The sequence below is a fragment of the Escherichia sp. MOD1-EC6021 genome (assembly GCF_002965245.1).
Lineage (GTDB): Bacteria > Pseudomonadota > Gammaproteobacteria > Enterobacterales > Enterobacteriaceae > Escherichia > Escherichia coli_F.
The window spans coordinates 288,101-345,336 of the sequence record NZ_PTRU01000003.1 but is presented as its reverse complement, the minus strand read 5'-3'; the positions used below and the strand labels follow the sequence as shown (position 1 = coordinate 345,336).

Genomic DNA, 57,236 nt, shown 5'->3' with positions numbered 1-57,236 from the left:
GATAAGTTTTAATCCTGACGCGCTATGCACTAAATTTCCGGCGTGGATATCCATATGCAATGGACACAAGCGTAAAGGCTGTGGTTCCCGCGCTTTGCGGAGACGTTTTAACATTCGCAGCCAACCCGCTGTCCGCCGCACCGGATCGCTTTGCTGCCAGTACAGTTCCAGTAACGGCAGCAGCGTTATTCGCCAGCCAAAACGCGGCTGTTGATGTAGATAATACAGCAAGCCTGCCAGTTCGTTGGTATCCGGCAAATGCGTTTTTACCTCGCCGGGCAGATAGTCGACCACCATCCAGTCACGGAGATATAAATGCGGCTTCGGTGCAATGCATGCGGGTAGTTGTGATAAAGCCCGATACTGGCGCAAGAACGCGAACCGCGGCGCATCAGGATCGTGCGGCTGACGCACAACAAAACGCTGGCCCTGATGTTCAATGAGAAAACTCCCGCCGCTAAGCCCACTATTAAACGTCGTGACGGGATGAAATTGCGGGAAAAAGCGCGACAGCAATTCGTCGCGCGTGATGGGATTATTGCTGCGAAACGGCACCTTTACCTGACCAGATAATTTCGCCCGTCTGCACCAGCATTAGCTGCATTTGTAGGGTCGGAGCGTTAACGTTGCCAGAGGCGCTGGAGTACAGCACGTAATGAGCACCGACGTTGCGGGCAATGCCTATGGCTTTACTACGGGTGCCTAAACTGTCCTGCGGCGACAAACCTAACTGTTGCTTAGCCATCGACAGTTGCTGGGCGGAAACCAGGGTAAATTTACCGTTATTAGCCAGCGCATTTCGCAGCGTTTCGGTCGCTTCTGCGGCATTCAGCGAACCGTTAGTACGGTTGTTGACGCTATCAACCAGCAGGACGCTACCCGCAGTCACGCCGTCAGCCCCAAGCATCTTACTGACCATCGGCTGCATTGCGCCATTCCAGTCATAATGGCGAATATGCGGCGCAGGCGGTGCGGTTTGATCTTCATGCTCAATTGGCCCTGGCTGCTGCGGGATCGTCGGCACCGAGGGCACTGTGGGCACAGGCTGTTGTGGCTCGGCAGGTTGTTCCGGCGCTGGTTTCACTTCTTCTACCGGTGCAGGTTCACGTTGCCCCACACACCCGGCGAGAAACATCGCCAGCGCGGCAATCAAAGCGTAGCGACTCATTTTTATCATCAAGATTCACCCCTTACAAATATAGATAAAGTCTGACTTTGTGCGCCCCCAGAAAATTGGCGCTGCCGTATAGCGTTACCGCCGAATGTGCGGGAATGGTAACGCTGCGTGGCGTTTCCAGAGGATGCATCTCAAGTCCTCTGGCGTCATACCAGTAAAAACGATAATGAACGGTAACGGGTTCTTGCCTTTCGTTATAAAGCGTTGAGGATGCTGAAGGTTGAATATCAGACGTTGAAAGGACGGGCTTTTCTGCACTGATGCCCGCAGCCAATAAAGATGACTCCATCACCAGCGATTGCTCATCATTCACCGGAATTTCCGGATGTGAACGACAGCCCACCAGCACTAACAACGCCAGAGACACCAGCCCAAAGCATCCTTTTCTCATCGTTACAGACCTTTATGCGCCAGCATTGGTCCCAGCGGACGGCCACCCAACAAGTGCATATGGATGTGATACACCTCTTGTCCGCCATGGCGATTGGTGTTCATGATCAGACGATAGCCATCTTCGGCAATACCTTCTTGCTCAGCAATTTTTGCCGCTACGGTGATCATGCGTCCCAGCGCCTGCTCATGCTCAGCAGACACGTCGTTCACAGTCGGAATGAGGATATTTGGAATGATCAGAATATGCGTTGGCGCTTGCGGCGAAATATCGCGAAACGCCGTTACCAGATCATCCTGGTAGACGATATCGGAGGGGATCTCACGACGAATAATTTTGCTAAATATAGTTTCTTCTGCCACGACATTTTCCTTTTTCAAATAGCCATGCGTTGCGCCATGCTACGCCGCGCCATACTGCGAGTATAGAGTATGGTCGAGTTAAACCTGCTCTTTCAACCTTAACTCACGATTTCTTAAGCAAAAAATCGTTTTACTGCCGTATATATCGTCATTATTCCCATTTCTGCCTGCGAATTCGCTGAAAAGACATTCTCTGTTTGGTTTACACGCCAAATATGAATGCGTATATTTCTCATTTGCATTTACATGCAAAATTATTCGCACACTATATATAACCGCTCATCATCCTCCTCCGGCATGAGCCTGACGACAACATAAACCAAGAGATTTCAAATGCTTTCAACACAATTTAACAGGGATAATCAACATCAAACCACCTCCAAACCGTCACTACTCGCCGGTTGCATAGCACTGGCACTCTTACCTTCCGCCGCTTTTGCTGCACCAGCCACTGAAGAAACGGTGATTGTTGAGGGTTCCGCCACTACTCCAGTTGATGACGAAAATGATTACAGCGTAACGTCTACCTCTGCGGGTACCAAAATGCAGATGACTCAACGTGATATTCCTCAGTCGGTCACTATTGTTAGTCAGCAGCGGATGGAAGATCAGCAGTTACAAACGCTGGGCGAAGTGATGGAAAACACGCTGGGGATCAGCAAAAGTCAGGCGGATTCCGATCGTGCTCTTTATTATTCCCGCGGATTCCAGATCGATAACTATATGGTTGATGGTATCCCCACCTATTTTGAATCGCGCTGGAATCTGGGCGACGCACTTTCTGATATGGCACTGTTTGAACGCGTAGAAGTAGTGCGTGGCGCGACAGGACTCATGACCGGTACGGGTAATCCATCTGCGGCAATTAATATGGTTCGAAAACACGCGACCAGTCGTGAATTTAAAGGCGATGTCTCGGCAGAATACGGTAGCTGGAACAAAGAACGGTATGTAGCGGATTTACAAAGTCCACTCACCGAAGATGGTAAAATCCGCGCGCGAATTGTCGGCGGCTACCAGAATAACGACTCATGGCTGGACCGCTACAACAGTGAAAAGACCTTCTTCTCCGGCATTGTTGATGCTGATTTAGGCGATCTTACGACGCTTTCAGCCGGTTACGAATATCAGCGCATTGATGTTAATAGCCCAACGTGGGGCGGTTTACCGCGCTGGAATACTGATGGCAGCAGCAACAGTTACGATCGCGCACGCAGTACCGCACCTGACTGGGCGTACAACGATAAAGAGATCAACAAGGTCTTTATGACCCTGAAGCAGCGGTTTGCTGATACCTGGCAAGCGACACTGAATGCCACCCACTCCGAAGTCGAATTTGACAGCAAAATGATGTATGTCGATGCCTATTTAAACAAAGCGGATGGTATGCTGGTTGGGCCATACAGTAATTATGGACCTGGCTTTGATTATGTCGGCGGCACCGGTTGGAACAGCGGCAAACGTAAAGTTGATGCGCTGGATTTGTTCGCTGACGGTAGTTATGAATTGTTTGGTCGTCAGCACAATCTAATGTTTGGTGGCAGTTACAGCAAACATAACAATCGTTACTTCAGTTCATGGGCCAACATCTTCCCGGATGAAATTGGCAGTTTCTACAACTTTAATGGCAATTTCCCACAAACCGACTGGTCACCACAGAGTCTGGCGCAGGACGATACCACACATATGAAATCGTTATATGCTGCCACTCGTGTCACCCTTGCCGATCCGCTGCATCTGATCCTCGGCGCACGTTATACCAACTGGCGGGTTGATACGCTGACTTACAGCATGGAGAAAAACCACACCACGCCTTATGCTGGTCTGGTGTTTGACATTAATGACAACTGGTCGACCTACGCCAGCTATACCTCTATTTTCCAGCCGCAAAATGATCGTGACAGTTCAGGCAAATATCTGGCTCCAATCACCGGTAACAACTACGAGCTGGGTCTGAAATCGGACTGGATGAATAGCCGTCTGACCACCACGTTAGCCATCTTCCGTATTGAGCAGGATAATGTAGCTCAGTCCACCGGTACACCTATCCCCGGCAGCAACGGCGAAACCGCCTATAAAGCGGTGGATGGGACAGTCAGTAAAGGTGTGGAATTTGAACTCAACGGCGCAATTACCGACAACTGGCAGCTGACGTTTGGCGCAACGCGCTATATTGCAGAAGATAACGAAGGAAACGCCGTTAATCCTAATCTACCACGCACCACGGTTAAAATGTTCACCAGCTATCGGTTGCCTGTCATGCCAGAGTTGACGGTCGGCGGTGGTGTTAACTGGCAAAATCGCGTGTATACCGACACCGTGACACCGTATGGCACCTTCCGCGCCGAGCAAGGTAGCTACGCGCTGGTGGATCTCTTCACCCGCTACCAGGTGACGAAAAACTTCTCGTTACAGGGGAACGTCAATAACCTGTTCGACAAAACCTACGATACCAACGTGGAAGGTTCTATCGTCTACGGCGCACCGCGTAATTTCAGCATTACCGGCACGTATCAATTCTGAATAACACCTGTAAAAAAGGCAGCCATCTGGCTGCCTTAGTCTCCCCAACGTCTTACGGATTAGTGGTTACGGATGTACTCATCCATCTCGGTTTTCAGGTTATCGGATTTAGTACCGAAAATCGCCTGAACACCAGAACCAGCAACCACTACGCCCGCTGCGCCCAGTTTCTTCAGGCCTGCCTGATCCACTTTAGACACATCAGCAACGCTGACGCGCAGACGGGTAATACATGCGTCGAGGTTAGTGATGTTTTCTTTACCACCAAACGCAGCAACCAGAGCCGGTGCCATTTCGCTGGTACCTGTCGCTTTTGCATCATCAGTCGCGTCTTCACGACCCGGCGTTTTCAGATCCAGTGCTTTAATCAGCACGCGGAAGATGGTGTAGTAAACAATTGCATAACCGATACCGACGATCGGGAACAGCCACAGTTTGCTGCTGTTACCAGACAGAACGATGAAGTCGATCAGACCGTGCGAGAACGACGTACCGTCACGCATCCCCAGAAGAATACAGATTGGGAATGCCAGGCCTGCCAGAATCGCGTGGATGATGTACAGGATCGGCGCAACGAACATGAAGGAGAACTCGATCGGCTCGGTGATACCGGTCAGGAACGAGGTCAGCGCCGCGGAGATCATGATACCGCCCACTTTCGCGCGGTTTTCCGGTTTAGCAGAGTGCCAGATAGCAATTGCGGCAGCTGGCAGACCGTACATTTTGAACAGGAAGCCGCCAGACAGTTTACCCGCAGTCGGGTCACCCGCCATATAACGCGGAATGTCGCCGTGGAAAACCTGACCTGCAGCGTTGGTGTATTCACCAATCTGCATCTGGAAAGGTACGTTCCAGATGTGGTGCAGACCAAACGGTACCAGGCAACGTTCGATGAAACCGTAAATGCCAAACGCAACTACCGGGTTCTGGTAAGCAGCCCACTGAGAGAAGGTCTGGATTGCAGAACCAATAGGCGGCCAAATGAAGGACAGCACAACGCCAGTAAAGATGGCAGCCAGGCCTGAAATGATCGGCACAAAGCGTTTACCGGCAAAGAAGCCAAGATACTCAGGCAGCTTAATACGGTAGAAACGGTTAAACATGTACGCTGCGATCGCACCGGAGATAATCCCCCCGAGTACGCCAGTATCCGCCAGGTGTTTAGAGGCGATTTCTTCAGCAGGTAAATGCAGTACCAGTGGCGCAACCACGGCCATGGTTTTAACCATGATGCCATAGGCAACAACTGCGGCCAGCGCGGATACGCCATCGTTATTGGTAAAGCCGAGGGCGACACCGATCGCAAAAATCAGTGGCATGTTTGCAAAGACGGAACCGCCTGCTTCTGCCATAACATGCGATACAACGGCGGGCAGCCAGCTGAAATTCGCGGAACCGACGCCCAGCAGAATACCTGCGATAGGCAGTACGGATACCGGCAGCATCAGCGATTTACCGACCTTTTGCAGGTTAGCAAATGCATTCTTAAACATAATTGAGAGTGCTCCTGAGTATGGGTGCTTTTTTACGTTCTCACGCGTGGCAAGGGGGGAGAGCCTCGCCGTGTACAGGGCATCTAAGCGCCCTTTATTTATTACACAGAGTAAAATAATTCAGTGCCGATTTGTTTGACGGCTATCACGTTTCAACTTCAGATCATTGGAGAAGTTGCACATTTTGACAAAACATATGTCACAATATTTCAAACGTGGTTATTCACCGCCCAATTTTCGGCGGTGAACTTTACTCGTTTTAGCCATTAATTACGAGCTTTAAAAAAACTCATTCAACGGATGGATTGAAGGCGGGAAGCGTCGATGTGAAACAGACGGGCGAAGTTATCGGTGGTTACCTGCGCCAGTTCTTCAACGGCAACACCTTTCAACACAGCCATGTATTCTGCAACGTCACGAACCATCGCAGGTTGATTCTCTTTTCCTCGATGCGGAACCGGTGCAAGGTAAGGTGAGTCAGTTTCTACCAGTAACCGATCGAGGGGGACATAACGCGCGGCATCGCGCAGTTGCTCCGCATTACGGAAGGTCACAATGCCGGAAAAGGAGATGTAAAATCCGAGATCCAGTAATTTACCCGCCGTTTCTCTGTCCTCTGTAAAACAGTGTAGTACGCCACCGCAATCCGTCACTTTTTCTTCGCGCAGAATTGCCAGCGTATCGGCGCGGGCGTCACGGGTGTGGACGATAACCGGCTTGTTCAGTTCACGACCAATCTGGATATGATGGATGAAGGACTCTTGCTGCCGTACTTTAGTTTCCGGCGTGTAATAATAATCCAACCCGGTTTCACCCAGCGCAACAACGCCCTCTTCTGCCGCCAGACGGCGTAAATCTTCTACATCGTAGGGATCATTCTGGTTGAGTGGATGCACGCCACAAGAAAATACGACGTTGTCACGTTCGCCTACCAGATCCCGCATGTGTAAATAACCCGGTAATGTTGTGGCGACTGCCAGACAAAATTTCACATCGCGTGCGGCGGCTTTCGCCAGAACGTCATCCACGTCCTTATGCAAAGATTCATAATCCAGACCATCGAGATGGCAGTGTGAGTCGACTAAAAACATGATGTCTCTCTTAAAGATGAGGAACCGGTAGCACAACGCCCGGTTGCAGGTAATGCTCAATACGCAGTAAAAGATCGGTGATGAGAAGCTCGCGGTTAATACCTGTGACAGACATTAACTGTTCACGAATGTGGCAAACATCCCCCAGTATAGCCTGCAGACGCGAGGGAGAAAGATGGTTTGCCAGTTCGACGACCAGGCCCGGCACATCAACATTGGTAACCTGCGCAGCGCCATGATGGCGTTTTAGCGCATCCATCAGCAACGTTGCCAGCCAGTGTAAACGCGCCGGAGCTTGTTCATGATTAAGGGCCGCTAGCAGCGAATACCAGTCGCCCGATTGCACGCTATATGCCAGCGCCTGACACAATGTTTCACGAGCCTGCCAGATATCTCCCTGAAACAACGCCAGTGCCGCACCAGGCGAACCGGCGCTTAAGCGCAATGCGGCAAGTAATGTATCCTGTGACATTGTCACTTCGCGTGAAAGCCAAGTCACGGCGTACTGTTCCGGCGGCGGCGCAAGGTAATGTAACCGACAACGACTACGTAATGTTGCCAGTAAACGTTCAGGCTCGCGGGTAGCAAGGAAAAACCAGGTTTCTGCTGGCGGCTCTTCAAGCGTTTTCAGCAATGCGTTAGCCGCAGCGTCGGTCAGTAAGGCAGCATCGGTTACCCAGACAACTTTTGCACCGCCTAAGCGTGCGTGCTCATTCAGCTTTTCGGTAACTTCACGTACCGCATCAATGCCCAGCGCATTTTTCCCTTTTTCGGGAGCCAGGGTGTAATAATCGGGATGCGTGCCAGCCTGCATCAACTGACATCCACGACAGTGACCGCAACTTTTGTGGCCCTGCGGTTGTTGGCAGAGTAAATAACGGCTCAGGGCGTAGATTAAAGCATCCTCGCCCATACCCGGTAACGCCTGAATGAGTAGCGCATGGTGACCTCTTCCGGCCTGATAGCTGGCTACCAGTTTTTCGAAATCAGGTCGTAACCATGGATACCATCTCATGCGTTCTGCTCCTTAACCCAATTGGTCACGGTAGTGCGGATTGCATCCATCACGGACTCCAGCGGCTGGGTGGCATCAATGGTATGAATGCTTTTATCTTGTGCTGCCAGTTCCAGATAGCGGGCGCGGGTGCGATTAAAGAAATCGAAAGACTCTTGCTCAATACGATCCAGCTCGCCGCGCGCACGCGCGCGTTTTAAGCCAACTTCCGGGGTAACATCGAGATAGAGCGTTAAGTCGGGGCGAAAATCCCCGAGAACAGCATCACGCAGCGTTGCCAACATATGTTGGTCAATACCACGTCCGCCCCCCTGATACGCTTGAGTAGAGAGATCGTGGCGGTCGCCAATAACCCAAGTGCCGTTAGCCAGCGCAGGTTTGATGACCGTTTCTACCAGTTGAACGCGCGCGGCATAAAACATCAGAACTTCGGCTTTATCGGTAATGACTTCATCGCCTACCGATTTGATATCCAGCACCAGGCTTCTTAACTTTTCGGCAAGTTGCGTACCGCCAGGTTCCCGAGTGAAAACCATGTCGCGGATACCCAGTTGCTCGAGCGTCTCAACCACCACGTTACGCGCGGTAGTTTTGCCTGCGCCTTCCAGCCCCTCAATGACGATATACTTACTGCGCATTTTTTTCCTTAAGCACTTTCAGATAATCCTGCACAGACTTGTTATGACTGGCAAGATTGGTATTAAACGTGTGACCACCTTTACCATCGGCCACAAAATAGAGATACGGCGTTTTTGCCGGATGCGCAGCAGCCTTCAGCGAATCCGCCCCCGGCGTCGCTATCGCACCTGGCGGCAAACCGGTAATGGTATAGGTGTTATACGCTGTCGGCGTTTCCAGGTCTGCACGAGAAAGTTTGCCATTATAACGCTCTCCCATCCCGTAAATCACGGTCGGGTCGGTCTGCAGGCGCATACCAATGCGTAAACGGTTGATAAATACCGAGGCAACCTGATCGCGTTCGCTGGAAACGGCGGTTTCTTTTTCGATAATTGATGCCATCGTCACCAACTGGTTTTTATCTTTATAAGGCAGACCGTCCGCACGCCCTTCCCAGGCGCTATCGACCGCTTTCACCATTTTCTTGTGCGCTCGCTTGAGTAACGCGACATCGGTGGTATTGGCGGTATACATCCAGGTGTCTGGCCAGAACCAACCTTCAATCCACTCCGGGTTTTCCAGTTCAAGTGCCTGCGCTACGGTGGCGTACTTATCGTCGCTCAGCGTGTGTTTGATATACGGGGCCTCACGCAATTGCTTGAGGTAATCGCTCAAACGCATCCCTTCTACCAGTCGCAGAGGGAACTGTGCTTCTTTACCGCTTTCCAGCAATTTCAGCATCTCACGTACGGTCATCTGCGGTGTAAAGCGGTAAGTCCCGGCTTTAAAGTGAGAAAGATCCGGTTCGATACGCAGCAGCCATTGAAAAACCCGTGGGCGATTGATGATCTTATCGGCGTAAAGCTGTTCACCGAGCGCCAGACGTCCGGTCCCTGGCTTCAGGGTAAATATCGTCTCTTCTTTGATAAGCAATTTGCTGTCGGCAAGATGGCGAACCTTCCAGACGCCCACACCAGCGGCGATACCCAGTACCACCAGCAATAACAAGATAATCAATAACACTTTTTTCATGACTAATTCGGGCGCTCACAAAGTGGGGCTAAATATTCATATAACGTTGCTGACGAAAAGGAGACATCGCCACAGGCACGTACGGGCATCACTGGCATTAACGCATTACAAATAACCATCTCATCTGCCTGCAACGCCTCTTCCAGAGTGGCTTGCACTTCGACAAGCTGATAAGAGGATTGTGCCAGTAAACGGATACAGAATTGTCGCATAATGCCGTTAACACCTGCCTGCTCCAGTCGCGGCGTATAAACTACATTGCCCTTCCGCCAGAACAAATTAGCCGCACAGCATTCCGTAACCCACCCTTCGCTGTCAAGGACCAACGCCTCATCGGCATTTGTCTGCTCAAGATGAGAGCGAATCAATACTTGTTCAAGCCGATTAAGATGTTTAATACCTGCAAGATGAGGATTGCGCCCCAGCCGCACCGGGCTTAGCGCCAACATCATCCCCTCGTTACGCAAACGATCGTAATGTGCAGGATAAGCCGTAACGGAGAGAATCCGCGTTGCCGGTCCGCTGTTCAATGTGCTGTACCCTCGCCCGCCACTACCGCGACTGATCACGACCTTCAGCACACCATTCTGCTGTTCTGCTGCCAGCGTTTTCATCTCTTGTTCAAGCTGAGGCCAGAAGTCACAGGAAATCATCAACCGCTGACAAGCATCCTGTAGTCGCTGGATATGTGCCGATAACAAACTGACTTCACCGTCGATAACTCTGGCGGTGGTAAAACAACCATCACCAAACTGCGTTGCTCGATCGCTTACTGCCAGCGATTCCTGCTTATGACCGTTAATTAAGAACATACCAACTCCTTACCAGAGAATTGTTAGTGTGGCAGCATGTTCACTACGGAACAAGTCGGAATAAAAGCTAAGAAAAAAGGCCCGCAAGCGGACCTTTTATAAGGGTGGGAAATGACAACTTAGATCTTTTTAAAGATCAAAGAACCATTAGTACCACCGAAGCCGAAGGAGTTACACAGCGTGTATTCCATTCCGCTAACCTGACGCGCTTCGTGCGGTACGAAATCCAGATCGCAACCTTCATCCGGATTATCCAGGTTGATGGTTGGCGGAACAGCCTGATCGCGCAGTGCCAGGATGGAGTAGATAGACTCTACTGCACCCGCCGCACCTAACAGGTGACCGGTCATAGATTTCGTGGAGCTCACCAACACACGGCTGGCAGCTTCACCGAAGATGCTTTTAACAGCCTGCGCTTCAGCTTTATCGCCAGCCGGTGTAGAAGTACCGTGCGCGTTAACGTAGCCAATCTGACTCGCTTCAATGCCTGCATCACGCAGAGCATTTGCCATTGCCAGAGCTGCGCCTGCGCCGTTTTCTGGTGGTGACGTCATATGGTAAGCATCGCTGCTCATACCAAAGCCAACGAGTTCAGCGTAAATTTTCGCCCCGCGTTTTTTCGCGTGTTCGTACTCTTCCAGTACCAGCATACCGGCACCATCGCCCAGTACGAAACCATCGCGCTCTTTATCCCACGGGCGGCTCGCCGCTTGCGGGTTATCATTGCGGGTAGATAATGCACGTGCCGCGCCAAAACCACCAACGCCCAGCGGCGTACTGGCTTTCTCTGCGCCACCTGCAACCATCACGTCAGCATCGCCATACGCGATAATACGCGCAGCATGACCGATGTTGTGCACGCCAGAAGTACAGGCGGTCGCGATAGAGATGCTTGGGCCACGCAGGCCATACATGATAGTCAGATGACCTGCCACCATGTTCACAATCGTTGACGGAACGAAGAATGGGCTGATCTTACGTGGGCCACCATTCATCAGAGATGTGTGGTTTTCTTCAATCAGTCCGAGGCCGCCAATCCCGGAGCCAATTGCGGCACCAATACGGGTTGCGTTCTCTTCCGTTATTTCAAGGCCAGAATCCTGCATGGCCTGAACGCCAGCGACAATTCCATATTGAATGAAGGCATCCATCTTGCGCTGTTCTTTGCGCGAGATAATGTCCTCACAGTTAAAATCCTTTACTAAGCCAGCAAATTTCGTTGCATAGGCGCTAGTATCGAAATGGTCGATTAGGCTGATGCCACTCTGACCGGCAAGCAGAGCTTTCCAGGTAGACTCTACGGTATTGCCGACAGGAGACAACATGCCCAGTCCGGTCACAACTACACGACGCTTAGACACGTTTGTCCTCCAGGGAGGGAAAAAATGATTCTAGTGGGACAAAAAGATAAAACTCAGGCGGTCGAACGACCGCCTGGAGATGTTCACTTACGCCTGGTGGCCGTTGATGTAATCAATGGCAGCCTGAACGGTGGTGATTTTCTCAGCTTCTTCGTCCGGAATCTCAGTATCAAACTCTTCTTCCAGAGCCATTACCAGCTCAACGGTGTCAAGAGAATCCGCGCCCAGGTCTTCAACGAAAGAAGCATTGTTGGTAACTTCTTCCTGCTTAACGCCCAGCTGTTCGCCGATAATTTTCTTAACGCGTTCTTCGATAGTGCTCATACTCTTAAATTTCCTATCAAAACTCGCTTTCGCGATGGTTTTCGTAGTGTATAAAATGTTGAAAAATTTGCAACTAAATCCCGGCAGGTCTTACCACGATTTTACGTTATTTTGAGGCCTTACCCCCCAATAACGCAAATCATTTTGCACTAATTATTACTCATAACCACGCAGACTGCGCGCAACATGAGCATTTTGTGCAAATCGCGGTCAGACCATGTACATCCCGCCGTTCACATGCAAAGTTTCACCCGTGATGTAAGCTGCTTCGTCGGATGCCAGGAATGCAACCGCGTTGGCGATTTCCTGTGCACCGCCGAGGCGACCCGCAGGAACCTGCGCCAGGATACCCGCACGCTGGTCATCGCTCAGCGCACGTGTCATGTCCGTTTCAATAAAGCCCGGAGCAACAACGTTTACAGTAATACCGCGTGACGCAACTTCGCGCGCCAGTGATTTACTGAAGCCGATCAAGCCCGCTTTCGCCGCAGCGTAGTTGGCCTGACCGCCATTTCCCATGGTACCAACCACAGAACCGATAGTGATAATACGACCATGACGCTTTTTCATCATAGCGCGCATTACCGCTTTTGACAGACGGAAAACAGATGAAAGGTTGGTTTCGATAATATCGTTCCACTCTTCATCTTTCATTCGCATTAACAGGTTATCACGAGTGATACCGGCATTATTGACCAGGATATCCACTTCACCAAATTCTGCGCGAATTTTTTCCAGAACAGATTCGATAGATGCTGGATCGGTCACATTCAACATCAGACCTTTACCGTTAGCACCTAAATAATCGCTGATCGCCTGAGCGCCGTTTTCACTGGTCGCAGTGCCAATAACTTTCGCGCCACGGGCTGCGAGCGTTTCAGCAATTGCGCGGCCAATTCCGCGGCTTGCACCGGTTACCAGTGCGATTTTTCCTTCAAAATTCATGATTTTCCTCTTTTATAGCTCGAGCGCCGCTGCCATCGCTGAAGGTTCGTTCAGCGCCGAGGCGGTCAGGGTGTCGACAATGCGTTTCGTCAGGCCAGTAAGCACTTTGCCCGGGCCGACTTCATAAAGATGTTCTATGCCTTGCGCTGCCATGTATTCAACAGACTTCGTCCACTGAACCGGGTTATACAACTGACGTACCAGTGCGTCACGGATGGCATCACCATTGGTTTCGCATTTCACATCAACGTTATTCACAACAGGAACTGTTGGTGCGTTAAAGGTGATTTTCGCTAATTCTACTGCCAGTTTGTCGGCTGCCGGTTTCATCAGCGCACAGTGAGACGGTACGCTCACTGGCAACGGCAGCGCGCGTTTTGCGCCTGCAGCTTTACAGGCAGCGCCAGCACGCTCAACGGCTTCTTTATGTCCCGCAATTACCACCTGGCCTGGAGAGTTGAAGTTTACCGGAGAAACCACCTGACCTTCTGCAGCTTCTTCACACGCTTTCGCAATAGACGCATCATCCAGACCGATGATTGCCGCCATAGCGCCCGTTCCTTCCGGTACGGCTTCTTGCATGAACTTACCGCGCATCTCAACCAGACGCACCGCATCAGCGAAATCAATCACACCAGCGCAAACCAGCGCAGAGTATTCCCCGAGGCTGTGACCGGCCATCATCGCTGGTGCTTTACCGCCCTGCTGCTGCCATACGCGGTACAGCGCAACTGATGCAGTCAACAGCGCTGGCTGAGTTTGCCAGGTTTTATTAAGTTCTTCGGCTGGCCCCTGCTGAGTCAGCGCCCACAGGTCATAACCCAGCGCCGCAGAAGCTTCAGCAAACGTTTCTTCGACAATGGGATAGCTCGCCGCCATATCAGCCAGCATTCCAACGGTTTGAGAACCCTGTCCAGGGAACACAAATGCAAATTGCGTCATGTTTTAATCCTTATCCTAGAAACGAACCAGCGCGGAGCCCCAGGTGAATCCACCGCCAAAGGCTTCAAGCAGAACCAACTGCCCCGGCTTAATGCGCCCGTCACGTACAGCTTCATCCAGCGCGCACGGGACAGAGGCCGCAGAGGTATTACCGTGGCGATCCAGCGTCACCACGACATTGTCCATCGACATGCCGAGTTTTTTCGCCGTTGCACTGATAATACGCAGGTTAGCCTGATGCGGCACCAGCCAGTCCAGTTGAGAACGGTCAAGATTATTCGCCGCCAGCGTCTCATCAACGATGTGCGCCAGTTCCGTTACCGCAACCTTGAAGACTTCGTTGCCCGCCATCGTCAGATGAATTGAATTCTCTGGATTCACACGGTCAGCATTAGGCAGCGTCAGCAATTCACCATAGCTACCGTCGGCATGCAGATGGGTGGAGATGATTCCCGGCTCTTCAGAGGCAGCCAGCACCGCAGCGCCCGCGCCATCGCCAAAAATAATAATAGTCCCACGATCTGTTGGATCGCAGGTGCGCGCCAGTACATCGGAACCGACGACCAGAGCATACTTCACCGCCCCAGATTTCACGTATTGATCGGCTACGCTTAATGCATAGGTGAAACCTGCGCAAGCTGCTGCAACGTCAAATGCCGGGCAACCTTTAATACCCAACATGCTTTGAATCTGACATGCTGCGCTCGGGAAAGCGTGCGTAGCAGAAGTCGTTGCCACAACGATCAGGCCAATCTGGTCTTTATCAATGCCCGCCATCTCAATTGCGCGTGTCGCCGCTTCAAAGCCCATGGTTGAAACGGTTTCGTTTGGTGCAGCAATGTGGCGTTCGCGGATGCCGGTACGAGTGACAATCCACTCGTCAGAGGTATCCACCATTTTTTCCAAATCGGCGTTTGTCCGCACTTGTTCGGGCAGATAGCTGCCAGTACCAATAATCTTCGTATACATGTACGCTCAGTCACTTTTCGGTTATATACCGTCACTTGCAAACTGCGAGTTCGCTGGCAGCGTCCTGCTACCGCAGAGTTCCGCTTTTGCCACCGTCCAGCAGCTCAAAACCAGCTGGGTATACAGATTCCAGGCGAGCGGCAATTCGCTGAGGAACTTGTCGCTGCACCGCCTGCACTGCCTGTTCAATCGCGACCGCAAAAGCTCGCTGATTGGCCGCACCATGACTTTTTATCACCGTGCCGCGCAATCCTAACAGACAGGCGCCGTTATACTGGTCGGGGTTGAGGTGACTGAATCGCCTCGTCAGGCTCTTTTGTAGCCAACGCTTTAATAACAGTAGCCACCACGACCGTTTTTTCCCTTCACCCTGAGATTTCAGCAGAGAAAGGAACATCCTGACAACACCTTCCATCGTCTTTAATGTGACATTTCCTGTAAAGCCGTCACAAACCAGCACATCTGTCTTGCCAGTTAACAACTCATTGGCTTCAAGATAGCCGATATAATTGATAGAAGGGATTGTTTTAAGCACCGCTGAGGCATCCCGAATACTGTCGAGACCCTTTACTTCTTCTTCACCAATATTGAGCAACGCCACGCGAGGATTGGGAATTTCCACCACCTCTTCAGCCAGAACTGAGCCCATAATGGCAAATTGCACCAACATTGTGCTGTCACAATCGACGTTGGCCCCTAAATCGAGAACCACCGTTTTGCCCTTTTGCTGATGCGGTAATACCGTCACCAGCGCCGGACGCTCAATCCCCTCCAGGGGCTTGAGTAATAATTTTGCCAGCCCCATCAGCGCCCCGGTATTACCAGCACTGACACAGGCTTGCGCTCGACCTTCTTTCACCAGCTCAAGGGCCACGCGCATTGAACTACCACGACTGGCGCGGATAGCTTGCGAAGGCCGGGCATCACTGGCGATAACTGACTGCGCAGGAATAATCTGCAGACGCGAACGTTGTTCAAAGTCAGCTTTAGCAAGTAATGGCGTGATGGCGTCGGGATTGCCGACTAAAAGAAGAGTGAGTTGCGAATTAGAATTCAGTGCCTGCAATGCTGCAGGCACTGTCACGGAAGGGCCAAAATCCCCTCCCATGACATCTAACGCCAGGGTTAGACGTGTCAAGGTATCGTCGCCGCCCGGTTTGGTCTTTCCCCAGTTGCCTGGGGAAAATCCTCACTAAGCTTCATCACGCAGACGCGTGATTACTTAGCGATGACCTTGCGGCCGCGGTAGTAACCGTCGGCAGTGATGTGGTGACGCAGGTGTTTTTCACCAGAAGTTTTGTCTACAGACAGGCTGGTGACTGCGGTCAGCGCGTCATGGGAACGACGCATGCCACGTTTGGAACGGGTTGGTTTATTCTGTTGTACGGCCATGGACCTTACTCCTCAATTACGGTTTATCCCCGATCCAACGGGGAGCACCAATTACTTACGCTTTAAGCTGGCTAATACGGCAAATGGGTTTGGCTTTTGCGCTTCTTCAGGCAGTTCACCAAAGACCATGTCCGCTTCGGACACTTCACAGTGTTCAGAATCATGCACCGGAACTACCGGCAAGGCGAGGATGATTTCATCTTCAACCATTGCAAGTAGATCGATTTCACCGAATTCGTTAACCTCAATCGGTTCATACGCTTCCGGCAGTGCTTCAGCCTGTTCGTCTGAACGCACAGGACTAAAACAATACGTTGTGTAGACCTGATGAGTAAACGGCTTCCCGCAACGCTGACACTCGAGCGTTACCGTCACCTTCGCATCGCCGTTTAACACTGCGAGACGTTGGTTATCGATAGCGAACGACATGGAGCATTCCACATCACTGTCCACACTGACTACGGATTCGGCGACGCGCTCAACCTGATCAGGGGTATAGATACCCTGGTAATCAAGGCGTTTTTGAGCCGTACGAACCGGATCGAGAGTCAGGGGTAATTTTACCTTTTGCATAGGGCGCGCATATTAACTTTGTAACGTCATAGAGTCAAAGAAAAAGGCAGCCTGTGGTTGCCTTTTGCCAATAATTCGCACACATTGCGGGTTACTGCTTTATTTTCGTTCAGTGCTGATAACGAACATCAACCTGCAAAACGAAGCGCATAGTTTAAAATGGCTATCATCAATACGCTATATCTGATGGAAAAAAAATATGCCTAAACTTATTTTAGCCTCCACCTCGCCCTGGCGTCGCGCTCTTCTGGAAAAACTGCAAATCTCTTTTGAATGTGCAGCACCCGAGGTCGACGAAACCCCACGCAGCGACGAATCACCGCGACAGTTGGTGCTTCGACTGGCACAAGAAAAAGCGCAATCTCTGGCGTCACGTTATCCGGATCATTTAATTATTGGTTCAGACCAGGTATGTGTTCTTGATGGCGAAATCACCGGTAAACCGTTAACGGAAGAAAATGCCCGTCTGCAATTACGCAAAGCCAGCGGCAATATCGTCACCTTCTATACTGGACTGGCGTTGTTTAATTCGGCGAATGGGCATCTGCAAACAGAAGTGGAGCCTTTTGACGTCCATTTCCGTCACCTGAGCGAGGCGGAGATTGATAATTACGTGCGTAAGGAGCATCCCCTGCACTGCGCGGGTAGCTTTAAGAGTGAAGGATTTGGCATTACGCTGTTTGAGCGTTTAGAAGGGCGTGACCCTAACACGCTGGTTGGTTTACCGCTAATCGCGCTGTGTCAGATGTTACGTCGGGAAGGGAAAAATCCGCTGATGGGATAGTTTTTTACGCCGGATGCAGGTATGTCGCATCCGGCAATCGGTGCTGGCGGCCTGATGCGGCGTAAACGCCTTATCAGGCCAACCGCCCATTATCAGGTTTATATGCTTGTATTAGCGCGCATTACGCAGCTTTTGCAAACAACGCTTCAAACCTTCATCCATCGGCGCTTCGATACGCATCACCTCACCGGTTCCCGGATGGGTAAACTTCAACGCTGCGGCGTGCAGGAACAGACGATTTAATCCCGTGCCTGCTTCAGTGAGCTGTCTATCAAATTCACGGTCACCGTAGCGATCGTCAAAGGCAATCGGATGACCCGCATACTGTGTATGCACACGGATCTGATGAGTACGCCCAGTTACCGGGCTACAACGCACCAGGGTGGCAAATGCATAGCGTTCTTCCACTTTAAAGCGTGTTTCCGACGGTTTACCTTCCTGACTCACACGCACGATACGTTCGCCGCTTTGCAGAATATTTTTCAGCAACGGCGCTTGTACGCTCTTCACATGCGACTGCCACTGACCGCGCACCAGCGCCAGGTAATCTTTTTGCATCCCTTTTTCACGTAATTGCTCATGCAGAGAACGCAACGCCGAGCGTTTTTTCGCTACCAGCAACACACCGGAAGTGTCCCGGTCGAGACGATGTACCAGTTCAAGGAACCGCGCTTCCGGGCGCAACGCCCGTAAACCTTCGATAACACCGAAGCTTAAACCACTGCCGCCATGTACTGCCGTACCGGAAGGTTTATTCAGCACCAGGATATGCTCATCTTCATATAAGATGACGTCCGCCAGCGCCGCCACCTTTTGCAGATGTGGCGAAACCGCCTCCTCTTCACGTTCAGCAACGCGAACCGGTGGAATACGCACCTCATCACCTGCTTCGAGTTTATATTCAGGCTTAATACGTTTTTTGTTCACCCGCACTTCGCCTTTACGCAAAATACGGTAAATCATACTTTTAGGTACGCCTTTCAATTGGGTACGCAAAAAGTTGTCGATACGTTGCCCCGCTTCGTCCGCGGTGATAGCAACAATTTTTACGGATGGAGTCTCTGTTTTCATGGTGGGCGATTCTAATTAGCCAACAGGATTCGCGCCACTCATTTTTCTATGCTTATATTTAGTTTTGCACCTTATTACTTCACTACGTCATCACTTTATTGATGGTTATTAAACCAATCACCATTAAGAAGTGAAAAAACTGTGAGTAAGCGGGTGATAAATGGTAAAAGTCATCTTGCTATAACAAGGCTTGCAGTGGAATAATGAGAACGTTTCCGTGTCCATCCTTGTTAAAACAAGAAATTTTACGGAATAACCCATTTTGCCCGACCGATCATCCACGCAGCAATGGCGTAAGACGTATTGATCTTTCAGGCAGTTAGCGGGCTGCGGGTTGCAGTCCTTACCGGTAGATGGAAATATTTCTGGAGAGTAATACCCAGTCTGTTTCTTTGATAATTGCGCTGTTTTTCCGCATGAAAAACGGGCAACCGACACTCTGCGCCTCTTTGAGCTGACGATAACCGTGAGGTTGGCGACGCGACTAGACACGAGGCCATCGGTTCACACCCGGAAAGGCGTTACTTTGCCCGCAGCTTAGTCGTCAATGTAAGAATAATGAGTAAGTTACGATGAAAAGAATGTTAATCAACGCAACTCAGCAGGAAGAGTTGCGCGTTGCCCTTGTAGATGGGCAGCGTCTGTATGACCTGGATATCGAAAGTCCAGGGCACGAACAGAAAAAGGCAAACATCTACAAAGGTAAAATCACCCGCATTGAACCGAGTCTGGAAGCTGCTTTTGTTGATTACGGCGCTGAACGTCACGGTTTCCTCCCACTTAAAGAAATTGCCCGCGAATATTTCCCTGCTAACTACAGTGCTCATGGCCGTCCCAACATTAAAGATGTGTTGCGTGAAGGTCAGGAAGTTATTGTTCAGATTGATAAAGAAGAGCGCGGTAACAAAGGCGCAGCACTGACCACCTTTATCAGCCTGGCAGGTAGCTATCTGGTTCTGATGCCGAACAACCCGCGCGCGGGTGGTATTTCTCGCCGTATTGAAGGCGACGACCGTACCGAATTAAAAGAAGCACTGGCAAGCCTTGAACTGCCGGAAGGCATGGGGCTTATCGTGCGCACCGCTGGCGTCGGCAAATCTGCAGAGGCGCTGCAATGGGATTTAAGCTTCCGCCTGAAACACTGGGAAGCTATTAAAAAAGCCGCTGAAAGCCGCCCTGCCCCGTTCCTGATCCATCAGGAGAGCAACGTAATCGTTCGCGCATTCCGCGATTACTTACGTCAGGACATCGGCGAAATCCTTATCGATAACCCGAAAGTGCTCGAACTGGCGCGTCAGCATATCGCTGCATTAGGTCGCCCGGATTTCAGCAGCAAAATCAAGCTGTACACTGGTGAAATTCCGCTGTTCAGCCACTACCAGATCGAGTCGCAGATCGAGTCCGCCTTCCAGCGTGAAGTCCGTCTGCCGTCTGGTGGTTCTATTGTTATCGACAGCACTGAAGCGTTAACTGCCATCGATATCAACTCCGCACGCGCAACCCGCGGCGGCGATATCGAAGAAACCGCGTTTAACACCAACCTCGAAGCTGCCGATGAGATTGCTCGTCAGCTGCGCCTGCGTGACCTCGGCGGCCTGATTGTTATCGACTTCATTGACATGACGCCAGTCCGCCACCAGCGTGCGGTAGAAAACCGTCTGCGTGAAGCGGTGCGTCAGGACCGTGCACGTATTCAAATCAGCCATATTTCTCGCTTTGGTCTGCTGGAAATGTCCCGTCAGCGGCTGAGTCCATCGCTGGGTGAATCCAGCCATCACGTCTGCCCGCGCTGCTCCGGTACCGGCACCGTGCGTGACAACGAATCCCTGTCGCTCTCTATTCTGCGTCTGATTGAAGAAGAAGCGCTGAAAGAGAACACTCAGGAAGTGCATGCCATTGTTCCTGTACCAATCGCTTCTTACCTGCTGAACGAAAAACGCTCTGCGGTAAATGCCATTGAAACTCGTCAGGACGGCGTGCGCTGTGTGATTGTGCCAAACGATCAGATGGAAACCCCGCACTACCATGTGCTGCGCGTACGCAAAGGGGAAGAAACCCCAACCTTAAGCTACATGCTGCCGAAGCTGCATGAAGAAGCGATGGCGCTGCCGTCTGAAGAAGAGTTCGCTGAACGTAAGCGTCCGGAACAACCTGCGCTGGCAACGTTTGCCATGCCGGATGTGCCGCCAGCGCCAACCCCAGCTGAACCTGCCGCGCCTGTCGCAGCCCCAGCACCTAAAGCTGCATCAACAACACCAGCAGCTCCTGCACAACCAGGGCTGTTAAGCCGCTTCTTCGGCGCACTGAAAGCGCTGTTCAGCGGTGGTGAAGAAACCAAACCGACCGAGCAACCGGCACCGAAAACTGAAACGAAACCGGAACGTCAACAGGACCGCCGTAAGCCACGTCAGAACAACCGTCGTGACCGAAATGAACGCCGCGACACACGTAGCGAACGTAATGAAGGCAGCGATAATCGCGAAGAAAACCGCCGTAATCGTCGCCAGGCACAGCAGCAGACTGCCGAGACGCGTGAGAGCCGTCAGCAGGCTGAGGTAACGGAAAAAGCGCGTACCACCGACGAGCAGCAAGCGCCGCGTCGTGAACGTAGCCGCCGCCGTAATGATGATAAACGTCAGGCGCAACAAGAAGCGAAAGCGCTGAATGTTGAAGAGCAATCTGTTCAGGAAACCGAACAGGAAGAACGTGTACGTCCGGTTCAGCCGCGTCGTAAACAGCGCCAGCTGAATCAGAAAGTGCGTTACGAGCAAAGCGTAGCCGAAGAAACGGTAGCCGCACCAGTGGTTGAAGAAACTGCCGCTGCCGAAACCATCGTTCAGGAAGTGCCTGCTCCGCGTACAGAACTGGCGAAAGTCCCGCTGCCAGTCGTAGCGCAAACTGCGCCGGAACAGCAGGAAGAGAACAATGCTGATAACCGTGATAACGGTGGCATGCCGCGTCGCTCTCGCCGCTCGCCTCGTCACCTGCGCGTAAGTGGTCAGCGTCGTCGTCGCTATCGTGACGAGCGTTACCCGACCCAGTCGCCAATGCCGTTAACCGTAGCGTGCGCGTCTCCGGAACTGGCCTCTGGCAAAGTCTGGATCCGCTATCCGATTGTACGTCCGCAAGATGTACAGGTTGAAGAGCAGCGCGAACAGGAAGAAGTACAAGTGCAACCGATGGTGACTGAGGTCCCTGTCGCCGCCGCTGTCGAACCGGTTGTTAGCGCACCGATTGTTGAAGAAGTGGCTGAAGTCGTAGAAGCCCCCGTTCAGGTTACCGAACCGCAACCGGAAGTGGTTGAAACGACGCATCCTGAAGTGATTGCCGCCGCGGTAACTGAACAGCCGCAGGTGATTACCGAGTCTGATGTTGCCGTAGCCCAGGAAGTTGTAGAACACGCAGAACCGGTTGTTGAACCGCAGGAAGAGACGGCTGATATTGAAGAAGTTGCCGAAACTGCTGAGGTTGTGGTTGCTGAGCCTGAAGTTGTTGCTCAACCTGCCGCGCCAGTCGTCGCTGAAGTCGCAGCAGAAGTTGAAACGGTAGCTGCGGTTGAATCTGAGGTCACCGTTGAGCATAACCACGCTACCGCGCCAATGACGCGCGCTCCGGCACCGGAATATGTTCCGGAGGCACCGCGTCACAGTGACTGGCAGCGCCCTGCTTTTACCTTCGAAGGTAAAGGTGCCGCAGGTGGTCATACGGCAACGCATCATGCATCTGCCGCTCCTGCGCGTCCGCAACCTGTTGAGTAATAATTAGCTCAAGTAATCAAGCCCTGGTAACTGCCAGGGCTTTTTTATTTCATCTTTAAATCAACATATTAAAATTCATCGAATGGCATCCTTGCTAACCAACAATACAAAATAGGCAAAAAAATGCCCGCCCCGGCGATCCCAGAGCGGGCAGACAAAACATACCCAGTTTCATGATATGTTTTAAAGCGAGCTTATTTGTTGAGCTGGAACAGCGACAATCCCTGCATATCGGTAAATGCTTTATACGATGCCTGCAATGCCGTTTGCTGCATGATGTAAGATGAAATAGTTGCATTCCAGTCCACATCAACCAGATCGCTCATCTGCTGCGTTTGCCCTAAAGCGCGATCGCTACCTAATGAATCCAGCGACTCCAGTTCGTTCAGCTGCGTGCCTAATTCCGCGCGAACGGTCAGCACATTGTTCAGCGAGTTTTTCAGTCCGCGGTTGGTTTTATCCAGTGCCGCAGCGGCGGTTTCTTTATCCGCTTCGCTTTCCGCGACCGGCGTTTTCAGGGCTGCGATGGCGCTATCCAGCATGGCAAAAAGATTGGTTTCAGAAGCGCTACCGTCTGGTTCCGCTACCGCGTTGCTGGTAATACTGTCGAAAATTTTGTCACCCGTGTGCCCTATCACCATCGAACGCGAAGCATCGACCTGTTGTTTAATACTTTCTGCTCCGCCAACATATTCGCCGTCTGCCTCACTAAACGGCGCAGTTTCTGTTTTATAACCGGCAAAAATGTAGCGCCCGTTACCATCCGTAGTGTTCGCCAGATTCAGCAACTGGTCACGAATACCCTGGATATCGGTTGCCAACGACGCCCGGTCATCGTCACTCAAGGTGCCATTGCTGGCGTAGACAATTTTTTCCTGAGCATTCTGGATAGCAGTGGTGACCTGGCTAAGCACACTCTCTTCCAGTGACACTTTTTGAGTGGCGAAAGTACGCGCCAGCGTGTACTGGCTGTTTTGCGCCTGTGCCTGGGAGAGAACAACAGCTTGTGATGCAGCAATGGGATCATCTGAAGGGTTAACGACTCGCTTACCCGTCGACATCTGTTCGCCGTACTTCATCCATTCTGCCTGAGAATTGGTGATGCCACGCATGTTTTGCTGGTACATCATCTGGGTACTGAAACGCATTTTATCTCCCCTTAACGAATGTTAATCAGCGCATCAAAAATCGCGTTTGCCGTCTGCAGAACCTGCGCATTCGCCAGGTAATACTGCTGAAAACGTTGCAGATTTCCATACTCCTCATCGAGATTGACACCGGAAATCGACTGCTGCTGATTGGAAAGCTGCGTCACCACATTACCTTGCGTGGTGCTACTGGTTTTCAACGTCGCGGTTTTATTACCGATATCACTCACTAACGAGGCATAAGCGTCGTTAAAGGATTTCGCACCGCCCACCGTTTTACTGTTACTTTGCAGATCCAGCAGGGCCTGACCGTTGCGGTTGTCGCTATCACCCGCATCTTCTGCGCTCGCCATGGCGATTTTCGCTTCGTCGGTGATTAATACATCCATGTTGACGATGGCGTCACTTACCGGTTTCAGTGTGAAGCTGTCGTTAACGGCAGGCGTTCCTGTAAACGTCAACTCCAGACCATCAAATGCCACTTTACCGTTGGCATCCGGCGTCACCGTAAAAGTGGTATTGCTGGCAAGGCGGGTGACCTGCCACTGATTATTATCGAACGAGATTTTGTAATCTGTCGCCAGTACCGCGGAGGCATCAGTTACCGTGGCACCGATCGCAACGTCACCGTTGTTTTTAGTGTTTTGCAGAACCGCGGGCTTACCGATAGCAAAGAAATCTTCACCGGCATCGCCGTTAGCATCAAATCCGGCTTTGTGTTGGGTGTTGAAAGCCTCGGCAAATGCCAGCGCCAGTTGTCCGAGCGTATTACGCGTCTGGTCCAGATCCTGAGAACGGAATGTCAGAATGCCGCCCAGCGACCCGGTATTCAGTAATTTCTCCGGGATCTCAATATTGCCTGCCGTCCCATCAACATAAGCGACAGTCGTACGAGAAGGGTCGGCGCTGGAAGGAACTGCCGCAAGTTGCCGCGCCGTACTACCCTGAACCAGTGAGTAACCATTGGCCATCGTGATGTTATAAGTGCCACCATCCTGAACGCTGACTTCTACACCAACAATCTGGTTTAATTCGCTCACCAGTTGATCGCGTTGATCCAACAGATTGTTAGGTGACGCCCCTGCTCCCACGCCTGTCAGGCGGGAGATCTGATCGTTCAGGCTGGCGATTTGTTTAGCGTAATTGTTGATCTGATCAACGCTGGCACCTATCGCGATATTGACCTGTTTGTCCTGGTCGCGCAGATATTGATCGGTGGTTTTAAACTGATTCACCAACCCTTCTGATTTCCCAATCAGCGCCTGGCGCGCTGCCGGATCTTCCGCGTTACTCACCAGCGTTTGCAGGCTGGTGAAGAAATCCTGCATCTGTGTTGCCAGCGAAGAGGTACTGGTGGAGAGCATATTGTCGATTTTCGACATCTGCTCATAGCGGGCAGTCAGGCCGCTACTTTGCGTCTGCGCAGCACGTAACTGGTTGGTAATAAACGCATCATACTCACGCTGCACACCAGAAACGTAGACGCCATTGCCAACCCAGCCGCCAGCGCCCAACGTGCTATTGGCCTGCGCCATAATAGTGGTTTGGCGGGTATATCCGGCAACGTTATAGCTGGAAATATTATTACTTGCCGTATTTAACGCCGCCTGAGCCGCGTTCAGTCCGCTCATGGCGTTATTGATCAAGCTGGACATGGAGGTTCCTTATAAGCCTTCAATTACAGAGTATTATCGGCAGCGACACGCCGGACTTGAGTTATTCAGAACAGATTATCAATGTTCATGCTGTAGGTTTTGCTCACCTTGTCGCTTATCGATTTCATCTGCTGAATCATGCTGGTGAGTTTGCGGGCATAGTGAGGATCGGTGGCATAGCCCGCGTCCTGTAGGGCCTGCGCCCCCTGCTCCGCACTCGCGGCGGTCGTCACGGCAGCGTAGCGCGGGTTACGTGTTAATAGCCCAACGTAATCCGACAATGCTTCCAGATACGAGCTGTAGACCCGAAACTTCGCTTTTACTTTCTTCGCTTCGCCATTTTCATATTCAGTCGTGGTGATTTCAGTGACTGGCCCTTTCCAGTTGCCAGAGGCTTTGACGCCAAACAGGTTATAGCTCGGCTCGCCGTTTTCACGGCGGATTTGCCGTTGTCCCCAGCCAGATTCCAGCGCCGCCTGAGCGAGGATCAAATGATGTGGCACACCGCTTTGCTGGCTTGCCAGTTGGGCGGGCAACGAGAGTTGCGCGAGGAATGCTTTACTGTCACCCGGCAGCGAATCATCGTAGTTACGTGGTACGGCCTTTTGCACCAGCTGCGAAAGCGTCTGATTTTGATAACGCACCACGGTTTCGAGCGGGAATTTCATCGGTGCTGCTGGCGTGGACTCCTCTGGCGATGGTTGTTCTGGCGTCATCTGTTTAACCATCATCTCTGCCAGCCCCAGACCTTTGCCCGCCGTCATCTGTTGGGCAATCTGCTGGTCATACATACTGGTATACAGGCGAGTGTGCTCGCTGCTGAACAGGCCATCTTTTGGTAAAGCGTCGCGCATGCTTTTCAACATCATCTGCACGAACATCCCTTCCACCTGGCGGGCCACCGGACGGATATTTGCCGCCGGATCTTCGCCCGCTTTCGCCTTAAGTTCGTTGAGCGATTGTGCATCCCAGGCCGCACTTGCCAGTAGTTTGCTGTCGCTGATCATCAGATGATTTCCAGTTTTGCCCGCAGACATCCCGCACTTTGCATTGATTGCAGTATGGACATCAGATCCATCGGCGTAGCGCCCAGCGCATTGAGCGCACGCACCACGTTATTGAGGCTGGCGCTGGAACGTACGCTTTGCAGCGAACCGCCGCTCTGGCGTAAATCGATCTGCGTCTGTGGAGTAACCACAGTCTGCCCGCCACCAAACGGTGTATCTGGCTGGCTGACATTGGCCTGCCGATTTACCGTAACCGAGAGATTCCCCTGCGCTACCGCGCAGCTGTCGAGGGTCACTTCGCGATTCATCACCACCGAACCAGTGCGCGAGTTAATCACTACTTTAGCGTCCTGCGGGGAGACATTAACCTGCATATTCTGGATATCGGCAAGGAAACGGACCTGGGAACTGTTGCCACTCGGTACGCGCACCTGAATAGTCCGCGCATCTAACGCGGTGGCGCTGCCATATCCACGCACGCGGTTGATGGTGTCAGCGATTTGCTGCGCCATACTGAAATCTTCGTCGTTAAGTTGCAAATTAAGGGTATTCCCGACGCCAAACTGGCTGGGCAATTCACGTTCAATAACCGCACCATTGGTGATCCGTCCACCGTTCAGTTGGTTCACCTGAACACTGCTACCGCCAGCGGAGGCCCCTGCGCCGCCAACCAGAATATTGCCCTGTGCCAGCGCATACACCTGACTGTCAACGCCCTTAAGCGGTGTCATCAATAACGTACCGCCACGCAGACTTTTGGCATTTCCCATGGAAGAAACCACCACGTCAATGGTTTGCCCCTGACGTCCAAACGGTGGAAGTGACGCCGTCACCATTACCGCAGCGACGTTTTTTAGCTGCATATTAGTGCCCGTCGGAACGGTAATTCCCAGCTGTGAGAGCATGTTATTAAGCGTTTGTGTGGTAAACGGCGTCTGAGTTGTCTGGTCACCGGTGCCATCCAGCCCCACCACCAGGCCATAGCCAATCAGTGAGTTTTGCCTTACCCCCTGAACACTGGTGAGATCGCGAATACGCTCAGCCTGAGCTGCCGTGATAACCAGTAGAAGAATTAATGCAGAGAGAAATTTAATCACCACAGCCTCACTTACATTGGCGACAGGTTAAGGAAGAAACGCTGCAACCAGCCCATATTTTGCGCTTCGTTAATGTAGCCATTGCCTACGTATTCAATGCGCGCATCCGCCACCTGAGTAGACGGTACGGTATTACTGCCGCTGATGGTGCGAGGATTAACTACACCAGAGAAGCGAATAAATTCGGTACCCTGATTAATGGCGATCTGTTTTTCACCCACCACATGCAGGTTGCCGTTGACCAGTACCTGGTCAACCGTCACCGTCAACGTGCCGCTAAAGGTATTGCTGGCATTGGCCCCGCCTTTTCCGTTGAACGTGTTACCACCGGAGGCTTCGACATCGGCACGAGCGTTACCAAACAGCCCCTGCAAATAGCGCGGCACAGTATCAAAGCCAAAATTGGTTTTACCGTCACGGCTGGCATTAGCAGAGGAGCTTTTGCTGGCGCTGACGTTCTCCTGCAACACGATGGTCAACGTATCGCCAATATTGCGTGGTCGACGATCTTCAAACAGCGGTTGATAGCCATAGTTAATCGGCTGAGCAGACTGGAAAATAGAACCGTTGGCGACGGGCGTCGGACCGGGAACCGGTTGTGCACTGGTCGCCCCCTGTACCAGCGGCGTGGAGGGTATCCAGGCGCAGCCGGTTAGTGAAAGCACCAACAAGCTGGAAATGGCATAAGTATGCGCAGCGTTTTTTTGCATGGCTATCATCTTCAAAAATCAGTCAACCGGTGAATCTGCCACCGGTTATGCCTTAGAGTTGCGTCAGTTTTTGCAGCATCTGATCGGTGGTGGATACCGCTTTACTGTTGATTTCGTAGGCGCGTTGCACCTGAATCATATTGACCAGTTCTTCCGCCACGTTGACGTTAGACGTTTCAACATACCCTTGATACAGCAGTCCCGCACCGTTCAGGCCCGGCGTGCTTTCGTTCGGTGCACCGGAGGATTGCGTTTCGGTGTAGAGGTTTTCGCCAATACTCTCCAGTCCGGTATCATTCATAAAGGTGGTGAGATTGAGCTGCCCAACCTGAACCGGAGCTGCCTGGCCTTGTTGGGTTACGCTGACCACGCCATCACGACCGATGGTGATACTTAGCGCATTCGCCGGTATGGTGATCGCTGGCTGCACCTGAAAACCACCAGCCGTCACCAGCTGCCCGTTCTGATCCACCTGGAAAGAGCCGTCGCGGGTATAGGCTGATGAGCCATCTGGCAACATCACCTGGAAAAAGCCCTGCCCTTTAATCGCGACATCTTTGCTGTTATTGGTTTGCGACAGGTTGCCCTGGCTGTGTAAGCGTTCAGTGGCGACCGGGCGTACACCCGTGCCGATTTGTAATCCGGATGGTAAGGTGGTTTGTTCGGAAGACTGTGCCCCTGGCTGGCGAATGGTTTGATACAGCAGATCTTCAAACACCGCGCGCTGACGCTTAAAACCGTTGGTACTGACGTTTGCCAGGTTGTTGGCAATGACGTCCATATTGGTTTGCTGGGCATCTAGGCCCGTTTTGGCGATCCATAATGAACTGATCATAAAATGTCCTGTAGTGGATTAGTGACAAAGTGCATCTGTCTTCTTGCCGGATGCGGCGTAAACGCCTTATCCGGCCTACAAGGGATAGAAAAATCAATAAATTGCGATGTACCCCGTAGACCGATAAGTTTGCACACTGGGCAACTTACATTTGTCATGTATCCGTTCAATTAACTCATCGACAGCAGTTGGTTGGCACGGCCTGCGTTATCATCGACGCTGCTGATCACCTTCATCTGCATTTCAAAACGCCGCGCGCTGGCAATCATGTCGCTCATTGCCGCAACGGCATTGACGTTACTGCCTTCCAGAACCCCCGACATCACACGTAAGGTTGGATCTGCCTGCAGTACCGGCCCACGCGTAGCCTGGCTTTCTGCGCTTAAACGAAAAATGCCGTCGTCACCGCGCTGCACTTCGCTGCCCGTGGCTTTCACCAGCTTCAGACGCCCCACTGGCGCGACAGTATTTGCCGGATCGCCAGAATTCAGCGCCGAGATTGTGCCATCGGCAGCAACAGTGATTTCCGCCCCTTCCGGCACAGCAATTGGCCCCGCCTCGCCGATCACCGGATGCCCCTGAATTGTCAGTTGCCCGGTGGGATCAACCTGAATGCTGCCATTACGCGTATATCCTTCGCTGCCGTCAGCGGTCTGCACGGCCAGCCAGCCGTCCTGCTGCAACGCGACGTCCAGCGGGCGCGAGGTGTAATCCATCTTACCGGGCGTCATGTCAGCACCCGGTGTTGACGCCGTAACCAGCGTGCGCGTGGGTAGTGAAAGCCCTTCCACCGGCACTGCACGCAAGGCGTTTAACTGTGCGCGAAAACCGGGCGTAGAGGCATTGGCCAGATTACTGGCGGTCACCGCCTGTTGATTCAGCGTCTGGCTGGCTGCCCCCATCGCGGTATAAATTGCGTGATCCATTGAGCTATCCCGTCAGCGATTAGCGTAAGTTAACCAGCGTGTTGAGGATCTGGTCCTGGGTTTTGATGGTCTGGGCGTTAGACTGATAGTTACGCTGGGCAACGATCATATTGACCAGTTCTTTGCTGAGATCGACATTGGACGCTTCCAGCGCACCGTTGGTCAGGGTGCCAAAGTTGCCCGTCCCGGCTGTCCCCAACAGCGCCACGCCAGAAGATTGCGTCGCAGACCAGACGTTGTCGCCTTCGGATGCCAGACCTTCGTTGTTGGCAAAGTTCGCCAGTACAATCTGCCCCAGCAGTTGGGTTTGTTCGTTGGAATAGTTGCCGACAACCGTACCGTCATCATTGATTTGATAACTCACCAGATCGCCCGGTTTATAGCCGTTCTGGGTGGTTGCCACAATGTTGTTAGCACCGGTATTTTGCTGCATGGAGTTGAGGAAGCTCAGGCTAAACGTGGCGGGATCTGCGCCGTTAATTGCGCCGGTGGTAATATCCTTTGTTGGATCTGAGGTCAGAACGCCATTGGCATTAAACACCAGCGTCGTTGCAGGGTTAGCAGTGCCTTTTGGATCACTGCTATCCAGGGTGTAAACATCCCAGTTATTATCCCCGGTCTTCACAAAATAAACGCTCATATCATGAGCATTACCCTGACTATCGAAAACAGTCACCGAACCTTTTTTGTTATAGCTATCCGCATTGCTGGCATCGAATCCTTTAACAGAGGGAAGCGGATCACTGGAATTCAGGTTGATCTGCATCGACGCCGTGGTGGTAGTTTTCGCTGCCATCAGGGTATTCGGGATCGAAATATTGGTCGGATTCGCCCCTTGTTGAATAGTCGGCGGCGTACCGGTTGCCGGGTAACCCGTCAGCTGTAAACCTTGCATATTCACCAGGTTACGGTTTTCATCCAGCTTAAATTGTCCATTACGGCTGTAAAAAACCGAACCATTGCTGTCTACCAGACGGAAAAAACCATTCTGGCTGATAGCAACGTCCAGACCTCGCCCGGTGTTGGTGGTCGTGCCATCGGTAAAGTCCTGAGTGATACCGGCAACTTTTACCCCCAGTCCCACTTTCGAACCGGCAAACATATCGGCAAAAGAGGCCGTGCCTGATTTAAAGCCGTAGGTGGCGGAGTTGGCGATATTGTTGCCAATAACATCGAGGTTGGTGGCGGCAGCGTTTAATCCGCTAACCGCTTGAGAAAAGGCCATGACTGACTCCTGAAATTTGAGGGCTTTAAATTATCTGCCGTACTTCGTCGAGGGTGGTGGTGCCGTAAGTGCCGAGATCCAGCGTATTACCGTTGTTGCCGCGGATCACCCCCTGCACCAGAGCAAACTGCAGCGGCTGGGCAACCAGTTGTGTACCACCGTTACTGGCGCTAATCGCTACATTGTAAGAACCGTTCGGCGCAGTGCTGCCGTCAGTCAACGTACCGTCCCAGGTGAAACTGTGGACTCCGGCAGTCAGTTCACCGATATCAATGGTACGGACAACCGCACCGTTTTTATCGGTGATGGTGGCCGTAACTTTGTCTGCCGCCTGCTGCAACTCAACACCAAACGGTGTGGTCGTGGTCACAGCCCCTTCTTCACTGCCGGTTCCGGCAAGAACTGTGGTGCCGGGGATCATCACACCGTGACCGATCAGGTTACTGGCCTGTAACGACTGGCTGTTATCAATCTGTCCGGAAATAGATCCGAGCGTGGTATTGAGTTTTTCAATCCCGCTGACCGTGCTGATTTGTGCCAATTGCGACGTCAGCTCGTTGTTTTCCATTGGATTGGTCGGGTCCTGGTTTTTCAGCTGCGCCACCAGCAAAGTCAGAAAACTGCTTTGTAAATCTGCGGCGTTGCTACCCGTGAGTGAGCTACTGCTGGTGGTGCTGACGCCGGTATTTGTCGGATCGGTGGTGGTTACCGCAATGGACATAGATTTCTCCTTTATTGACCAAGCGTAAGGGTTTTCAGCATCATGCTTTTCACCGTGTTGAGCACTTCAACATTGGCCTGATAGCTGCGTGATGCTGACATGGTGTTAACCATCTCGCCGACAACATCAACGTTTGGCATTTTCACGTAGCCCTTTGCATCCGCCAGCGGATTACCCGGTTCATAAACCAGTTTGTCCGGAGCCTGACTTTCTATAACATCGGCAACCTTTACGCCGCCTGTCGCAGCGCCTGGCGCAGCGTTCACCTGGAATACCACCTGTTTTGCCCGATATGGCTGTCCATCGGGACCGGTCACGCTATCAGCATTCGCCAGATTACTGGCCGCCACATTCAGGCGCTGGGACTGGGCAGTTAACGCCGACCCGGCGATATCAAAAATGTTCAGCAGTGCCATCCGTTAATTTCCGCTCTGTAAAACGTTCATCATGCCTTTGATTTGCCCGCTCAACGCGCTAAGGCTCATCTGGTATTGCAGGCTGTTATCGGCAAACTGAGTGCGTTCGCGATCCATATCGACGGTATTACCGTCCAGCGAAGGCTGGTCCGGAATACGGTATTGCAGTTCTGCGGTAGGAGGCGTCAGCGCCTGCGCCGGAATGTGTTGCGTTGAGGTCATCGTCAGCGCAACCATGCTGGTTTCATCCCGTCCACGCTGCATGACCTTTTTAAGTTCACTGGCAAAATCGATATCGCGTGCCTGATAACCAGGGGTATCGGCATTGGCGATGTTTGCTGCCAGCACTTCCTGACGCTGGGCGCGCAGATTGAGCGCCTCTTGTTGAAAACGTAAGGCGGCGTCGAGCTTATCGAGCATATCTCCTCCGCAAGTATCAAAATTCTGCCATCAGCTTAAATGCCTTTACACGCGCGTTATCGGCGGAATAAACGCAAAATGGGTCGCTATTTATGCCGTTGATGGTCATTGCGTACAGGTACAATTCACGTTGTAGAAATGGCTGGGAGCGAAAATGCTGGCAATAAAACGTAGCGTGGCGATCATCGCGATACTGTTCAGTCCGTTAAGTGCGGCGAGCAATCTCACATCGCAGTTACAAACCTTTTTTAGCGCCCAGCTCGCGGGAGTAAGTGATGAGGTTCGTGTTTCTATTCGTACATCGCCCCATCTACTTCCGCCGTGCGAGCAACCACTGCTTTCGATAAGCAATAATTCCCGCCTGTGGGGAAATGTGAATGTGCTGGCACGCTGCGGTAACGACAAACGATATTTGCAAGTCAATGTACAGGCCACAGGAAATTATGTGGTTGCCGCGATGCCCATTGTGCGGGGAGGAAAGCTGGAAGCTGGCAATGTAAAACTGAAACGCGGACGACTGGACACCTTGCCGCCGCGTACTGTGTTGGATATCAATCAACTTATTGATGCCGTTAGCCTGCGCGATCTATCACCCGAACAACCTATCCAATTAACCCAGTTGCGCCAGGCCTGGCGTGTAAAAGCGGGACAACGCGTCAACGTGATCGCCAGTGGTGATGGGTTTAGCGCCAACGCTGAAGGTCAGGCGCTGAACAATGCTGCCGTCGCACAGAATGCGCGGGTGCGCATGGTATCGGGACAGGTGGTCAGCGGCGTTGTCGATGCAGATGGGAATATTCTTATAAACCTGTAACCTGTTAAAGATTACCCGACCCATGCCGATAAATAAGCAACACATGATAAAAGCGCCCTCAATGAGGAATAAACCATGAGTATTGACCGCACTTCACCTCTGAAGCCCGTAAGCACCGTTCAACCGCGTGAAACCACTGACGCGCCGGTAACGAATACCCGGGCGGCAAAAACAACCGCCGCCACCAGCACCAGTGTGACGTTAAGCGACGCGCAAGCAAAACTAATGCAACCCGGCAGCAGTGATATCAATCTTGAACGTGTCGAAGCGTTAAAACTGGCGATTCGTAACGGTGAACTAAAAATGGACACCGGCAAAATTGCCGATGCGCTAATCAACGAAGCGCAGCAAGACTTGCAGAGTAACTGATCGTATGACGCGTCTTGCAGAGATCCTCGACCAGATGTCCGCAGTGCTTAACGATCTCAAAACGGTAATGGATCAAGAGCAGCAACATCTCTCAATGGGGCAGATCAACGGCAGCCAGTTGCAATGGATTACAGAACAAAAAAGCTCACTGCTGGCGACGTTGGATTACCTCGAACAGTTACGCAGAAAAGAACCCAATGCAGAAAATAGCGTTGATATTAGTCAACGTTGGCAGGAAATTACGGTGCAAACTCAGCAACTACGTCAAATGAATCAACATAATGGCTGGTTACTGGAAGGTCAGATTGAGCGCAATCAACAGGCGCTGGAAATGTTAAAACCGCATCAGGAACCGACGCTGTACGGGGCGAACGGTCAGACATCAATACCCCATCGCGGCAGTAAAAAGATTTCGATCTGAAGATTATCTCCGGCCTGCAGTGCAGGCCGGAATGCATTGTTATACCGTCCGACGGGCAAACTCTTTAACTTTGAAGCCCAACACCGCCAGTGCAGCGAAGTACGCGGCAATTCCCGCCAGCACGACCGCCATTAAACGCAGTAAACGCCAGGGCATAGTACCCAGTGACCACTCTGGCATGATATGTAACATACCTAAAAGCACGCCAGACATCACCAGTACCGCCACCACCAGACGCAACAGAAACGGCATCCAGCCGGGTTGCGGGGTAAAGATTTTCTGCTTACGCAACTGCCAGTAAAGCAGAGAAGCATTCAGACACGCCGCCAGACCAATAGAAAGGGACAGCCCGGCATGTTTCAACGGGCCGATAAACGCCAGGTTCATCAATTGCGTTAAAATCAGCGTAACGATGGCAATTTTCACTGGCGTTTTAATGTCCTGGCGGGAATAAAAGCCAGGAGCCAACACTTTCACGACAATCAGGCCAATCAAACCCACCGAGTAGGCAATTAACGCCCGCTGGGTCATCAGCGCATCAAAGGCGGTAAATTTACCGTACTGGAACAGCGAAACGGTTAACGGACCTGAAAGAATGCCCAACGCAACCGCACTCGGCAGCGCCAACAGGAAACAAAGACGCAGCCCCCAGTCCATCAAACGGTTGTATTCATCATGATTGCCACTGGCAAAACTTTTCGACAGCGACGGCAGCAAAATGGTGCCAAGCGCCACGCCCAGTACACCGGACGGAAACTCCATTAGGCGGTCGGCGTAATACATCCACGACACCGAACCGGAAGCAAGAAACGAGGCAAAAATGGTGTTGATGATTAAGGAGATCTGGCTCACAGAGACGCCAAGGATCGCCGGTCCCATCTGTTTCACCACGCGCATTGCCCCGGCATCGTGGAAGTTAATGCGTGGCAAAACCAGCATGCCGATCTTCTTCAAATGCGGTAGCTGATACACCAGCTGTAGGATGCCGCCGACCGTAACAGCCCATGCCAGCGCCAGCACCGGAGGATTAAAGTACGGTGCGGCAAACAGCGCGAAGCCAATCATGCTGATGTTAAGCAGCGTTGGAGCAAATGCCGGAATCGAGAAGCGGTTCCAGGTATTCAGAATCGCACCCACCAGCGACGCCAGGGAAATCAGCAAGATATAAGGAAAGGTAATCTGTAATAACTGGGTAGTCAGGGCAAATTTGTCGGCCGTGTCAGCAAAACCCGGCGCGGTCACCATGATCACCCACGGCGCGGCGAGCATCCCGGCGACCGTCACAACCGCCAGCGCGAGTGTCAGCAGGCCAGAAACATACGAGACAAAGACCCGCGTGGCGTCTTCACCCTGCTTGCTTTTATATTCCGCCAGAATCGGTACAAATGCCTGGGAAAATGCCCCTTCGGCAAAGATACGGCGCAACAAGTTAGGAAGTTTAAATGCGACGAAAAAGGCGTCTGTTGCCATCCCTGCGCCAAAGATTCTGGCGACAATTGCGTCACGTGCGAAGCCAAGCACACGCGAAAACATGGTCATCGAGCTGACGGCGGCCAGCGATTTTAATAAATTCATCGGTGTTCTAATCCAGACCCACGGGCAAAACGCCTGCAAGGCAGGCGCTGAAAGAGGCGAATAGTCTACCTGGATTATGGTGAATTGCTACCGCCAGATGTTACAGGGTTTATTCACTCATCGCATCGCGCCAGATCTTGTCAACGATGCGTTGCGCCAGTATTGCCTGTTCTCCGGCAGTTTGTGGAACTGTCTGATTTTGCACGCAATCAATGAAGTGACGCGCACAGCCAACAAATCCACGTTGCTCAAGAGTACTCTGCCAACCTGGAATAGGTTTATGCACCACGCCCTGCCCGCGCTCCTCACGCCATTCGCGCATATCCGTAATGTCGATGAGCGCACCGTCAGTCACGGCCTGCACGGTTTCACGCTGACTTCCGGCACGGCGATGCATACAGGTGGTGATCTGCAAAGGACCGGCCGAAAAATGGTGCTCGGCAAACAGCATTTCGCCAGCGTCATTAGTCAGTAGCGTACCGCCATCCAGAGAGACTTTGCCGCCCGACAACCACAGCACGGTATCCACCACATGCAGATAATCATCCAGCAACGTGAAATAAAGGTCGTGTGGCCCGACGCTATTACTACGATGTTTATCCATTCTTAGCGAGGCGGCGGTGGAGAGTTGTGTTTTTAACTCAACGTAGAGTGGTGCGAAGCGACGGTTAAAACCGACCATCAACGTCAGTTTTTTCCGCGCCGCCAGTTCAACCAGCCGTTCAGCATCGCGCAGATTTTCTGCCAGCGGTTTATCGACACAGACATGTACCCCCGCATTGAGTAACGCACTGACCACGTCAAAGTGGCTGGCGGTGCTGGAATGCACAAAAACAGCGTCACAACAGGCAGCAAGGCTGGATAACGAATCGGCATAAGGAATGCGCCAGCTTTCACAAATTGGCAGGGCTTTCGCGCGCGTTGGCGACCACGCACCTTGTAAGGTCCAGTCAGACGCTGCCGCCAGCACCGGTAACCACGCCTTTTGCGCGATGCCGCCTAACCCCACTACGCCGATACGTAATTTTTTCACTTTAATCTCCCAGATGGGCCAGCAACGAATCAAGACGCTGTTTCAGTTCTGCCACTTCGATTTCCAGAGCTTCGACGCGGGCCTGTAAATCACCGTCAACCGCGTTCGACGTATCCGTTACCGCCGGCTGATCTTCAACCTCACCACTGAAAAGATGCATGTAGCGGCTTTCGCGTTTACCCGGTTCGCGGGCCAGACGCACCACAAAAGGACCATCTTCGCGATTCGCCAGTTGTTCAAGCGTCGACTCCACTTCCGCCATATCGCTGAACTCATACATTCGCGCGGCGCGACTGCGCAGTTCTCCCGGTGTCTGGGCACCACGCAATAACAACGTGGTGATTAACGCTACTTCTGCGGCGCTCAGTTTCAGATCGCCAAATTCTGAATTACAAAAACGTTGCTCATATTTGGTGACCCGATTACCAAAACCGCTCACCGTGCGTAGATAATGACGTTTGACCAGATTATCCAGCTGTTCCTGCACTTCAGATTCACTCAGATTCATGACCGGTTCACGGTTCGTTTTCTGATTACAGGCCGTTACTACACCATTTACTGAAAGCGGGTATTGCTCCGGCGTAGTCACCTGTTTTTCCAGCAAGCAGCCAATCACGCGGGCTTCCAGAGCAGTAAGTTGATATTTCATCAGATTCTCCTTAGCGGCCAGGCGTCCAGTCTGGGGTGGTTAATGCCGTCAGAACATGATCGCGCCATTGTCCATCAATCAACAGATAGTTTTTCGCATAGCCTTCTTTTTCAAAACCCAATCGCGCCAGTAAATCACCGCTGCGTTTATTGTGCGGCATATAGTTGGCCATAATGCGATGAATATGTTGGGTGCGCTGCATATAACGAATGGAGGCGGTCAGGGCTTCAAACATGAGTCCTTTGCCCTGCCATTTTTGCCCAATCGAATAACCGAGATAGCAGGCATGAAAAGAGCCGCGAACAACATTGGAAAAATTGGCAACGCCAATAATCTCTTTTTCGTCCGGGTCGAATAAGCCAAAGTAGAAAGCTGAACCTTGTTTATGAAATTCGTTAATCATCCCTAGCCTGGCCTGCCAGCCTGATGGATAACAGTGGCTTTCGTCGCGCACTGGCTCCCAGGGCTTGAGGAAATGGCGATTCTCTGCGTAATAATCCGCAAGACGCCAGGCATCACGATCATGCACCAGACGCACGACCAGTCGGTCAGTGGTTAAGCGCACTTTTGGCACGTTACTGCGATAGCCAAACATTCTATACCTACTCCTTCCCGTAACGTCTTTAATACGCTGTAAGTATTACTATACCTGCGCAACCAGACCCTGTGAAAAGTCCAGAATGCCGTTTTCTGCATTATTCACATATTTGATAAAAACTCTCTATCAAAGCGACGTTTTGATAAAAAAATATTGTCCCCGAAGTGATGGGAAAAGTCTTAGCGGCAATGCAGAATAGAAAGTGCTCATCTTTTATTTCCCGGGAGGGGAAATGTCCCGCGTGTCGCAGGCGAGGAACCTGGGTAAATATTTCCTGCTCATCGATAATATGCTGGTCGTGCTGGGGTTCTTTGTTGTCTTCCCGCTGATCTCTATCCGCTTCGTTGATCAAATGGGCTGGGCCGCCGTCATGGTCGGTATTGCCCTCGGCCTACGCCAGTTTATTCAGCAAGGTCTGGGGATTTTCGGCGGCGCAATTGCCGACCGCTTTGGTGCCAAACCGATGATTGTCACCGGTATGCTGATGCGTGCCGCCGGATTCGCCACAATGGGTATCGCCCACGAACCGTGGCTACTGTGGTTTTCATGCCTGCTTTCGGGACTCGGCGGCACGTTGTTTGATCCTCCGCGTTCGGCGCTGGTGGTGAAACTAATCCGCCCGCAGCAGCGTGGCCGTTTTTTCTCACTATTAATGATGCAAGACAGCGCTGGTGCTGTCATTGGCGCATTGTTGGGAAGCTGGCTGTTGCAATACGACTTTCGCCTGGTTTGTGTCACAGGAGCCGTTTTGTTTGTGCTGTGTGCAGCGTTCAATGCGTGGTTGTTACCGGCATGGAAACTCTCCACCGTACGCACGCCCGTTCGCGAAGGCATGACCCGCGTGATGCGCGACAAGCGTTTTGTCACCTATGTCCTGACGCTGGCGGGTTACTACATGCTGGCTGTACAAGTGATGCTGATGCTGCCAATTATGGTCAACGACGTGGCGGGCGCACCCTCTGCCGTTAAATGGATGTATGCCATTGAAGCGTGTCTGTCTTTAACGTTGCTCTATCCTATCGCCCGCTGGAGTGAAAAGCATTTTCGTCTGGAACACCGGTTGATGGCTGGGCTGTTGATAATGTCATTAAGCATGATGCCGGTGGGCATGGTCAGCGGCCTGCAACAACTTTTCACCCTGATTTGTCTGTTTTATATCGGGTCGATCATTGCCGAGCCTGCGCGTGAAACCTTAAGTGCTTCGCTGGCGGACGCAAGAGCTCGCGGCAGTTATATGGGGTTTAGCCGTCTGGGTCTGGCGATTGGCGGCGCGATTGGTTATATCGGTGGTGGCTGGCTATTTGACTTGGGTAAATCAGCGCACCAACCAGAGCTTCCGTGGATGATGCTGGGCATTATTGGCATCTTCACTTTCCTTGCGCTGGGTTGGCAGTTTAGCCAGAAACGCACCGCGCGTCGTTTGCTGGAACGCGACGCCTGATTTGATACTCCCCCCTGACTCCTCCATACTGAAAGTGAACTGACAGCCAAATGGAGGAGTCACGTGAAGCTATACATTTACGATCACTGCCCTTACTGCCTCAAAGCCCGCATGATTTTCGGCCTGAAAAATATCCCCGTCGAATTACATGTTCTGCTCAATGACGACGCAGAAACACCCACCCGGATGGTCGGTCAAAAACAGGTTCCCATTCTGCAAAAAGATGACAGCCGCTATATGCCAGAAAGCATGGACATCGTTCACTATGTCGATAAACTCGACGGCAAACCGTTACTGACCGGCAAACGTTCACCTGCCATTGAAGAATGGCTGCGCAAGGTCAACGGCTACGCCAACAAACTGCTGTTACCGCGTTTTGCCAAATCGGCATTTGATGAGTTTTCTACTCCCGCCGCGCGCAAATATTTTGTCGACAAGAAAGAAGCCAGCGCGGGTAATTTTGCCGACCTGCTGGCCCACTCTGACGGTCTGATTAAGAATATCAGCGATGATTTACGTGCGCTGGACAAACTTATCGTCAAACCGAACGCCGTGAATGGCGAACTTTCGGAAGACGATATTCAGCTATTTCCGCTCCTGCGTAATCTGACGCTGGTAGCCGGAATCAACTGGCCAAGCCGCGTTGCTGATTACCGCGATAATATGGCGAAACAGACACAAATCAATTTGTTATCATCAATGGCGATTTAATCCTGACCCGCCGCGGCAGCCTGTATTCGTGGGTTGCCGCCGTTTTCAGTTTTTTCTGCTGGCGAGTTTATCGCTGGTGACACATGCTGCGTTGTGTCAGGATATTGACGCAGATTTCATGTCGAGGACTACCATGAACAAGTTTTTATTTGCCGCTGTATTGTTCGTCAGTGGCCTGCTCGTTGGCTGTAATCAACTCACCCAATACACCATCACCGAACAAGAAATTAACCAGTCGCTTGCGAAACATAATAATTTCTCAAAAGATATCGGTTTACCCGGCGTGGCTGACGCTCATATTGTTCTGACAAACCTGACCAGCCAAATTGGTCGCGAAGAGCCGAATAAGGTTACCCTAACCGGAGACGCCAATCTGGACATGAACTCCCTGTTCGGTAGCCAGAAAGCGACCATGAAACTGAAGCTGAAAGCGCTGCCTGTGTTTGATAAAGAAAAAGGCGCGATCTTCCTGAAAGAGATGGAAGTAGTCGATGCGACGGTACAACCGGAAAAAATGCAAACGGTGATGCAAACGTTGCTTCCCTATTTGAACCAGGCATTACGCAATTACTTTAACCAGCAACCTGCTTATGTCCTGCGCGAAGATGGCAGTAAGGGCGAAGCAATGGCGAAGAAACTGGCGAAAGGTATTGAAGTGAAGCCTGGTGAAATTGTCATTCCGTTTACTGATTAATCACGAGGGCGCATTTGCGCCCTTTATTTTTCGTGCAAAGGAAAACGTTTCCGCTTATCCTTTGTGTCCGGCAAAAACATCCCTTCAGCCGGAGCATAGAGATTAATGACTGCACCATCCCAGGTATTAAAGATCCGCCGCCCAGACGACTGGCACCTTCACCTCCGCGATGGCGACATGTTAAAAACTGTCGTGCCTTATACCAGCGAAATTTATGGACGGGCTATCGTAATGCCCAATCTGGCTCCGCCCGTAACAACCGTTGAGGCTGCCGTGGCATATCGCCAGCGTATTCTTGACGCCGTACCTGCCGGGCACGATTTCACCCCGCTGATGACCTGTTATTTAACAGATTCGCTGGACCCTAATGAGCTGGAACGTGGATTTAACGAAGGCGTGTTCACCGCTGCAAAACTTTACCCCGCAAACGCAACCACTAACTCCAGCCACGGCGTGACGTCGGTTGATGCAATCATGCCGGTACTTGAGCGCATGGAAAAAATCGGTATGCCGCTACTGGTGCATGGTGAAGTGACACATGCAGATATCGACATTTTTGATCGTGAAGCGCGCTTTATTGAAAGCGTGATGGAACCGCTGCGCCAGCGCCTGACCGCGCTGAAAGTCGTTTTTGAGCACATCACCACCAAAGATGCTGCCGACTATGTCCGTAACGGAAATGAACGTCTGGCGGCCACCATCACTCCGCAGCATCTGATGTTTAACCGCAACCATATGCTGGTTGGTGGCGTGCGTCCACACCTGTATTGTCTACCCATCCTCAAACGCAATATTCACCAACAGGCACTGCGTGAACTGGTCGCCAGCGGTTTTAATCGCGTATTCCTCGGTACGGATTCTGCGCCGCATGCACGTCATCGCAAAGAGAGCAGCTGCGGCTGCGCGGGCTGCTTCAACGCCCCAACCGCGCTGGGCAGTTACGCTACCGTCTTTGAAGAGATGAATGCTCTGCAGCACTTTGAAGCATTCTGTTCTGTAAACGGCCCACAGTTCTATGGCTTGCCGGTCAACGACACATTCATCGAACTGGTACGCGAAGAACAGCAGGTTGCTGAAAGCATCGCATTGACTGATGACACACTGGTGCCATTCCTCGCCGGTGAAACGGTACGCTGGTCCGTTAAACAATAAAAATCGTAGCTTCCTGTTGTCATTAGGTTATTTTAACTGTATAAATAACCAGTATATTTAACAGGGGGCTATTATGCGAATTGAAGTCACCATAGCGAAAACTTCTCCATTGCCAGCTGGGGCTATTGACGCCCTGGCTGGCGAACTTTCCCGCCGTATTCAGTATGCGTTTCCTGATAATGAAGGCCACGTATCGGTACGTTATGCCGCAGCGAATAATTTATCGGTTATTGGCGCGACAAAAGAAGATAAACAGCGCATTAGCGAAATTCTCCAGGAAACGTGGGAAAGCGCCGATGACTGGTTTGTCAGCGAATAATATGCAGTGATTTTTGTTTTTGCCGGGTCGCCCCGGCTTTTTTATTTTACTTACGAATTTCGAGTACAAAATTTCTACACTTCCTCAAAATAATTGCACAATATGCTAAAAAAATATGAATGACATGCTGTTTTATTGTTCATATAAATCTTAAAAGCAAAAATTTATCTGTTCCCCCCTTTAAAAATTCGGTGAATACCCTTACTTATTGGTATACTGAAGTTGCTTCAGATAAAAACGCATTGAACCTCGAATAACGTTGTCTAGTAACACGAATTAGGGGGCCATGATGGAAAAAAATAATGAAGTCATTCAGACTCATCCGCTCGTAGGGTGGGACATCAGCACCGTTGATAGCTATGATGCGCTGATGTTGCGTTTGCACTACCAGACCCCAAATAAGTCCGAGCAGGAAGGGACTGAAGTTGGTCAGACGCTCTGGTTAACCACTGATGTTGCCAGACAATTTATTTCGATATTAGAAGCAGGAATCGCCAAAATTGAATCCGGTGATTTCCCGGTAAACGAGTATCGGCGTCATTAACATGACATGACCATCCACCCAAAAGGCACCTCACTGGTGCCTTTACCATTTCTGGGTTGTATATCTGCATTCAGTTAATTACTCTGCTTAAACCATGAGAGCAGAGAGAAAAAAATGAAATACGATCTCATCATTATTGGCAGCGGTTCCGTAGGCGCTGCCGCCGGGTATTATGCAACCCGTGCCGGTTTAAACGTGCTAATGACCGACGCCCATATGCCACCGCATCAACACGGCAGCCACCACGGCGATACGCGATTAATTCGCCATGCTTATGGTGAAGGCGAAAAGTATGTCCCGCTGGTCCTCCGCGCGCAAACGCTGTGGGATGAACTCTCCCGCCACAACGAAGAAGATCCCATTTTTGTACGCTCTGGCGTCATTAACCTTGGCCCGGCTGATTCCACATTTCTCGCCAACGTCGCCCACAGCGCCGAACAGTGGCAACTCAACGTTGAAAAGCTCGATGCGCAAGGGATTATGGCCCGCTGGCCGGAAATACGCGTCCCGGACAACTACATCGGATTATTTGAGACTGATTCCGGCTTTTTACGCAGCGAACTGGCGATTAAAACCTGGATCCAACTGGCGAAGGAAGCGGGTTGTGCGCAGTTGTTTAACTGCCCGGTCACCGCAATTCGTCATGACGATGATGGCGTAATTATTGAAACGGCTGACGGTGAGTATCAGGCGAAAAAAGCGATCGTCTGCGCGGGAACATGGGTAAAAGATCTGCTCCCGGAACTGCCTGTCCAGCCCGTACGCAAAGTATTTGCCTGGTATCAGGCCGATGGTCGCTATAGCGTGAAGAATAAATTCCCGGCGTTTACCGGTGAACTGCCCAATGGCGATCAATATTATGGTTTTCCGGCAGAAAACGACGCGTTGAAGATTGGCAAACATAACGGAGGCCAGGTTATCCATTCAGCGGATGAACGTGTTCCGTTTGCGGAAGTCGTCAGCGATGGCTCGGAAGCCTTCCCGTTCTTGCGCAATGTATTGCCGGGTATCGGTTGCTGCCTGTACGGCGCTGCCTGCACCTATGATAATTCGCCTGACGAAGATTTTATTATCGATACTCTACCCGGCCACGATAATACACTGCTCATTACCGGCCTGAGCGGGCACGGTTTTAAATTTGCGTCAGTTTTAGGGGAAATAGCTGCCGATTTTGCGCAAGACAAAAAAAGCGATTTTGATTTGACGCCATTCAGGCTTTCCCGCTTCCAATAATCATCATTACGGCCTCCAGAATGAGGCCGTTTTTACAGGAGTATTTAATGCGTCGGCTGTTGCACTATCTCATCAATAATATTCGCGAGCATCTGATGCTTTATCTTTTTCTCTGGGGACTGTTGGCAATTATGGACCTGATCTACGTGTTTTATTTTTAGTTTTTCCGCACTGACATAAACTGACAAATATTTAATCTCCCTTTCATTTAGCGTGAAAAATTGAATGAGATTCTTCCTGCCTCTACAGCACTTACCAGACCTTCCAGATGCTGAACCCACTAAACTTATGAAGATTCTTTCATTATTAATTCAAAATTATTGAAATAAAAATAAATATCATTCAATTTGTTATTTTTGTGTTGCAATTCATTCTCCGACACGCCATTTTCTTTCTCTCGCAAATTCGTTTTGGATGCACTTATGTCATTCACAAATACCCCTGAACGCTATGGTGTTATATCTGCGGCCTTACATTGGCTAAGCGCAATTATTGTCTATGGCATGTTTGCTTTAGGTCTGTGGATGGTCACGCTCAGCTATTACGATGGCTGGTACCACAAAGCACCCGAATTGCATAAAAGCATCGGCATTTTGTTAATGATGGGGCTGGTTATTCGCGTTCTTTGGCGTGTCATATCTCCACCGCCGGGTCCGCTGCAAAGTTATTCGCCCATGACTCGTGTTGGCGCAAAGGCTGGACATCTTGCATTGTACCTATTGCTCTTTGCCATCGGCATCAGCGGCTATCTGATCTCAACTGCCGATGGTAAACCGATCAGCGTTTTTGGCTGGTTTGACGTCCCCGCGACCCTCGCCGACGCTGGCGCACAGGCTGACTTTGCCGGTGCCCTGCATTTTTGGCTCGCGTGGAGCGTCGTAGTACTGTCCGTTATGCACGGATTTATGGCCCTGAAGCATCATTTCATCGATAAAGACGACACTCTGAAGCGCATGCTGGGAAAGTCGTCATCTGACTATGGAGTATAAAAAATGAAAAAAAGCCTGCTTGGTTTAACCTTCGCTTCCTTGATGTTCTCTGCCGGTTCAGCGGTTGCCGCCGATTACAAAATTGACAAAGAAGGTCAGCACGCCTTTGTTAACTTCCGCATCCAGCATCTTGGCTATAGCTGGTTATATGGCACCTTTAAAGATTTCGACGGTACTTTTACCTTTGATGAAAAAAATCCAGCTGCCGATAAAGTGAATGTGACAATTAACACCACCAGCGTCGATACTAATCACGCCGAACGCGATAAACATCTTCGCAGTGCGGATTTCCTCAATACCGCAAAATATCCACAGGCAACATTCACCTCCACCAGCGTGAAGAAAGACGGTGACGAACTGGATATTACCGGCGATCTGACGCTGAATGGTGTAACCAAACCCGTCACGCTGGAAGCGAAATTAATTGGTCAGGGCGACGACCCGTGGGGCGGTAAACGTGCAGGCTTTGAGGCCGAAGGCAAAATTAAGCTCAAAGACTTCAATATCAAGACAGATTTAGGTCCAGCTTCTCAGGAAGTTGATCTGATTATTTCAGTGGAAGGCGTACAGCAGAAGTAAGCGTGAAATGTTGCCGGATGACACGCATCCGGCAATGATATTTATTCTGTTGGATCAGGAATGCCCAGTGTTGTATTCAGACGTCCACGAGACTTATTAAAGATCTTATTGCCATTTTCACGTCCTGCCCGACGGCGTCGCTGTTCTTCTGGCGGTAACGCGCTTTCTTCGCAGCAAATCTCACTGCAACAACCTTTGTATTTTTCTGCACATACTGGACACTGAATAAACAGCAGGTGGCAGCCATCATTTTTACAGTTGGTATGGCTGTCGCACGGCGCACCGCACTGGTGGCAATGCGCGATAATCTCATCAGATATACGTTCGCCCATCCGCTCGTCAAACACAAAATTTTTGCCAATAAAACGCACCGGTAAGCCCTGCTCGCGCGCCTTACGGGCGTATTCAATAATTCCGCCTTCGATATGCCAGACTTTATTGAATCCGTTATGTTTCATCCAGGCACTGGCCTTTTCACAACGAATGCCGCCGGTGCAGTACATAACGATTTTTTTATCTTTATGTTCCTGCATCATCTCGACTGCTTTTGGCAGCTGCTCACGGAAGGTATCTGCCGGAATTTCCAGCGCGTTTTCAAAGTGCCCCACTTCATACTCATAATGATTACGCATGTCGATAAACAGAGCATCGGGATCGTCAAGCATGGCGTTCACTTCTGCCGCCTGCAGATACTCACCAACATTGCTGGCATCAAAGTGAGGATCGTCAATACCGTCGGCTACGATGCGATCGCGCACCTTCATGCGCAGTACCCAGAAGGATTTCCCGTCATCATCCAACGCGATATTCAGGCGTAAGCCATCTAAAGCAGGGTCGAAGCCGTATAGCTGTGCGCGAAATGTTTCAACATTGCTCGCAGGTACACTGATTTGCGCGTTAATCCCCTCATGCGCCAGATACACTCGCCCAAAAATATTCAGCGCAGTAAACAGCTGATATAAAGCGTCACGGGTCGCTTTCGGATCGGCGATGTGGAAATACTTATAAAACGAAATGGTGGTGCGCGGTTCACGCTCAGCCAACATTTTGGCTTTCAGCGCGTCGTTGGAAATGCGGTTGTGTAACACTGGCATGGTGTACGGTTCCTGCGAGATGGGAAAGTAAAAATCCGCGGCATGATATAGCAATTATCGATAATTAACATCCACACATTTTACGCTACATTTGCGCATTAAAAATTATTTATTATTTACAAGCGCGGTAATTTCGCCCAGTCTTCAGCCACAAATTTTGGTTGCGGGCGAAAAAATGCGACAATACATACAATTGCCCGAATAGGTTGAAAAACAGGATTGATATGACGAATCTACCCAAGTTCTCCACCGCACTGCTTCATCCGCGTTATTGGTTAACCTGGCTGGGTATTGGCGTACTTTGGTTAGTCGTGCAATTGCCCTACCCGGTTATCTACCGCCTCGGTTGTGGATTAGGAAAACTGGCGTTACGTTTTATGAAACGACGCGCAAAAATTGTGCATCGCAACCTGGAACTGTGCTTCCCGGAAATGAGCGAACAAGAACGCCGTGAAATGGTGGTGAAGAATTTCGAATCTGTTGGTATGGGGCTGATGGAAACCGGCATGGCGTGGTTCTGGCCGGACCGCCGAATCGCCCGCTGGACGGAAGTGATCGGCATGGAACACATTCGTGACGTGCAGGCGCAACAACGCGGCATCCTGTTAGTTGGCATCCATTTTCTTACACTGGAGCTGGGTGCGCGGCAGTTTGGTATGCAGGAACCGGGGATTGGCGTTTATCGCCCGAACGATAATCCACTGATTGACTGGCTACAAACCTGGGGCCGTTTGCGCTCAAATAAATCGATGCTCGACCGCAAAGATTTAAAAGGCATGATTAAAGCCCTGAAAAAAGGCGAAGTGGTCTGGTACGCACCGGATCATGATTACGGCCCGCGCTCAAGCGTTTTCGTCCCGTTGTTTGCCGTTGAGCAGGCTGCGACCACAACCGGAACCTGGATGCTGGCACGGATGTCCGGCGCATGTCTGGTGCCCTTCGTTCCACGCCGTAAGCCAGATGGCAAAGGGTATCAGTTGATTATGCTACCGCCAGAGTGTTCTCCGCCGCTGGATGATGCCGAAACCACCGCCGCGTGGATGAACAAAGTGGTCGAAAAATGCATCATGATGGCACCAGAGCAGTATATGTGGTTGCACCGTCGCTTTAAAACACGTCCGGAAGGTGTTCCTTCACGCTATTAAATCTCCCATGCCGGATGCTTCAGAATGGTATCCGGCATTACCACAGCAAATCCCCCTGATTTAGCGATAAAAGCTCTCTGGATTGCGCCCCCTGGAAGTCGGGCGCATAATTAGTGTGCTTATCTTTTCTTCTTATGTTCACCGCGCCTGGCGCACCAACAGCGGATTGCTATGTCACCCTGTGAAAATGACACCCCTATAAACTGGAAACGAAACCTGATCGTCGCCTGGCTAGGCTGTTTTCTTACCGGTGCCGCCTTCAGCCTGGTAATGCCCTTCTTACCCCTCTACGTTGAGCAGCTTGGCGTTACGGGCCACTCCGCCTTGAATATGTGGTCCGGTATTGTCTTCAGCATTACATTTTTATTTTCGGCCATCGCCTCACCGTTTTGGGGTGGGCTTGCCGACCGTAAAGGCCGAAAACTCATGCTATTACGCTCTGCCCTTGGGATGGGCATCGTGATGGTGTTAATGGGGATGGCACAAAATATCTGGCAGTTTTTGATCCTGCGGGCGCTGCTTGGTTTGCTTGGCGGATTTGTTCCCAACGCTAATGCTCTTATCGCCACACAAGTACCGCGTAATAAAAGCGGCTGGGCGCTGGGTACGCTCTCCACAGGCGGCGTTAGCGGCGCGTTGCTCGGCCCAATGGCTGGTGGTTTGCTTGCCGATAGCTACGGCTTACGTCCGGTATTCTTTATTACCGCCAGTGTGCTGATACTTTGCTTTTTCGTCACCCTGTTTTGCATCCGAGAAAAATTCCAGCCGGTCAGCAAAAAAGAGATGCTGCATATGCGGGAAGTGGTGACATCACTTAAAAACCCGAAACTGGTACTCAGCCTGTTTGTCACCACGTTAATCATCCAGGTGGCGACGGGTTCAATTGCCCCTATTCTGACGCTGTATGTCCGCGAACTGGCGGGTAACGTCAGTAACGTCGCCTTTATCAGTGGCATGATCGCCTCGGTGCCAGGCGTGGCTGCTCTGCTGAGTGCACCACGACTCGGCAAACTTGGCGATCGAATCGGCCCCGAAAAGATCCTGATTACAGCGTTGATCTTTTCTGTACTGCTGTTGATCCCAATGTCTTACGTTCAGACACCGTTACAACTTGGGATCTTACGCTTTTTGCTCGGTGCTGCCGATGGTGCACTACTCCCCGCCGTACAGACACTATTGGTTTACAACTCAAGCAACCAAATCGCCGGGCGTATTTTCAGCTATAACCAATCTTTTCGTGATATTGGCAACGTTACCGGGCCATTGATGGGAGCGGCGATTTCGGCGAACTACGGTTTCAGAGCGGTATTCCTCGTCACCGCTGGCGTAGTGTTATTCAACGCAGTCTATTCATGGAACAGTCTGCGCCGTCGTCGGATACCCCAGGTATCGAACTGATTTTTCGCCTTTCATACTTGCAAAAGCGGAGAATCAGCTATCCTTTTCCCTGAAACCTCATCAACTCAAAGGGAGAATCGTGATGACCATGTACGCAACGCTTGAAGAAGCCATTGACGCTGCACGCGAAGAATTTCTTGCAGACAACCCCGGCATCGACGCCGAAGACGCGAATGTGCAACAGTTCAATGCCCAAAAATACGTTTTGCAGGACGGCGACATCATGTGGCAAGTTGAGTTTTTTGCCGACGAAGGGGAAGAAGGTGAATGTTTACCCATGCTTAGCGGTGAAGCCGCGCAAAGTGTCTTTGTCGGCGACTATGATGAGATAGAGATCCGCCAGGAGTGGCAGGAAGAGAATACATTACATGAATGGGACGAGGGGGAATTTCAGCTTGAGCCACCGCTGGATACGGAAGAAGGACGGGCAGCGGCTGATGAGTGGGATGAACGCTAATTACTCATACGGGCCATGATGAATGTCGATCGGCAGCAGTAAAGTATCGAAAACAAGGGAGAATGGCAGATCAAGGATCGTGACGTAACGCCAGGCGGAGTCACGCACATCCCATTGCACACCGGGATAATATTGGTTGCCATGCCCCTGCCCCGGTATAGTGCGACTAATGATGCTGCCACAGCCACACAGCAAGGTCACCATGATGCTCACCATAATTAAACGCATTTGATACCCCTTCCGTAAAAAAATACCGGCATAACGCCGGTATTTTTATTGGCTCGTTGTTTTTGCCTAATGCGGCGTGAACGCCTTATCCGACCTACAAAATCTTGCAAAATCAACACATTGCAGGAGCAATGTAGGCCTGATAAGCGTAGCGCATCAGGCAACTACGTTTTTATTGCGAAGCCGTATCCGGTTTACGCAATGCCAGTGGATTGAGCTTTATCCCTTCGTAATAACTCACCCATGAAGAATATCTCTCCGGGGAATTCCAGACGCGGAAATGCAGACGGGCCATTGTCACCGGATCGCTTAGCAGCACCAGGCGACGATCGCGATTCAGCTTCTCTGGCGTCTCGTTGAGCGCCTGTTCAACGTGGCGGTCACGGGCGATTTCCAGCACCTTACTGGCGCGGTGACGCGCCGTCGCCATTGCGGTTGCCAGAGCGTTAAATGACGGGTTAAACACCGCGTGCATAAAACCATCATCAAGGGAGCGTTTACGATTCATCTCAAGGAAACGATCGGTATCAACCAGCACCTGCGGTGGTGAATACTCTTCCGGGATCAGGAACAGTTTCCAGCGTTTGGTTCGCAGACCCACGGTAGTACGGCTGGAGATCACCGAAACAAACGGTGACAGGATCAACGAGAAGACAATCGGTGCCAGCCAGAACAGGAAACGGAGATCCAGCCACGCCATACCAACCGCCCACACTAACCCCAGCAGCAGCTGAGAGCCGTGGCGTTTGAATGCTTCGCCCCAGGAAGTGGAGTCATCATCACGCTGCGGTGAATTCCACACCACTTCCCAGCCAAGGAACGCGCTGACGACGAAGACCGTATGGAACAGCATGCGTACCGGAGCCAACAGCACGGAAAACAGCACTTCCAGCAGCAGCGATAATGTAACGCGCCAGAAGCCACCGTATTCTTTCGTTCCTTTGCACCAGATAAGCAAAATGCTCAATAACTTCGGCAGGAACAACAGCACCATAGTCGAAGCAAACAGCGCTATCGCCAGCTCAGGACGCCACTGCGGCCACACCGGGAACAACTGCCGTGGTTGCAGGAAGTATTGCGGTTCGGTCAACGCATGCACTACCTGCAATGCAGTAGAAAGCGCGAGGAACATAAACCACAGCGGAGCGGAGAGATAAGACATCACGCCCGTCAGGAATACCGCACGGTGAACCGGGTGCATACCCTTAACCAGGAACAGACGGAAGTTCATCAGGTTACCGTGGCACCAACGGCGGTCACGTTTTAGCTCATCAAGCAAGTTAGGCGGCAATTCTTCATAAGAACCCGGGAGATCGTAAGCAATCCACACCCCCCAACCTGCACGGCGCATCAACGCCGCTTCCACGAAGTCATGTGACAGGATTGAACCGGCAAAGGAACCTTCGCCCGGCAGCGGAGCCAGTGCGCAGTGCTCGATAAACGGTTTCACGCGGATAATCGCGTTATGTCCCCAGTAGTGCGACTCGCCAAGTTGCCAGAAGTGCAAACCGGCTGTAAACAGTGGCCCATACACGCGGGTCGCGAACTGCTGACAGCGCGCATACAGCGTATCCATACCGGACGCTTTCGGCGACGACTGAATGATCCCGGCGTTCGGGTTGGCTTCCATCAGGCGCACCAGGCCGCACAAACAATCACCGGTCATTACCGAGTCAGCATCCAGCACCACCATGTAGCTGTACTGGCTGCCCCAGCGACGGCAGAAGTCATCGATATTACCGCTTTTACGCTTCACGCGACGACGGCGGCGGCGATAGAAAATCTGACCTTCGCCACCGACTTCAGCGATAAGCTCCATCCAGGCTTTTTGCTCTGCGACGCAGATATCCGGGTTATAACTGTCACTCAGAATGTAGACATCAAAGTGTTTGGCATTCCCGGTGGCTTTTACTGATTCCCACGTTGCACGCAGGCCAGCAAAAACACGGTTCACGTCTTCGTTACAGATAGGCATGATCAACGCCGTGCGATGCTCCGGGTTTAATGGTTCATCGCCAACTGTCGACGCAGATATACTGTATTTATCGCGACCAATAAGCAGTTGCAGGAAGCCCATCAACGCCGTCCAGAATCCGGCGGACACCCAACAGAACAGCACCGCAAAGAGGATCAGGATACCGGTTTGCAGCATATAAGGCAGAAGCTGCATAAAGGAAACCCACACATCCTGACCAACCATATCCATAGGATTAATCAGCGCCCACCCCTGATAAGGAAGAATGGTCTTCATATACCAGGTCGCGACAACAGTTTGCGCGAGCGTAAGGATTAACAAAATGTAACGGCGGATGGTACCGACGGTACGCCACTTTTGCTCGCTTTCCTGCTCTTCTTTGGTCAAACGAGCCAGATAGCGCGGCGTCACATCGCGTCCACGCAGGCGATCCCAGAAACGGCCTACCGGGTTGGTACGCCACGGATCGGGAAACATCGAGGAGCGTTTTGCTTCTGGCATCGCCTTAAGCTGATCGCGCCCTTCATCGTCTTTAATTAACTGTCCATCAGCAAGTGAATCTGGCCAGGCTTGTTCCAGACGCGCCTTTACCGAGCCTTGCGGGGAGTCATCCTCCCGCGCCCAGGTGCGGTGTTCGGCATCCAGCGCCTGATGAACGGCGCGGATATCAGTCTTCGGCAATGCCGCTTTCTCGCTTGCGGCGATGGGCATTGCGTCAATGTACTCAGTTGTCTTATTCATTGGCAGGTAACTGGTAGCTCCAGGTTTCACTCAACGTCTGATCGGCATTCACCAGCGCAGCACGCATTTCAGTGGTTTTCTTGGCATCTTTCACTTTCACACGCATCACCAGACGCCAGCCTTTGGTAACCGGGTTATAGCGCACCGTGCTTTCAACTATCTCACCATTATCACCAATGCTGGTTTGCGCTGTGACCGGGGTATCCTCTGGCAGTTTTTTCATCTCTGCGCCGGTAAAATCAACCACAAAGGCGATAGTACCGTCAGGCTGGCGAATCAGGTTCGACTGCTTCACATCCCCCGTTGAACGACGCGTTTGTTGCACCCATGCGTTATCTGGTGCATGCAGTTTGTCTTCATCACGGCTAAAGGTGATGGTGTATTTAAAGTTCATCTCTTTACCCGGCTCCGGCAGCTGATCCGGCGTCCAGTAAGCGACGATGTTATCGTTGGTTTCATCGTTGGTTGGAATTTCCACCAGCTCAACGCTGCCTTTGCCCCACTCCCCTTTCGGAGTCACCCATGCGCTTGGACGGAGGTCGTAACGATCATCGAGATCTTCGAAGCGGGAGAAATCACGACCGCGCTGCAACAGACCGAAGCCTTGCGGATTTTCCATCGAGAAGCTGCTGACCGCTAAATGTTTCGGGTTATTCAACGGACGCCAGATCCATTCACCATTACCGGCATGGATAGACAGGCCGTTAGAATCGTGCAACTCCGGACGATAGTTATTTGCAGGCGAAGGTTGGTTCGGCCCAAACAGGAACATACTGGTTAACGGTGCAACCCCCAGTTTGCCGACTTTATCGCGCAGATAGATTTTCGACTGCACATCCACAACCGTGTCACGCCCTGGCATAACCACGAATTTGTAAGCACCTGTCGCACGCGGCGAGTCAAGCAATGCATAAATGGTTAAACGTTTATCAGTCGGTTTTGGACGCTCGATCCAGAACTCTTTGAAACGTGGAAATTCTTCACCCGATGGCAAGGCGGTATCAATTGCCAGGCCGCGGGCAGAAAGGCCATAAACCTGACCTGCGCCAATCACGCGGAAATAGCTGGCCCCGAGCATGCTGACGATTTCATCGTTTTTATCTTTGCTGTTGATCGGGTAAAGCACTTTAAAACCGGCAAAACCAAGGTCTTTTACCGTGTCTTTATCATGCTGAACATCGCCGAAAGTGAAATAATCCGGGCTGTATTTGATTCGTTTGACTGCGGTGGCAGTCACTTCATTTATTTTGACCGGGGTATCGAAGTACATACCCTGATGGTAGAACTCGAGTTTGAATGGGGTCTTCAGATTGTTCCAGTACGCTTTGTCATGATTAAACTGGATCTGCTGATAGTCCGCGTATTTCATGTCGCGGAAAACGGAGGGCAAGTTGCTTTTAGGCGCCTCATAGCCTTTCCCGGCTAAGGATTGAGCTTGCTTTGCGACATCATCAATACTGAAAGCCCAGCTTGAAGATGTATACAGGGTTAACATTACTGCAGCACTCAACCAACGCATTTTCATCATTTGTAGTTTATGTTTCATAATTAGTAAGCACTTCCCCCTTTGTGTGCTTATATCGATCCGATCTATTTTAATGGATAACCAGCCATTCCGACAACAGAATCCCGGTATCGTTCAACACGCTGGCTCATGGATTAAGCACCTGATTGCAACCGTTTTCACTTTCCGTGCTTCTCCTAAAGACAGAAGCATCGACTTCGTGTAGGGTTTGCCAGCAAATTTATTTATCAACCGTCTTACAGACGCTTCCATTCTGGTTAGTGGTAGCGATGATGCTATGCATAAAAACCTTGAAGCCTGCGTCTGGCGCGGTCAGGTCGGTGTCGCTATGGCAACAAGCCTAAAGGCATAACCCGACAGGGATAAGACGAAAAATCCGAGATTAGTTAACCATATATGAATCCAGTACCCGCGCAACGTGAATATTTCCTCGACTCCATCCGCGCCTGGCTGATGTTGTTAGGGATCCCTTTTCATATTTCTTTAATCTATTCGAGCCATACATGGCATGTGAATAGCGCCGAACCGTCATTGTGGCTGACCCTTTTTAATGACTTCATCCACTCGTTCCGCATGCAGGTATTTTTCGTTATATCCGGGTACTTTTCCTACATGCTTTTTTTACGCTATCCCTTGAAAAAATGGTGGAAAGTACGTGTCGAACGTGTAGGGATCCCGATGTTAACAGCCATCCCCCTACTGACATTGCCGCAATTTATTATGCTGCAATACGTCAAAGGGAAAGCGGAAAGTTGGCCTGGACTGTCATTGTATGACAAATATAATACGTTGGCCTGGGAATTAATATCGCATCTGTGGTTTTTATTGGTGCTAGTGGTCATGACGACGCTGTGCGTATGGATATTTAAACGCATCAGAAATAATTTAGATAATTCTGATAAAATGAATAAAAAATTCTCGATGGTAAAATTATCGGTGATTTTTTTGTGCCTCGGCATCGGTTATGCGGTAATAAGAAGAACGATTTTTATTGTGTATCCACCCATTCTGAGTAACGGCATGTTCAATTTTATTGTCATGCAAACGTTATTTTATTTGCCGTTCTTTATCCTCGGCGCACTGGCTTTCATTTTCCCTCATCTTAAAGCCTTGTTTACCACGCCGTCTCGTGGCTGTACCCTTGCAGCAGCATTGGCGTTTGTCGCTTATTTACTCAACCAGCGCTATGGCAGTGGCGATGCCTGGATGTACGAAACCGAGTCGGTGATCACCATGGTCCTCGGTCTGTGGATGGTGAATGTGGTCTTCTCCTTCGGCCACCGTTTGCTTAACTTCCAGTCAGCGCGGGTGACTTACTTTGTTAACGCATCGCTATTTATCTATCTGGTTCACCACCCGTTAACGCTGTTTTTCGGCGCGTACATTACACCGCACATCACCTCCAACTGGCTTGGTTTTCTCTGTGGCCTGATATTCGTAGTAGGGATTGCGATAATTCTGTATGAAATTCATTTACGCATCCCGTTACTGAAGTTTTTGTTCTCTGGTAAACCGGTTGTTAAGCGTGAGAACGATAAAGCACCAGCCCGTTAAGCCGCGTTTACAATAACCATTCCACAGGCAATATCGACGCCAGTCTGACCATAACCCGCTTCCAGAAACTGGTAGCGGGTTCTTTTTTGAGAACAATTTCTTTCTTTGCATGACGATCAACCCAGTTGATCCGCCCCCACCTGTCCAGACGGAGCTGCCAGGCCGCATCATACTGGCTCTGAATAAAGCGTTTATCAATTAACTGTGCCAGCGTTTCGCTCTCTATCACGAACCCCATTTCAGTATTGAGCAATGTCGAACGTGGATCGAAATTGAAAGAGCCAATAAACACCGTTTTACCATCGATGCTAAAGGTTTTAGCATGCAGGCTGGCACCGGAATTACCGGTTATGCCGCGATCGTGTAACGTACTACTTTGTTCACGCGTCGGCTTGAGTTCATATAATTCCACGCCGTAGCGGAGCAATTTTTTGCGCCAGCGCGCGTATCCGGCATGGACGACAGCAACATCGTTAGCGGCAAGAGAATTGGTTAGGATCGCAATCTTTACCCCTTTTCTCACCATCCGTAAGAGTTGCGCCACACCTGCGCGTGTCGGTACAAAATAGGAAGAGATAATATCGATGCGTTCACTGGGTGAGCCCATGATATCGAACAGGCGCTGCGGTAACAGTGAATGCCGTTTTGCCTTGCCTTCCCCTTTCGCCGGATCATCACTTAATAAACGTGTTTTCGCCCAGATAAGCGGCAACGTTCCATCAACCAGATGATTTATAAACGGGCTGGATTCCATTTTGCGTAAATAACGATGCGTCATGGCATCGTCATGCCAGGAGGCGGGTAACTCGATGCGATCCGCCATTTCACCTTCCGGGACATCCAGCACCTGCTGTAAGGGTGAAACCGATTTACAATACCAGTAGCGGGCGAAATCATCGGCAACGTCCTCTACAACTGGTCCTATTGCCATGACATCTAAATCCGAAAAAAGTGGCTCTTCCCCTGCACCAAAATAGGCATCACCAATATTTCGTCCCCCCACCAGAGTCACCACACCATCGACGGTGAAACTTTTATTGTGCATACGGCGATTGAGACGGGAAAAGTCGGTGATATAACCAAGCGGACGTAGCAGTCGAAACGAAAAAGGATTAAAAAGCCGGACTTCAATGCGGGGATGACTGTCAAGCAAGCGTAAAATGTCGTCAAGTCCGGGTGTATTGTTGTCGTCCAGCAACAAACGG

The 57,236-nt window shown here is 51.2% G+C and carries 59 protein-coding genes (2 of these 59 running past the window's edge); 20 read left to right on the top strand and 39 right to left on the bottom strand.

All coding sequences use genetic code 11. The features are described 5' to 3' along the window. The 4 genes in view from thiK to hinT are tightly spaced (at most 13 nt apart) and all read right to left on the bottom strand, a layout consistent with a single transcriptional unit that may run on beyond the window. Positions 1–555, bottom strand: the 5' portion of a protein-coding gene (gene thiK / locus BEB54_RS06075; protein ID WP_105277125.1) for a thiamine kinase. 270 nt of this gene lie to the left of the window's left edge; only the first 555 of its 825 coding nucleotides appear in the window; the start codon lies at positions 553–555; its stop codon lies beyond the left edge, outside the window. After that, complete coding sequence (gene lpoB, locus BEB54_RS06070; RefSeq protein WP_000594311.1) at positions 536–1,177, bottom strand: penicillin-binding protein activator LpoB; 642 nt, start codon at positions 1,175–1,177, stop codon at positions 536–538. The genes thiK and lpoB overlap by 20 nt, the downstream gene beginning before the upstream one ends. Before the next feature lie 13 nt (positions 1,178–1,190). Next, positions 1,191–1,568: a YcfL family protein gene (locus tag BEB54_RS06065; protein ID WP_001225293.1), complete on the bottom strand. Its 378-nt coding sequence runs from the start codon at positions 1,566–1,568 to the stop codon at positions 1,191–1,193. A gap of 2 nt (positions 1,569–1,570) precedes the next feature. After that, entirely contained in the window at positions 1,571–1,930 is a 360-nt protein-coding gene (hinT, locus tag BEB54_RS06060) for a purine nucleoside phosphoramidase (protein ID WP_000807125.1), read from the bottom strand. Between the two features lie 333 nt (positions 1,931–2,263). Here hinT and fhuE point away from each other — a divergent pair, with 333 nt between their 5' ends. Continuing rightward, a complete protein-coding gene (gene fhuE, locus BEB54_RS06055; protein WP_105277124.1) occupies positions 2,264–4,453 on the top strand; it encodes a ferric-rhodotorulic acid/ferric-coprogen receptor FhuE in 2,190 nt (729 codons plus the stop codon). Positions 4,454–4,512: 59 nt separating this feature from the next. On the opposite strand, the gene ptsG is transcribed toward fhuE, so the two are convergent. From ptsG to yceD, 14 genes are all read right to left on the bottom strand, one after another. Then, on the bottom strand, positions 4,513–5,946 hold the full coding sequence (gene ptsG / locus BEB54_RS06050; protein WP_000475716.1) for a PTS glucose transporter subunit IIBC: 1,434 nt from the start codon (positions 5,944–5,946) through the stop codon (positions 4,513–4,515). 293 nt (positions 5,947–6,239) lie between these two features. Then, positions 6,240–7,037: a metal-dependent hydrolase gene (locus BEB54_RS06045; protein WP_000480245.1), complete on the bottom strand. Its 798-nt coding sequence runs from the start codon at positions 7,035–7,037 to the stop codon at positions 6,240–6,242. A 10-nt stretch (positions 7,038–7,047) separates the two neighbouring features. Beyond that, positions 7,048–8,052 (bottom strand): DNA polymerase III subunit delta', encoded by a 1,005-nt coding sequence (holB, locus tag BEB54_RS06040; protein ID WP_105277123.1) that lies wholly within the window; start codon positions 8,050–8,052, stop codon positions 7,048–7,050. After that, positions 8,049–8,690 (bottom strand): dTMP kinase, encoded by a 642-nt coding sequence (tmk, locus tag BEB54_RS06035; protein ID WP_105277122.1) that lies wholly within the window; start codon positions 8,688–8,690, stop codon positions 8,049–8,051. The genes holB and tmk overlap by 4 nt, the downstream gene beginning before the upstream one ends. Beyond that, on the bottom strand, positions 8,680–9,702 hold the full coding sequence (yceG, locus tag BEB54_RS06030; RefSeq protein ID WP_000756841.1) for a cell division protein YceG: 1,023 nt from the start codon (positions 9,700–9,702) through the stop codon (positions 8,680–8,682). The genes tmk and yceG overlap by 11 nt, the downstream gene beginning before the upstream one ends. Before the next feature lie 2 nt (positions 9,703–9,704). Then, positions 9,705–10,514: an aminodeoxychorismate lyase gene (gene pabC, locus BEB54_RS06025; protein WP_105277121.1), complete on the bottom strand. Its 810-nt coding sequence runs from the start codon at positions 10,512–10,514 to the stop codon at positions 9,705–9,707. A gap of 119 nt (positions 10,515–10,633) precedes the next feature. After that, positions 10,634–11,875: a beta-ketoacyl-ACP synthase II gene (fabF, locus tag BEB54_RS06020; RefSeq protein ID WP_000044678.1), complete on the bottom strand. Its 1,242-nt coding sequence runs from the start codon at positions 11,873–11,875 to the stop codon at positions 10,634–10,636. A gap of 87 nt (positions 11,876–11,962) precedes the next feature. After that, positions 11,963–12,199, bottom strand: coding sequence for an acyl carrier protein (acpP, locus tag BEB54_RS06015; protein WP_000103754.1), 237 nt, complete (start codon positions 12,197–12,199; stop codon positions 11,963–11,965). A 210-nt stretch (positions 12,200–12,409) separates the two neighbouring features. After that, positions 12,410–13,144: a 3-oxoacyl-ACP reductase FabG gene (fabG, locus tag BEB54_RS06010; protein ID WP_001008535.1), complete on the bottom strand. Its 735-nt coding sequence runs from the start codon at positions 13,142–13,144 to the stop codon at positions 12,410–12,412. 12 nt (positions 13,145–13,156) lie between these two features. Then, the gene (gene fabD / locus BEB54_RS06005) at positions 13,157–14,086 is read right to left on the bottom strand and encodes an ACP S-malonyltransferase (RefSeq protein WP_032183939.1); all 930 of its coding nucleotides are present in this window, start codon (positions 14,084–14,086) and stop codon (positions 13,157–13,159) included. A gap of 15 nt (positions 14,087–14,101) precedes the next feature. Then, a complete protein-coding gene (gene fabH, locus BEB54_RS06000; RefSeq protein ID WP_000288127.1) occupies positions 14,102–15,055 on the bottom strand; it encodes a beta-ketoacyl-ACP synthase III in 954 nt (317 codons plus the stop codon). Between the two features lie 67 nt (positions 15,056–15,122). Beyond that, a complete protein-coding gene (gene plsX / locus BEB54_RS05995) occupies positions 15,123–16,193 on the bottom strand; it encodes a phosphate acyltransferase PlsX (RefSeq protein WP_000197578.1) in 1,071 nt (356 codons plus the stop codon). Positions 16,194–16,273: 80 nt separating this feature from the next. Beyond that, positions 16,274–16,447: a 50S ribosomal protein L32 gene (gene rpmF / locus BEB54_RS05990; protein ID WP_000290727.1), complete on the bottom strand. Its 174-nt coding sequence runs from the start codon at positions 16,445–16,447 to the stop codon at positions 16,274–16,276. 51 nt (positions 16,448–16,498) lie between these two features. Then, on the bottom strand, positions 16,499–17,020 hold the full coding sequence (yceD, locus tag BEB54_RS05985) for a 23S rRNA accumulation protein YceD (protein ID WP_001174481.1): 522 nt from the start codon (positions 17,018–17,020) through the stop codon (positions 16,499–16,501). Positions 17,021–17,219: 199 nt separating this feature from the next. Here yceD and yceF point away from each other — a divergent pair, with 199 nt between their 5' ends. Then, positions 17,220–17,804 (top strand): 7-methyl-GTP pyrophosphatase, encoded by a 585-nt coding sequence (yceF, locus tag BEB54_RS05980; RefSeq protein ID WP_001125202.1) that lies wholly within the window; start codon positions 17,220–17,222, stop codon positions 17,802–17,804. Between the two features lie 111 nt (positions 17,805–17,915). On the opposite strand, the gene rluC is transcribed toward yceF, so the two are convergent. Then, positions 17,916–18,875: a 23S rRNA pseudouridine(955/2504/2580) synthase RluC gene (gene rluC, locus BEB54_RS05975; protein WP_000846356.1), complete on the bottom strand. Its 960-nt coding sequence runs from the start codon at positions 18,873–18,875 to the stop codon at positions 17,916–17,918. A 572-nt stretch (positions 18,876–19,447) separates the two neighbouring features. Between rluC and rne the strand changes: the two genes are divergently transcribed. Further along, positions 19,448–22,633, top strand: coding sequence for a ribonuclease E (gene rne / locus BEB54_RS05965; RefSeq protein ID WP_105277120.1), 3,186 nt, complete (start codon positions 19,448–19,450; stop codon positions 22,631–22,633). A 194-nt stretch (positions 22,634–22,827) separates the two neighbouring features. On the opposite strand, the gene flgL is transcribed toward rne, so the two are convergent. The 11 genes from flgL to flgB all read right to left on the bottom strand — a co-directional run bounded on the left by flgL (position 22,828) and on the right by flgB (position 32,793). Further along, on the bottom strand, positions 22,828–23,781 hold the full coding sequence (flgL, locus tag BEB54_RS05960) for a flagellar hook-associated protein FlgL (protein WP_001212755.1): 954 nt from the start codon (positions 23,779–23,781) through the stop codon (positions 22,828–22,830). Between the two features lie 11 nt (positions 23,782–23,792). Then, positions 23,793–25,436 (bottom strand): flagellar hook-associated protein FlgK, encoded by a 1,644-nt coding sequence (flgK, locus tag BEB54_RS05955; protein ID WP_105277119.1) that lies wholly within the window; start codon positions 25,434–25,436, stop codon positions 23,793–23,795. A 65-nt stretch (positions 25,437–25,501) separates the two neighbouring features. Continuing rightward, the gene (gene flgJ / locus BEB54_RS05950; protein ID WP_105277118.1) at positions 25,502–26,443 is read right to left on the bottom strand and encodes a flagellar assembly peptidoglycan hydrolase FlgJ; all 942 of its coding nucleotides are present in this window, start codon (positions 26,441–26,443) and stop codon (positions 25,502–25,504) included. Continuing rightward, the gene (gene flgI / locus BEB54_RS05945) at positions 26,443–27,540 is read right to left on the bottom strand and encodes a flagellar basal body P-ring protein FlgI (protein ID WP_105277117.1); all 1,098 of its coding nucleotides are present in this window, start codon (positions 27,538–27,540) and stop codon (positions 26,443–26,445) included. The genes flgJ and flgI overlap by 1 nt, the downstream gene beginning before the upstream one ends. Before the next feature lie 11 nt (positions 27,541–27,551). Continuing rightward, positions 27,552–28,250, bottom strand: a complete 699-nt coding sequence (gene flgH / locus BEB54_RS05940; protein WP_001295442.1) for a flagellar basal body L-ring protein FlgH — start codon at positions 28,248–28,250, stop codon at positions 27,552–27,554. A 52-nt stretch (positions 28,251–28,302) separates the two neighbouring features. Then, entirely contained in the window at positions 28,303–29,085 is a 783-nt protein-coding gene (gene flgG / locus BEB54_RS05935) for a flagellar basal-body rod protein FlgG (RefSeq protein WP_000625837.1), read from the bottom strand. Between the two features lie 170 nt (positions 29,086–29,255). Continuing rightward, positions 29,256–30,011, bottom strand: a complete 756-nt coding sequence (gene flgF / locus BEB54_RS05930; protein WP_032183933.1) for a flagellar basal-body rod protein FlgF — start codon at positions 30,009–30,011, stop codon at positions 29,256–29,258. 19 nt (positions 30,012–30,030) lie between these two features. Beyond that, a complete protein-coding gene (gene flgE / locus BEB54_RS05925) occupies positions 30,031–31,236 on the bottom strand; it encodes a flagellar hook protein FlgE (RefSeq protein ID WP_032183932.1) in 1,206 nt (401 codons plus the stop codon). Between the two features lie 25 nt (positions 31,237–31,261). Beyond that, positions 31,262–31,957 carry a flagellar hook assembly protein FlgD gene (flgD, locus tag BEB54_RS05920; protein ID WP_000020484.1) on the bottom strand — a complete coding sequence of 232 codons (696 nt, stop codon included), beginning with the start codon at positions 31,955–31,957 and terminating at the stop codon, positions 31,262–31,264. Between the two features lie 11 nt (positions 31,958–31,968). Then, positions 31,969–32,373: a flagellar basal body rod protein FlgC gene (flgC, locus tag BEB54_RS05915; protein ID WP_001196460.1), complete on the bottom strand. Its 405-nt coding sequence runs from the start codon at positions 32,371–32,373 to the stop codon at positions 31,969–31,971. A gap of 3 nt (positions 32,374–32,376) precedes the next feature. Further along, complete coding sequence (flgB, locus tag BEB54_RS05910) at positions 32,377–32,793, bottom strand: flagellar basal body rod protein FlgB (RefSeq protein WP_000884705.1); 417 nt, start codon at positions 32,791–32,793, stop codon at positions 32,377–32,379. A gap of 154 nt (positions 32,794–32,947) precedes the next feature. Here flgB and flgA point away from each other — a divergent pair, with 154 nt between their 5' ends. The 3 genes from flgA to flgN all read left to right on the top strand — a co-directional run bounded on the left by flgA (position 32,948) and on the right by flgN (position 34,397). Next, entirely contained in the window at positions 32,948–33,607 is a 660-nt protein-coding gene (gene flgA, locus BEB54_RS05905) for a flagellar basal body P-ring formation chaperone FlgA (protein WP_105277116.1), read from the top strand. A gap of 75 nt (positions 33,608–33,682) precedes the next feature. Next, positions 33,683–33,976 (top strand): flagellar biosynthesis anti-sigma factor FlgM, encoded by a 294-nt coding sequence (gene flgM / locus BEB54_RS05900; RefSeq protein ID WP_000020882.1) that lies wholly within the window; start codon positions 33,683–33,685, stop codon positions 33,974–33,976. Positions 33,977–33,980: 4 nt separating this feature from the next. Further along, on the top strand, positions 33,981–34,397 hold the full coding sequence (gene flgN, locus BEB54_RS05895) for a flagella biosynthesis chaperone FlgN (RefSeq protein WP_000197347.1): 417 nt from the start codon (positions 33,981–33,983) through the stop codon (positions 34,395–34,397). 39 nt (positions 34,398–34,436) lie between these two features. On the opposite strand, the gene murJ is transcribed toward flgN, so the two are convergent. From murJ to rimJ, 4 genes are all read right to left on the bottom strand, one after another. Next, complete coding sequence (murJ, locus tag BEB54_RS05890; protein WP_001050688.1) at positions 34,437–35,972, bottom strand: murein biosynthesis integral membrane protein MurJ; 1,536 nt, start codon at positions 35,970–35,972, stop codon at positions 34,437–34,439. Positions 35,973–36,081: 109 nt separating this feature from the next. Beyond that, positions 36,082–37,005, bottom strand: a complete 924-nt coding sequence (locus tag BEB54_RS05885) for a Gfo/Idh/MocA family protein (RefSeq protein WP_032183929.1) — start codon at positions 37,003–37,005, stop codon at positions 36,082–36,084. Between the two features lies 1 nt (position 37,006). Then, positions 37,007–37,654: a YceH family protein gene (locus tag BEB54_RS05880; protein WP_000877119.1), complete on the bottom strand. Its 648-nt coding sequence runs from the start codon at positions 37,652–37,654 to the stop codon at positions 37,007–37,009. A gap of 10 nt (positions 37,655–37,664) precedes the next feature. Next, a complete protein-coding gene (gene rimJ, locus BEB54_RS05875) occupies positions 37,665–38,249 on the bottom strand; it encodes a ribosomal protein S5-alanine N-acetyltransferase (RefSeq protein ID WP_000468191.1) in 585 nt (194 codons plus the stop codon). 235 nt (positions 38,250–38,484) lie between these two features. Between rimJ and mdtH the strand changes: the two genes are divergently transcribed. From mdtH to BEB54_RS05820, 10 genes are all read left to right on the top strand, one after another. Next, the gene (gene mdtH / locus BEB54_RS05870; protein ID WP_105277114.1) at positions 38,485–39,693 is read left to right on the top strand and encodes a multidrug efflux MFS transporter MdtH; all 1,209 of its coding nucleotides are present in this window, start codon (positions 38,485–38,487) and stop codon (positions 39,691–39,693) included. A 63-nt stretch (positions 39,694–39,756) separates the two neighbouring features. Continuing rightward, positions 39,757–40,404 carry a glutaredoxin 2 gene (gene grxB, locus BEB54_RS05865; protein ID WP_000780912.1) on the top strand — a complete coding sequence of 216 codons (648 nt, stop codon included), beginning with the start codon at positions 39,757–39,759 and terminating at the stop codon, positions 40,402–40,404. A 133-nt stretch (positions 40,405–40,537) separates the two neighbouring features. Beyond that, positions 40,538–41,098, top strand: a complete 561-nt coding sequence (locus BEB54_RS05860) for a lipoprotein (RefSeq protein WP_001353288.1) — start codon at positions 40,538–40,540, stop codon at positions 41,096–41,098. Positions 41,099–41,203: 105 nt separating this feature from the next. Beyond that, a complete protein-coding gene (pyrC, locus tag BEB54_RS05855; protein ID WP_000126547.1) occupies positions 41,204–42,250 on the top strand; it encodes a dihydroorotase in 1,047 nt (348 codons plus the stop codon). 73 nt (positions 42,251–42,323) lie between these two features. Continuing rightward, entirely contained in the window at positions 42,324–42,569 is a 246-nt protein-coding gene (dinI, locus tag BEB54_RS05850; RefSeq protein WP_001217754.1) for a DNA damage-inducible protein I, read from the top strand. A gap of 289 nt (positions 42,570–42,858) precedes the next feature. Beyond that, on the top strand, positions 42,859–43,113 hold the full coding sequence (gene bssS / locus BEB54_RS05840) for a biofilm formation regulator BssS (RefSeq protein WP_000414437.1): 255 nt from the start codon (positions 42,859–42,861) through the stop codon (positions 43,111–43,113). A gap of 114 nt (positions 43,114–43,227) precedes the next feature. Then, positions 43,228–44,346 carry an N-methyl-L-tryptophan oxidase gene (solA, locus tag BEB54_RS05835; RefSeq protein WP_032183924.1) on the top strand — a complete coding sequence of 373 codons (1,119 nt, stop codon included), beginning with the start codon at positions 43,228–43,230 and terminating at the stop codon, positions 44,344–44,346. 47 nt (positions 44,347–44,393) lie between these two features. Then, on the top strand, positions 44,394–44,507 hold the full coding sequence (locus BEB54_RS05830; RefSeq protein ID WP_001253418.1) for a YceO family protein: 114 nt from the start codon (positions 44,394–44,396) through the stop codon (positions 44,505–44,507). A gap of 261 nt (positions 44,508–44,768) precedes the next feature. Continuing rightward, on the top strand, positions 44,769–45,335 hold the full coding sequence (locus BEB54_RS05825; protein ID WP_032302850.1) for a cytochrome b: 567 nt from the start codon (positions 44,769–44,771) through the stop codon (positions 45,333–45,335). A gap of 3 nt (positions 45,336–45,338) precedes the next feature. Further along, entirely contained in the window at positions 45,339–45,914 is a 576-nt protein-coding gene (locus BEB54_RS05820; RefSeq protein WP_000749261.1) for a YceI family protein, read from the top strand. A 41-nt stretch (positions 45,915–45,955) separates the two neighbouring features. Here the strand turns inward: BEB54_RS05820 and trhO are convergent, their stop codons facing one another. Continuing rightward, positions 45,956–47,008 carry an oxygen-dependent tRNA uridine(34) hydroxylase TrhO gene (gene trhO, locus BEB54_RS05815; RefSeq protein WP_001353290.1) on the bottom strand — a complete coding sequence of 351 codons (1,053 nt, stop codon included), beginning with the start codon at positions 47,006–47,008 and terminating at the stop codon, positions 45,956–45,958. 224 nt (positions 47,009–47,232) lie between these two features. Between trhO and lpxL the strand changes: the two genes are divergently transcribed. The 3 genes from lpxL (at position 47,233) to BEB54_RS05800 (ending at position 50,008) form a co-directional block, all read left to right on the top strand. Further along, positions 47,233–48,153 carry a kdo(2)-lipid IV(A) lauroyltransferase gene (lpxL, locus tag BEB54_RS05810; RefSeq protein WP_001353291.1) on the top strand — a complete coding sequence of 307 codons (921 nt, stop codon included), beginning with the start codon at positions 47,233–47,235 and terminating at the stop codon, positions 48,151–48,153. A gap of 171 nt (positions 48,154–48,324) precedes the next feature. After that, a complete protein-coding gene (gene mdtG / locus BEB54_RS05805; RefSeq protein ID WP_032183921.1) occupies positions 48,325–49,551 on the top strand; it encodes a multidrug efflux MFS transporter MdtG in 1,227 nt (408 codons plus the stop codon). A gap of 82 nt (positions 49,552–49,633) precedes the next feature. Next, positions 49,634–50,008, top strand: a complete 375-nt coding sequence (locus BEB54_RS05800; RefSeq protein ID WP_105277112.1) for a MysB family protein — start codon at positions 49,634–49,636, stop codon at positions 50,006–50,008. Here BEB54_RS05800 and BEB54_RS05795 read toward each other — a convergent pair whose 3' ends face one another. The 3 genes from BEB54_RS05795 to mdoG form a co-directional block, all read right to left on the bottom strand. Then, a complete protein-coding gene (locus BEB54_RS05795; RefSeq protein WP_032183917.1) occupies positions 50,009–50,236 on the bottom strand; it encodes a YceK/YidQ family lipoprotein in 228 nt (75 codons plus the stop codon). A gap of 172 nt (positions 50,237–50,408) precedes the next feature. Next, positions 50,409–52,952: a glucans biosynthesis glucosyltransferase MdoH gene (gene mdoH / locus BEB54_RS05790; RefSeq protein ID WP_105277111.1), complete on the bottom strand. Its 2,544-nt coding sequence runs from the start codon at positions 52,950–52,952 to the stop codon at positions 50,409–50,411. Then, entirely contained in the window at positions 52,945–54,480 is a 1,536-nt protein-coding gene (mdoG, locus tag BEB54_RS05785; protein ID WP_001300662.1) for a glucans biosynthesis protein MdoG, read from the bottom strand. The genes mdoH and mdoG overlap by 8 nt, the downstream gene beginning before the upstream one ends. A 393-nt stretch (positions 54,481–54,873) precedes the next feature. On the opposite strand from mdoG, the gene mdoC reads away from it, so the two are divergent. Further along, on the top strand, positions 54,874–56,031 hold the full coding sequence (gene mdoC / locus BEB54_RS05770) for a glucans biosynthesis protein MdoC (RefSeq protein WP_105277110.1): 1,158 nt from the start codon (positions 54,874–54,876) through the stop codon (positions 56,029–56,031). Positions 56,032–56,038: 7 nt separating this feature from the next. Here the strand turns inward: mdoC and clsC are convergent, their stop codons facing one another. Continuing rightward, positions 56,039–57,236: the 3' portion of a cardiolipin synthase ClsC gene (gene clsC, locus BEB54_RS05765; protein ID WP_001353293.1), read on the bottom strand. It continues 284 nt past the right edge of the window; 1,198 of the gene's 1,482 nt are visible here — the last part of the coding sequence; its start codon lies off the right edge, out of view; it ends in the stop codon at positions 56,039–56,041.

What these genes read in the sequence shown, in the direction of transcription:
- rimJ (WP_000468191.1), bottom strand. Translation starts at nt 38,249, where the DNA reads ATGTTTGGCTATCGCAGTAACGTGCCAAAAGTGCGCTTAACCACTGAC.
- rpmF (WP_000290727.1), bottom strand. Translation starts at nt 16,447, where the DNA reads ATGGCCGTACAACAGAATAAACCAACCCGTTCCAAACGTGGCATGCGT.
- fabH (WP_000288127.1), bottom strand. Translation starts at nt 15,055, where the DNA reads ATGTATACGAAGATTATTGGTACTGGCAGCTATCTGCCCGAACAAGTG.
- flgK (WP_105277119.1), bottom strand. Translation starts at nt 25,436, where the DNA reads ATGTCCAGCTTGATCAATAACGCCATGAGCGGACTGAACGCGGCTCAG.
- flgA (WP_105277116.1), top strand. Translation starts at nt 32,948, where the DNA reads ATGCTGGCAATAAAACGTAGCGTGGCGATCATCGCGATACTGTTCAGT.
- murJ (WP_001050688.1), bottom strand. Translation starts at nt 35,972, where the DNA reads ATGAATTTATTAAAATCGCTGGCCGCCGTCAGCTCGATGACCATGTTT.
- mdoC (WP_105277110.1), top strand. Translation starts at nt 54,874, where the DNA reads ATGAATCCAGTACCCGCGCAACGTGAATATTTCCTCGACTCCATCCGC.
- BEB54_RS06045 (WP_000480245.1), bottom strand. Translation starts at nt 7,037, where the DNA reads ATGTTTTTAGTCGACTCACACTGCCATCTCGATGGTCTGGATTATGAA.
- flgH (WP_001295442.1), bottom strand. Translation starts at nt 28,250, where the DNA reads ATGCAAAAAAACGCTGCGCATACTTATGCCATTTCCAGCTTGTTGGTG.
- trhO (WP_001353290.1), bottom strand. Translation starts at nt 47,008, where the DNA reads ATGCCAGTGTTACACAACCGCATTTCCAACGACGCGCTGAAAGCCAAA.
- flgF (WP_032183933.1), bottom strand. Translation starts at nt 30,011, where the DNA reads ATGGATCACGCAATTTATACCGCGATGGGGGCAGCCAGCCAGACGCTG.
- mdoH (WP_105277111.1), bottom strand. Translation starts at nt 52,952, where the DNA reads ATGAATAAGACAACTGAGTACATTGACGCAATGCCCATCGCCGCAAGC.
- BEB54_RS05825 (WP_032302850.1), top strand. Translation starts at nt 44,769, where the DNA reads ATGTCATTCACAAATACCCCTGAACGCTATGGTGTTATATCTGCGGCC.
- acpP (WP_000103754.1), bottom strand. Translation starts at nt 12,199, where the DNA reads ATGAGCACTATCGAAGAACGCGTTAAGAAAATTATCGGCGAACAGCTG.
- flgJ (WP_105277118.1), bottom strand. Translation starts at nt 26,443, where the DNA reads ATGATCAGCGACAGCAAACTACTGGCAAGTGCGGCCTGGGATGCACAA.
- BEB54_RS05800 (WP_105277112.1), top strand. Translation starts at nt 49,634, where the DNA reads ATGACCATGTACGCAACGCTTGAAGAAGCCATTGACGCTGCACGCGAA.
- solA (WP_032183924.1), top strand. Translation starts at nt 43,228, where the DNA reads ATGAAATACGATCTCATCATTATTGGCAGCGGTTCCGTAGGCGCTGCC.
- ptsG (WP_000475716.1), bottom strand. Translation starts at nt 5,946, where the DNA reads ATGTTTAAGAATGCATTTGCTAACCTGCAAAAGGTCGGTAAATCGCTG.
- BEB54_RS06065 (WP_001225293.1), bottom strand. Translation starts at nt 1,568, where the DNA reads ATGAGAAAAGGATGCTTTGGGCTGGTGTCTCTGGCGTTGTTAGTGCTG.
- fabG (WP_001008535.1), bottom strand. Translation starts at nt 13,144, where the DNA reads ATGAATTTTGAAGGAAAAATCGCACTGGTAACCGGTGCAAGCCGCGGA.
- flgC (WP_001196460.1), bottom strand. Translation starts at nt 32,373, where the DNA reads ATGGCACTGCTGAACATTTTTGATATCGCCGGGTCGGCGTTAACTGCC.
- BEB54_RS05820 (WP_000749261.1), top strand. Translation starts at nt 45,339, where the DNA reads ATGAAAAAAAGCCTGCTTGGTTTAACCTTCGCTTCCTTGATGTTCTCT.
- rne (WP_105277120.1), top strand. Translation starts at nt 19,448, where the DNA reads ATGAAAAGAATGTTAATCAACGCAACTCAGCAGGAAGAGTTGCGCGTT.
- yceF (WP_001125202.1), top strand. Translation starts at nt 17,220, where the DNA reads ATGCCTAAACTTATTTTAGCCTCCACCTCGCCCTGGCGTCGCGCTCTT.
- rluC (WP_000846356.1), bottom strand. Translation starts at nt 18,875, where the DNA reads ATGAAAACAGAGACTCCATCCGTAAAAATTGTTGCTATCACCGCGGAC.
- tmk (WP_105277122.1), bottom strand. Translation starts at nt 8,690, where the DNA reads ATGCGCAGTAAGTATATCGTCATTGAGGGGCTGGAAGGCGCAGGCAAA.
- dinI (WP_001217754.1), top strand. Translation starts at nt 42,324, where the DNA reads ATGCGAATTGAAGTCACCATAGCGAAAACTTCTCCATTGCCAGCTGGG.
- flgG (WP_000625837.1), bottom strand. Translation starts at nt 29,085, where the DNA reads ATGATCAGTTCATTATGGATCGCCAAAACGGGCCTAGATGCCCAGCAA.
- flgM (WP_000020882.1), top strand. Translation starts at nt 33,683, where the DNA reads ATGAGTATTGACCGCACTTCACCTCTGAAGCCCGTAAGCACCGTTCAA.
- BEB54_RS05880 (WP_000877119.1), bottom strand. Translation starts at nt 37,654, where the DNA reads ATGAAATATCAACTTACTGCTCTGGAAGCCCGCGTGATTGGCTGCTTG.
- flgN (WP_000197347.1), top strand. Translation starts at nt 33,981, where the DNA reads ATGACGCGTCTTGCAGAGATCCTCGACCAGATGTCCGCAGTGCTTAAC.
- lpxL (WP_001353291.1), top strand. Translation starts at nt 47,233, where the DNA reads ATGACGAATCTACCCAAGTTCTCCACCGCACTGCTTCATCCGCGTTAT.
- pabC (WP_105277121.1), bottom strand. Translation starts at nt 10,514, where the DNA reads ATGTTCTTAATTAACGGTCATAAGCAGGAATCGCTGGCAGTAAGCGAT.
- flgD (WP_000020484.1), bottom strand. Translation starts at nt 31,957, where the DNA reads ATGTCCATTGCGGTAACCACCACCGATCCGACAAATACCGGCGTCAGC.
- yceG (WP_000756841.1), bottom strand. Translation starts at nt 9,702, where the DNA reads ATGAAAAAAGTGTTATTGATTATCTTGTTATTGCTGGTGGTACTGGGT.
- flgL (WP_001212755.1), bottom strand. Translation starts at nt 23,781, where the DNA reads ATGCGTTTCAGTACCCAGATGATGTACCAGCAAAACATGCGTGGCATC.
- BEB54_RS05830 (WP_001253418.1), top strand. Translation starts at nt 44,394, where the DNA reads ATGCGTCGGCTGTTGCACTATCTCATCAATAATATTCGCGAGCATCTG.
- bssS (WP_000414437.1), top strand. Translation starts at nt 42,859, where the DNA reads ATGGAAAAAAATAATGAAGTCATTCAGACTCATCCGCTCGTAGGGTGG.
- mdtG (WP_032183921.1), top strand. Translation starts at nt 48,325, where the DNA reads ATGTCACCCTGTGAAAATGACACCCCTATAAACTGGAAACGAAACCTG.
- fabD (WP_032183939.1), bottom strand. Translation starts at nt 14,086, where the DNA reads ATGACGCAATTTGCATTTGTGTTCCCTGGACAGGGTTCTCAAACCGTT.
- mdtH (WP_105277114.1), top strand. Translation starts at nt 38,485, where the DNA reads ATGTCCCGCGTGTCGCAGGCGAGGAACCTGGGTAAATATTTCCTGCTC.
- fhuE (WP_105277124.1), top strand. Translation starts at nt 2,264, where the DNA reads ATGCTTTCAACACAATTTAACAGGGATAATCAACATCAAACCACCTCC.
- flgB (WP_000884705.1), bottom strand. Translation starts at nt 32,793, where the DNA reads ATGCTCGATAAGCTCGACGCCGCCTTACGTTTTCAACAAGAGGCGCTC.
- pyrC (WP_000126547.1), top strand. Translation starts at nt 41,204, where the DNA reads ATGACTGCACCATCCCAGGTATTAAAGATCCGCCGCCCAGACGACTGG.
- lpoB (WP_000594311.1), bottom strand. Translation starts at nt 1,177, where the DNA reads ATGATAAAAATGAGTCGCTACGCTTTGATTGCCGCGCTGGCGATGTTT.
- BEB54_RS05860 (WP_001353288.1), top strand. Translation starts at nt 40,538, where the DNA reads ATGAACAAGTTTTTATTTGCCGCTGTATTGTTCGTCAGTGGCCTGCTC.
- holB (WP_105277123.1), bottom strand. Translation starts at nt 8,052, where the DNA reads ATGAGATGGTATCCATGGTTACGACCTGATTTCGAAAAACTGGTAGCC.
- yceD (WP_001174481.1), bottom strand. Translation starts at nt 17,020, where the DNA reads ATGCAAAAGGTAAAATTACCCCTGACTCTCGATCCGGTTCGTACGGCT.
- BEB54_RS05795 (WP_032183917.1), bottom strand. Translation starts at nt 50,236, where the DNA reads ATGCGTTTAATTATGGTGAGCATCATGGTGACCTTGCTGTGTGGCTGT.
- flgE (WP_032183932.1), bottom strand. Translation starts at nt 31,236, where the DNA reads ATGGCCTTTTCTCAAGCGGTTAGCGGATTAAACGCTGCCGCCACCAAC.
- mdoG (WP_001300662.1), bottom strand. Translation starts at nt 54,480, where the DNA reads ATGATGAAAATGCGTTGGTTGAGTGCTGCAGTAATGTTAACCCTGTAT.